Origin of the sequence: Canicola haemoglobinophilus (genome assembly GCF_002015075.1) — a bacterium.
In the GTDB taxonomy this organism is placed as follows: Bacteria; Pseudomonadota; Gammaproteobacteria; order Enterobacterales; family Pasteurellaceae; genus Canicola; species Canicola haemoglobinophilus.
The window spans coordinates 1-57,671 of sequence record NZ_MUXZ01000006.1 but is presented as its reverse complement, the minus strand read 5'-3'; the positions used below and the strand labels follow the sequence as shown (position 1 = coordinate 57,671).

Genomic DNA, 57,671 nt, shown 5'->3' with positions numbered 1-57,671 from the left:
TTAAGCCGTAGTTACACCTTTATCCGCCTGATCATGCCGCAAGTTTGGCGCCATGCTTTACCGGGCTTAAGTAATCAATGGTTAGTATTGCTAAAAGATACCGCACTTGTGTCATTAATTGGTGTTCATGATTTAATGCGACAAGCAGATTTAATTAATACCAACACTCATCAGCCTTTTACTTGGTATGGCTTTGCTGCATTGATTTACTTATTAATTACATTATTTAGCCAATTCATTATTCGTAAACTTGAACTACGAGTAACTCGCTTTGAACGTGCGACAAATTAAGGGATGAGAAATGATTAAAGATTATTTTTTAACAATTGCACAAGGAATTCCAACTAGTTTAATCCTTACTGTCGTTGCATTGATTGTGGCTTTTTTTCTTGCCCTAGCACTTACCTTTATTCTAGCTATGAATAATAAATGGCTGAGCATTCCAGTTAATCTTTTCCTCACAATTTTTACTGGTACACCATTGCTAGTACAGTTTTTCTTAATTTATGCAGGTCCGGGACAATTCCCTTGGATCGTGAATAGCTTTCTATGGCCTTTATTATCAAGTGCATGGTTCTGCGCAATGCTCACATTGGCTTTAAATAGTGCGGCCTATTCTACTCAACTCTTTCATGGAGCAGTAAAAGCGATTTCTAAAGGTCAATGGGAAAGTTGTGCAGCCTTGGGCTTAAGCCGTTGGCAAACGCTTAAAATCCTTATTCCTTATGCACTAAAAAGAGCCTTGCCTTCATATAGCAATGAAATAATCCTTGTCTTTAAAGGAACTTCACTTGCTTCAATTATCACTATTTTGGATATTATGGGATACGCAAGACAACTTTATGGTACAGAATATGATGCACTCACAATTTATGGTATCACAGGCGTCATCTATCTCATTATTACAGGTATCGCGACTTTATTGTTACGCAAGTTAGAAAGTAAAGTCCTTGTCTTTGAGCGTTTAGAAACGGAAAGAGCGTAAAACTTTACGCATTATTTTAGTTATAAAAAAGCCCTCAAAATTCATTTTTTTGAGGGCTTTTAACATGAGAAATATTAGATAAATTAGCGACGTAAACCTAAACGTGCAATTGTTTCTGAATATTTAGCAAGATCTGTACGTTTTAAGTAATCTAAAAGTTTACGACGACGAGAAACCATACGTAATAAACCACGACGACCATGGTGATCTTTTTTATGTGCAGCAAAGTGAGCTTGTAAGTGGTTGATTTGTGCAGTTAATAATGCAATTTGAACTTCTGATGAACCAGTATCTTTTGCATCACGACCAAATTCAGCCACGATAGCAGCTTTTTTTTCTGTACTTAGAGACATGATAAATTCCTTATAATAAAAGGGTTAATGATACATCATTCGCCGATCTCTAACTCAGCGATGACAAGGAGCCCGAATTTTATCTCTCGCTTATAAAAAAAGCAATAAAATAATTAGGGAATTCACTTATTTAAATACAAGCATACGAGATACTAAACCGAGCAAAACAGCTCGGTTTAGTCTTTGAATGTCTACATAAGTGAAATTTTAACTATTGCAACACCGAAATATCTGCTACTTGTAAGAACAGATTTTGTAGGGTGTTTAAAATCGCTAAACGGTTTTGGCGAAGAGCAGGATCTTCCGCATTAACCATTACGTTATCGAAGAAGCTATCCACAGGCTGACGTAAACTTGCGAGCTTATCCAATACCGCAGTGTAATCGCCTTGAGCAATTAACGGTTCCACTTCTGCTTTTAAGCTCAATACCTCTTCCGCTAAGGCTTTTTCTGCAGGTTCTACGCAAGCATTCACATTGACTTCGCCAATAGCGGTTTCTGCTTTCGCCAAAATGTTGCTCACACGTTTATTGGCTGCGGCTAATGCTGCGGCAGCTTCTAAACTACGGAAATGCGATACCGCACGCACACGCGCGTCAAAATCCGCAGGGCGAGTTGGGCGGCGATCAAGGACTGCTTGGATAACATCAACACTAAAGCCTTCGTCTTGATACCAAGCTCTGAAACGACCAAGCATAAAGTCCACCACTTCATCAACCACGTTAGCATTCGTCAGTTTATCGCCGAAAAGAGCGGTCGATTTTTTGACTAAATCTGCAAGATCGAGTGGTAAGTTTTTCTCAACGATGATGCGTAACGCCCCCAATGCTGTACGACGTAATGCGAATGGGTCGGCACTGCCTTTTGGTTGCTGACCGATGCCGAAAATTCCTGTAAGCGTGTCGAATTTGTCCGCTAAAGCTACCGCACTTGCTACTAATGATTTTGGCAATTCATCGCCCGCAAAACGTGGCATATATTGTTCGTTCAATGCCACCGCCACTTCTTCATCTTCGTCATCGTGACGAGCATAGTGCATCCCCATTACGCCTTGGGTATCGGTAAATTCAAACACCATATTGGTCATCAAGTCGCATTTAGAGAGCAAGCCAGCACGTTTCGCTTTGGCTTCGTCTGCACCGATTTGTTTCGCAATTTCCCCTGCAAGCTGTTCAATGCGAGCGGTTTTGTCACGCAATGTGCCAAGCTGTTGTTGGAATAAAACGGTTTCCAATCGTGGAAGTTGGTCTTCTAAACGCTGTTTTAAGTCAGTTTTGAAGAAGAACTCTGCATCGGTTAAACGTGGGCGAACCACTTTTTCGTTTCCTTCAATAATCTTGCTTGGATCTTCAGGATTGATATTCGATACAAAGATAAAGTGCGGTAATAATTTGCCCTCTTTGTCATAAATCGGGAAGTATTTTTGGTCACCTTTCATGGTGTAAACCAAGGCTTCCGCTGGCACAGCAAGGAAACGTTCTTCAAACTTCGCTGCCAATACATTTGGATATTCCACCAAGGAAGTCACTTCATCTAATAAGTCGTCTTCAATGTCCGCAACGCCGCCAAGAGCGGTCGCTTTTTGTTGAGATTTTGCAAAAATTTCCGCACGACGCTCGTTGAAATCAGCAATCACTGAGCCTTTTTCTTTGAGTAGCTGTGGATACTGATCGGCGTTGTCGATTTGAAATTCAGGCTCGCCAAGGAAGCGGTGACCACGAATAGTACGACCGCTTGCCACGCCTAAAATTTCGCCTTCAATTAACTCTGCCCCGAACAGTAAAGTCACCGTATGCACAGGGCGAACGAACTGTTCGGTTTTATCGCCCCAACGCATTGTTTTCGGGATAGGCAACTTCGCCAAAGCATTGCTGATAATGCCTGCCAGCAAGTTTTTGGTCGGCTGACCTTCAATCACCGCACGATGCACAAGCCATTCGCCTTTGTCGGTGGCGATACGCTCTGCCTGCTCAACGGCAATGCCACAGCCTTTCGCCCAGCCTTCTGCCGCTTTGGTTGGCTTGCCTTCTGCATCAAACGCCGCCGACACCGCCGGTCCACGCTTTTCAACTTCTTTGCTCGGCTGACTCTCCGCCAAACCTAACACTTTCACCGCCAAACGGCGAGGGGCTGCAAACCATTCTACTTTGTCAAAAGCCAACCCCGCTTGGTTTAACTCTTGCTCTACATTCTCCGCAAATGCGGTCGCTAATTTTTTGAGTGCCTTCGGTGGCAACTCTTCAGTGCCGATCTCGGCGAGGAAGTTTTGTGTTGTCATTTTTTTCTCGTTATATTTCAAAAGGTATATTAAATCATCGTTTAAACTATCTAATCCAGTTAGTATCATCCTTAATTTTTAGAATATCATCTTTTAAAGTTGGCTCTTCACTATAAGAGCCTCTTTTCTCTGATATTTGGTGTTTAATAAAAGCAAGATCTTCTTTTAGAGTTGTTTTTTTATCTTCTTTTTTATCTAAATAGCCATAATAACTCGAATTTTTATTCTCTATTGGTTTATTTAGCTGGAATTCATCATTAAAGACATCTCTAAATGAGATTAAATTCTGATTTATTTCTGATAAATTTCTCTCCAATCTTGATATTTCTCTTTCTATTTCTACAGCTTTATTTTGTAGTGACACTAAAGAAACGTCTTTATCATTTTCATTACTAGCTATTATTTGAGATATTTTATATTGAGTATTCCAAATACTATCTTTAATATAAGATAAATCATTAACTAAGGTAAAAACAACAACCCCTGTTAAAAGTAAAGTTGTACCAGATAGTCCTAATGATAATTTAGCTAGTTTTTCATTTCTTTCTATCTGTTTATTTAATAAAGTCTCTATAGTTTAGTTTCTTCAGCATTAATATTTTCTTTTTCCATAAAATCTCCTTAAGATAATGAACCTATGAAAAATAATGAATAGCCTCAATGCCACTCAATTGTTTAAGTAGTAGCTCTAAGATTGTTTTGCAAAATTCTCTAAATTTGTCTACTTATTTATTCTCTCACTTCGCAATCCTTGTCTGCCATCAAGCTCAATCACTAATTTCGCTTTCACACAATAAAAATCAACAATATAAGTTAAAAGCGATTTTTGGCGATTAAATCTGAAACCGAGTTGATCATTACTCAATCGTGCCCATAATTTCTTTTCTGCATCCGTTTGAGTTGAACGTGACTTTTTTGCATTTGGCTTTAATGATTTTGTATAAGGTTTCATTTGCAAAACTCCCACTAAATCTAACCGCTCGTATCATTCCACCAACGCCCTGGCTCGTTCAATCTGTTCCTTCAACTCCGACTCAGTCGGCAAATAAGGCAAATACTTGGCACTGAAAATCTGTTTTCTATCAGTAAGCACCGAGTATTTTGCCACAGCTTCGCTCTGTTCACTACAAAGGACTAGCCCGATGGTTGGGTTATCACTTTGATCTTTGATTTGCTCGTCAAACAGTCGGACGTAAGTATCCATTTGCCCAATATCTTGGTGTCTGAGTTTGCCTATTTTAAGATCAATCAACAAAAAGCATTTGAGCTTGAAGTTGTAAAACACTAAGTCGATGTAGAAATCTTCATCATCAAAGCGTATGCGTTTTTGGCGTTCTACAAAAGCGAAGCCCTTACCTAGCTCTAGTAAAAACTGCTGTAAATTGCTGATAATCGCTTGCTCAACATTGCTTTCTTGGTAACTTTTGTCTTGTAAATTGAGAAAATCCAAAATATAAGGATCTCGCAAATAATCTTGAATATTCTCTTTTAACGGCTCGATTTTTGTTTGAGCTTCGGCAACAACCGCACTATCATTTTGGCTTGCTAATAAGCGTTCGTAATAAAGGACGGAAATTTGGCGATCAAGAGCTTTTACTGACCAATTATTTTCAATCGTTTCATTAAGATACCATTGTCGTGCAATTGGATTTTCCACTCTAATTAAACGTCGATAATGGGTCCAACTTAATTCGGGTCTCACTGAGTCCCGAATTGGAAATGTGAGATAAAACTGCCGCATTTTGCGTAAATTACGCTCATCAAATCCTTTGCCAAACATTGTGGTTAGACGCTCAGAAACTGTTTTTAACACATATTTGCCATATTCAGCCCGCTCTTTGCCCTGTTGTTCATCTTCCACCAATAAACGACCGATTTCCCAATAGCTTTGCACCATCGCACTATTCACTGTCTGGCGAACTTGGCTACGGGCTTGTTGGATTATTTTGACAATATTGCCAATAAGCTGATTTTGCGTGGGCTGTAAGTCGTTCATTTGCAAAATTTCTCTAAAATTTAGCTGCTTGTTAAATTAACTTTTAAGGATAACTTACTTTATTATCCGTTATTTTTAATGCTTTTTCTTGCTGTAATTGATTAATGACTTTAAGCAAAATACTTTCAGCTTCAGTTTTACTCATAGGTCTAAGACAACTTTGATTATGAATACTATTTTTTAAACTGGCTAATTTAGCAGGTAAATGCTGTTTTTTCGTTTTTGTGATAAAGGCTTTATATTCACTAACCACCTGATTTATTTTCTCTTTTTCAGCATTATTTACAGATGGTATTTTAGGCAGTGTTTCTGAAGTAAGCGATTTACGAAAACAAATTCTAGGTTCTTTTTGATGTTGCATAAAATAACAAATTCCATCGTAACCTTTATCTTGCGATAAAATATGAAATTCAATATTTTTATCTGTGGTAACATCTAATTTTCCTAAATAATAAGTCAGATGGAAATCAACATTATTTTTAGCAATATCTTTAACGGTAATAAGAGTTAAATGAATTTCATCATTAAATTTCTCACTTAATCTGATATCCGTTTGATTTTGTGAGGCACCAATAAATAAAAATATACGATCATATTCTTGTAATGATAAACCATCTAAAGAATTGATATTTTCATAATCTATGAAAGCATATTTCATTGAAGCCTCCCCATTTATTATTTTTCCACCAAAAACCGCTGTTTAGCTCGCTCTACCGCTTGATGCAAACGTTGTTCCATTTCTTGTTTTGAAGGTAACACTGTTTGATATTCCGCAATATGGATATCGCTATTTTTTAAATCCAACAATTCAACCTGTTCCGCTTTTTTCGATGTGCAGAGAATAATGCCTAGCGGTGGATTTTCGTCTTCTTCTTGCTCATATTTTGCTAACCAAGCAAGATACAACTCCATTTGGCTTTTGTGCGAATGTTTAAAAGCTTCGGTTTTGAGCTCAATCGCTACCAGACGTTTTAATTTACGATTATAAAACAGCAAATCAATGTAAAAATCATCATTATCTATTTGAATACGTTTTTGGCGAGCAATAAATGTGAAACCTGCACCAAGTTCTAATAGAAATTGTTCTATTTCTCGCAAGATTGCATCTTCCAGATCCTTTTCCATATAGCGATCGTTAAGATTGAGAAAATCTAAAATATAAGGATCTTTTAATACCAACGATTGATTATATTCGCCTTTTTCACGAAGATCTGTTAGCTCTTGCACAATTACTTCATCGGGCTTTTTGGAAATAACAGTACGTTCAAAGAGTAAAGAACCGATGCGATCTTCCAACGTTCTTACAGACCAACGCTCTTGGGCAGCCATTGCCGAGTAAAAATCTCGCTTGATTGGCTCTTCAATATAGGATAGTTGAACAAAATGGCTCCAACTCAATTTTGCAGACAGTGTCTGCAAAATTTCAATATCTGCAAAAGCAGTTGCAAATTTTACCATTTGGGAAAGGTTTCTTTTACTCCAACCACGCCCAAACTGTTTGGTTAAACTTGTTGATAATTGGGCAATTATCTCTTGCCCATATTTCGCTCGTTCACCTTGCAAGACATATTGGTTAATTCGTTGTCCGATATGCCAATAAAGCAGCGTTAGTTCAGCATTCACCGCCGTTGCCATTCGTTGTTTGGACGATTGGATTAGTGTGGCAATTTCTTGGATAAATTCGCCAGATTGCTCTGTTAGCATTTTAGTCGCAGACATACGTATTCCCCAATAAGCTGAAAATTAATTCGGCTTTGTTTCTCCCAACGCCCGATATTTCTCATTCATCTTAACTGCCCATTCCACTAAGTGCGGTGTGATTTCGTTGAGATTTATACCTAATTTTTCGCTACGTAAGAGATACCAGTCAATCAAGCAAACGGCGGAAATGGAGCCAAGATTTAATTCATCGCCAAATTGAGTGAGATGCTTTTCTAACTCTTTGAAACTACGGACATTTCGTTCGGTAAGTTGTTGATGACGAGCTGTCCACCATTCATGTTCAGGGCGAAGTAGGCGTTCAGAAATAATCGGTAGCGTGTTCTCCATAATGCCGTCAGTCAGTGCGTGCAGTTGTAGCACTTTCCAACGATGGCTATTGCGTGGTAATAAAAGATGCTCTGGCTGACTGTTTGCCCCTAAGTGATCCAAATATTCACAAATCACATGGCTGTTATATAGCCATTCGCCGTTATCCATTTGTAACGCAGGCACTCGACCGAGCGGATTATCTTGATTGTGTGGCGAATTGGGATCAAAAGAAGATTGAATAGTCATCAATTCAATTTGATCCTCTAGCTTGTGATATTTAATCACCGCCATCACTTTACGAACATAAGGGCTTGTAGTTGAGTGCCAGAGTTTCATTTTATTTCCTTACTTAAATAACGGTTCAAGCTCGTTTAAATTTAGATAAACCTCATCGCCCAACACTAAAGCTGGAATACCGATATAACCATTTTGTTTAACTTTCTCAAAGGCTGGGTGATTATCTCGCAATTTTAAGAAACGTTTGAAATTTGCCATTGAAGACATAATTTCCACCGCTTCATAATCTACCTTTAAACATTCTAATTCTGCCACGAACGGTGGTGTGTCAGAGCAGAGATTGGCGAAAAAGAGAATTGGCTTTTCCATCTTATTTCTTACACCCTGGGAACCCTAAGGCTTCACGACTTGCATAATAGGCTTCAGCAACACCTTTAGTTAGGGCACGAATGCGTAAAATGTAGCGTTGGCGTTCTGTTACGGAAATGGCTTTGCGAGCGTCTAATAAGTTAAAGCTGTGTGCTGCTTTTAAGATGCGTTCGTAAGCCGGTAATGGTAATGGTTTTTCAAGGGCAAGTAGCTCTTGAGCTTCTTTTTCGTACTGTTCGAAGCAGTAGAATAAGAAATCAGTATTAGCATATTCAAAGTTGTAGGTGGATTGCTCTACTTCGTTTTGGTGGAATACGTCGCCATAGGTCGTTTTGCCGAGTGGACCATCAGACCAAACGAGATCGTAAACGCTGTCCACGCCTTGAATGTACATTGCTAAACGCTCTAAACCGTAAGTGATTTCGCCAGTTACGGGTTTACATTCTAAGCCGCCAACTTGTTGGAAGTAGGTGAATTGTGTCACTTCCATACCGTTTAGCCACACTTCCCAGCCTAAGCCCCAAGCACCTAAAGTTGGGTTTTCCCAGTTATCTTCCACAAAACGAATGTCATTTTGCGTTGGGTCGAAACCGAGCATTTTTAAGCTGTCTAAATAGAGTTCTTGAATATTGTCTGGCGAAGGTTTAATCACCACTTGGAATTGGTAGTAATGTTGTAGGCGGTTTGGGTTTTCACCGTAACGACCGTCTGTTGGGCGGCGTGAAGGCTGAACATAAGCAAATGCCATTGGCTCAGGGCCTAGGGCACGCAAACAGGTCATCGGGTGAGAGGTACCAGCACCGACTTCCATATCAAAAGGTTGAACAACAGTTGCCCCTTGGCTTGCCCAGTAATCTTGTAGGGCGAGAATCATACCTTGAAAGGTTTTTACGTTAAATTTTGTACTCATAATAACTCTTGAACTCATATTGTTATGCAAAAATGTACTCTATTATACTGAAAAAATCTGGATTTAGCATAAATCGGCTTAAAAAAGTGCGGTGTATTTTTTGCAAAATTATTCTAAAACACGCCTAAATTTTTCAATCCAGTCGTAATAATTTCAACACCTAAAGACATCAGTAATAACCCCATAATCCTTGTTATTACATTTGAACCAGTCTTGCCGAGTTTTTCGATAACGGGTTCTGAATAACGGAATAAGATGTAACAGGTTAAACCAAAAAGTGCGATGGTAATCGATGAATATAAATATTCGCTCCATGAATGTTGACCAGACCCAAATACGATTGTCGCACTAATAGATCCCGGGCCAGCTAAAATTGGCATGGCTAAGGGCACAACAGCAATATTGTCTTTTTCGCTGAAATCTTCTTTTTGTTCCTCTTTATTAATTTTATGATCACCAATTTTTCCGTTGATCATGGTTAAAGCGATCATCACAACAACAATACCGCCAGCAATTCGGAATGAATTAATGGAAATATTGAAGGAGCTTAAAATGAAATTACCAAAATAAAAGCTCACTAATAAAATCACCACAATAGAGAAACAAGTTATCATTGCGGTATGATTTTGTTGAGCACGATTTTGGCCTGCCGTCATAGTATAGAAGATTGGTACCACACCAATTGGGTTCACCAATGCAATTAGGCCAATAAAAAATTGTAGATAAATAGAAAAGTCCATAAGAAATTACATACATTATATGCCGATTAGCGATGAAATAAATGCGTATTTAACTTGCTTGTACCAACAAAAAAAGGAGCATATTTAATGCCCCTTTAACTCGACTTAATTTATTTTTTCAAAGCACCTAAAATACCACGCATAATTTGTTTAGTAACTTGATTTCGAATATTACGTCCAACAGATTTTGCGACACTACTTACAACTTGCTCTGTTATGGTAAGTTTCTCGCCACGCTTTTTAGTACCAAATAGCATTCGGCTTAAACTCCCCATCAGTCCACTTTCTTCTTGTTCTTGAGCTTGCTCCGCTTGCTTTTGCGCAACAGCGGCAAGATCCGCTTGTTCTTGCAACATTTCAAAGGCTGAAATATTGTCAACATAGTCATTATAATAAGGATAAAGATCATCATCTTTAACCCAAGCATGACGGTCCTCTTGCGCTAAAGGTTTTAATTGGCTTTTTGGTGGATAAATATAAGCTACTTCCACAGGACTTGGCATGCCTTTTTCATCAAGGAAAGAAACTAAGGCTTGCCCAACACCTAAAGTAGAAATAGTGTCAACGACATTGACATTCGGATTAGAGCGGAAAGTCTCTGCCGCGGCTTTAACTGCTTTTTGATCACGAGGTGTAAATGCTCGTAAAGCATGTTGAACTCTGTTACCCAATTGTCCTAATACAGTATCAGGTAAATCTAATGGATTTTGTGTCACAAAATAGATCCCAACGCCTTTAGAACGAATTAGGCGCACAACTTGCTCCACTTTTTCCACTAATACTGCTGGTGCTCCGTCAAATAACAAATGAGCTTCATCGAAAAACATCACAAATTTAGGCTTATCAGGATCGCCAACTTCTGGTAGGTTTTCAAATAACTCCGCCATTAACCAAAGTAAAAATGCACTATACATTTTTGGCGAATTAATTAGCTTTTCTGAATTTAAGACATTAATCACGCCACGTCCATCACGAGTTTGTAACCAATCTTCTAAATTAAGCGCAGGCTCACCAAATAATTTACTTGCACCTTCATTTTCTAAGGCTAATAAAGTACGCTGAATAGCGCCGACACTTGCCACAGAAATATTGCCATATTCTAATTGGAAAGTTTTCGCATTTTCACCCACAAATTTGAGCATGGCACGTAAATCCTTAAGGTCAATCAGCAATAATCCTTTATCATCAGCAACTCTGAAAACTAAATTTAGCAATCCTTCTTGTGTTGAATTTAAGTTTAATAAATGCGCAAGCAAGAGCGGTCCCATTTCAGAAATAGTTGTGCGTAACGGAATGCCAGTTTCACCAAATACATCCCAAAAGGAAACAGGATAGCCAGCTAAATAGCCTTCATTTCCTAATTGGAATTGTTCAATGCGTTCTGCGACTTTTCCTTGAAATTCACCAGCTTTCACTAATCCCGATAAATCCCCTTTTACATCAACTAAAAAAACTGGCACGCCATCATCACTAAATGCTTCAGCCATTTTTCTTAACGTCACTGTTTTTCCTGTTCCAGTTGCACCAGCAATCAAACCATGACGGTTTGCCATTTTGGCGGTTATGCCTAAAACTTGCCCTTGTTCATTTTGCGCTAAAGAATATTGCATCATTTGTCCTTTTGGTTGTCGGTATTCAAAACTCGGAAATGATAAGAAAAAAAATAAGTGCGGTCAAAAAATTTAGAATTTATAATGCACCGCTCTTAACTATGATTGAGATAAAGAAAATGCAACAAAATTCAACCGCACTTTCGGAACAAACTTGTCCTTGCCAATCGGGACAAACTTATGCTGAATGTTGCGAACCTTTACATAGACAATCTGCATTTGCACAAAATGCAGAACAATTGATGCGTTCCCGTTATAGTGCTTATGTATTGAAAAAAATCGACTATATTGTGCAAACCACTGTGCCAAGCCAACAGGCATTATTAGATAAAAATGCTTTACTACAATGGGCAGAATAAACCCAATGGTGTGGTTTGGAAATTATTGAACATCAAGCAAATTTAGATAAAACACATAGTGCGGTAGAATTTAAGGCATTTTTTAATAATGGAGAGCATCAAGTTCACCATGAAAAATCTTTATTTGTATTCATTGATCATCGTTGGTATTTTGCCGATCCAACGGTAAAGTTACCCACCATGAAACAAAGCTGTATTTGTGGTTCTGGCAAGAAATTTAAACATTGTTGTGGAGAAATGCTGTGTCAATTTTACTCAGAAATCTAGTTGCTTTTTTTAAGGTCTTTTTGTATCGCTTTAAACAAAATAAGCTAAACCAAGCCGCTGGCTATTTAACTTATAGCACCATGCTTGCCTTTGTCCCTTCAATCATGGTGTTCTTTTCTATTTTTGCTGCATTTCCTGTTTTTAATGAAGTTACTGGCGAGCTAAAACAATTTATTTTTACTAATTTTGCGCCCTCCGCTAGCGATGTTGTAGGGGAATATATCGATCAATTTGTGAATAACTCTAAACAAATGAGTGCGGTTGGTATTATTAGTTTAATTGTTGTCGCCTTAATGTTGATCAATTCTATCGATCGCACCTTAAACTCAATTTGGCATGATACAAGCGTACGACCAGCCGTATTTTCCTTTGCAATTTATTGGCTAATCTTAACCCTTGGTCCAATTATTATTGCCACAAGTATAGGGATTAGTACTTATGTCACGACATTTGCCACCCGCACTTTTGAACAAGATTTAGGCTTGCCTATTGGTATCAAGCTGTTGGGGTTACTGCCATTTTTCTTAACTTGGTTTATTTTCACTATTTTATATATGGTTGTACCAAACAAAAAAGTGAGTGTTGTACATTCTGCAGCTGGAGCATTAATTGCCGCGGTGTTTTTCACTTTAGGTAAGCAAGCTTTTACTTGGTACATCACCAATTTCCCTTCTTATCAGTTGATTTATGGTGCAATGGCGACCCTACCCATTATGTTGCTTTGGATCCAACTCAGTTGGACAGCTATTTTATTAGGCGCACAACTTTCTGCTGTGCTAGCAGATATGCGTTCACTTCATTGCGGAGATATTCAAATAGAACAAATTAAGGAGAAAAAATGATAGCTTTAATTCAACGTGTTAGCCAAGCCAAAGTAGAAGTTGAGCAACAAATCGTTGGGCAAATAGGGCAAGGATTGTTAGTTTTACTTGGTGTAGAAAAAGATGATGATGTAACTAAAGCCGATAAATTAGCAGAAAAAGTGTTGAATTATCGTATTTTCTCCGATGAAAATGACAAAATGAATTTGAACGTACAGCAAATTGGTGGGGAAGTGTTAGTTGTGTCGCAATTTACCCTTGCTGCAGATACACAAAAAGGATTAAGACCAAGTTTTTCAAAAGGTGCTAATCCTGAACTTGCAAATGAACTCTACCAATATTTTAGTCAGAAATGTGCAGAAAAAGTGCGGGTCGAAAATGGACAGTTTGCGGCAGATATGCAAGTGAGTTTGACGAATGATGGACCTGTGACTTTTTGGTTGAATGTGTAAAACTCATCTCTTTTAACATCTATGCCACTGATTTCAAGTGGCATTTTTTTACCTGAAATTAATTATTCAACCAACTCGCAACACCAATCACTAAGGAAAACACCAGCAACCAGAATAAGTGAACTTTATTACTTCTTCGATTAATTTCCTGATTATGCAAGCGTCGCTGTTCCAATTTTTCACGATATAACGCCAAATTTTCCTCATCAAAAGAAAAACCACAATGCGGACAAGCAACCGCACTTTCACTGATTTTACGCCGACATTCAGGGCAAGATGTTAATGCCATAATATTCCTTTATTTGTTTAAATGACGATAAGTCAGCAAATAATAGCAACTTACTGCCAATAGAGAACACACAGTCATGGTTAAAATCATAGGTGCTGCGGTTTTCATTTCAAATAATGCAACAATTGAGCCAACCACAGCCCCCATACAAAAACGTACACTTCCAACCATCGAATTTGATGTACCTGCCATTTTCGGAAATTTCTCTAAAATAGACGCCATCGCATTAGAACTGATGAGCGGATTTTGTCCCACAAAAAAAGCTATGCCAATTGCCATTGGCCAAAAACCTAAATCTAAAAAAGCCACTAATGCTAACCAAATCCCTGCAATAAATTGCACAATTAAGCCTAACTGTAACATGCGTTCAGCACCGACTTTTAGGACTAAGCGTCCATTGATAAAAGAGGTAATTATCATTATTCCTATGTTCAACATAAAGAAATAACCAAAATTCTCAACTGCAATACCATAAAGCCCAATATAAACAATGGAACCGGCCGTTACAAAAGCAAATAATCCACCAAACCCAAAAGCTGACATGAACATATAACCCAACACTTCTTTTTGTTTCCACAGCGTAAAAAAGTTACGAGCAATTACATTCAATCTAAGTGGAATACGGTTTTCTTTTTTATGGGTTTCTGGGATAACACATAAAACCAATACCGCACTTAAGAATCCCATGGCTGAGATGACATAAAAAATTGAATGCCAATGAAAGAAACGCATAAGGTTTCCACCAATAATTGGCGCTAATAGTGGTGCAACCATAAACACCAAGGTAATAGTGGACATCATGCGAGAGAGCTCATTTTTACTAAACAAATCTCTCAGCAAAGCGCCTGATAAAACCACAGGCGCTGCACCAAAAAAACCTTGAATAAAACGAAGTGCGGTGAAATTTTGAATATTATTAATGCCCGTTAAAATAAGTGCGGTAATAGAGGCAACAATTACACCTAATAAAATAACAGGCTTACGACCATAGCTATCGCCAACGGGCCCCCAAAATAATTGACCAGCAGCCATACCATAAGCAAAAAAAGTTAGAGTGTGCTGCACTTGCTCGGGACTTACTTTCATATCTTGAGCAATATTTAAGAACGCCGGCAAATACATATCCACCCCAAGCGGAGGAAGCATGGATAAAATGCCCAAGGTTAGAATAAAAATAAAACTCGCTTTGACTTGAGATTTTGTATTCAAAAAATATCCTTCTAAAAATAATTAATTTCGTCTTCTGTTAAGGAGCGAAATTCGCCTTCTTGCAATTGTTCATCTAATTCAATATGACCAATCTTCCAACGATGCAATCCCACAACTTTATTACCAAGTGCAGCAAACATACGTTTTACTTGATGATAACGCCCCTCGCTAATGGTTAAATTCACATTATAATCATCTAAAATTTCTAATTTTGCTGGCTTAGTTAGCATTTTTTCACCACGCAATAAAATTCCCTCTGCACAAGCTTGCTGATAATGATCTTCCACGGGATCCGCTAGAGTAACCAAATAAGTTTTCTCACACTGATGTTTTGGCGAGGTAATACGATGTGACCATTGCCCATCATCAGTCAATAAAACCAAGCCAGTAGTATCCACATCAAGACGACCTGCACTGTGTAACTTGTTATTTAGGGGATAATCAAAAAATTGATAAATGGTTGGATAATCGCCATCATCATTGGAGCAAACATAGCCTTGCGGTTTGTAAAACATAATATATTGACCAGCCTCAACCCATGGCAACACTTCGCCTTCAAAACAAATTTCATCTTGTGCAGTTACTTTAGTAGCACCACTTTTCTCAATTTTGCCGTTAATTGTTACCGCACTTTGTCTCAAGGCTTTGGTGGCTTGGGAACGGGTTAAGCCTGTATTTTCCGCTAAAAACTTATCTAATCTCATTCTAACTCCTTAATCGAGCTTGCTATTCTACCCTATCTTCAAATGAAGATCTAAAAGAGTACAAGATTAAATCCACGCCCACAAAAAAATAGGGGCAAATGCCCCTATAACTAACAAACCTTAATAAATATAAAACTTAGTATTTAGTTGGATCATAACCCTCATAAGCATTGGTTAAAATGACTTCCATATCAGATACTACTGGCAAACGAGGATTTGCTGGCGAGCATTGATCTTCAAAGGCAAGTAAAGCGATTTCACGACGAGCGTTCATCCATGTTTGTTCATCAATTCCTTGCTCTTTGAAAGACATTTTAATACCAACACGAGCCGCCAAATCATGACAAGCCTGTGCAAATGATTTCACTCCTTCTTCTGCTGTTGCACAAGGTAAACCAAGCATACGAGCAATTTCTTGGTATTTCACATCAGCTTTATAGTAATTATATTTTGGCCAAGTTGCTGTTTTTTGTGGACGAGTACCGTTATAACGAATAACGTGTGGCATCAAAATCGCATTAGTACGTCCGTGTGGCGTATGGAAACGACCACCAATTTTGTGTGCTAAAGAATGGTTCATGCCTAAGAACGCATTCGCAAATGCCATACCCGCCATGGTTGAGGCATTGTGCATTTTCTCACGAGCATACTCATCTTTTTCTTTCACTGATTTTTCTAAGTTTTCAAATACTAATTTAATTGCTTGTAACGCTAAACCATCAGTAAAGTCATTAGCTAAAACAGAAACATAAGCCTCTGTTGCATGGGTTAACACATCTAAACCCGTATCTGCTGCAACATGTGAAGGCACGGTCATAACTAAAGCTGGATCAACAATGGCAACTGTTGGAGTTAATGAATAATCTGCAATTGGATATTTTTTATCTCCCTCAGTAATTACTGCAAATGGCGTCACTTCCGAACCTGTACCTGATGTTGTCGGAATTCCTACAAAACGAGCTTTACGCCCTAATTGTGGGAATTTAAACGCACGTTTACGAATATCCATAAATTTTTGTACTAAATCACGGAAATCTACTTCAGGTTGCTCATAGAATAACCACATTACTTTAGCCGCATCCATTGATGAACCACCGCCTAACGCAATAATGGTATCGGGTTTATAACTACGAATAAGCTCAACACCACGGCGCACTGTTTCGATACTTGGATCTGGCTCGACATCAGCAAATAATTGATATGTCACATGATTGCCACGAGCAGTAATTTGATTTGCGATTTTTTCTACAAAGCCCAAATCAACCATAGTGCGATCCGTTACAATCACAACACGTTCCATACCCTTCATGGATTGTAAATATTGAATTGAATCACGTTCAAAGTAGATTTTTGAAGGCACTTTAAACCATTGCATATTATTTCTCCGTCTTCCTACTCGTTTAATATTTAATAAATTGACCGCACTTACGTTGTTACCCACAGAGTTCTTACCATAGGAACCACAACCTAAAGTCAATGAAGGAAGGAAAGAGTTATACACATCGCCAATACCACCAAAGGTTGAAGGTGAATTCCAAATAACACGAATTGCCTTCACTCTTTCGCCATATTGTTTTGCTAAATCAGCATCTTTTGTATGGATAGCAGCAGAATGACCTAAGCCATGAAAATTTACCATCGCTTCAGATAAAGCAAATCCTTGCTCCGTAGAGTTTGATTTTAAAATAGCTAATACAGGAGAAAGTTTTTCACGTGTCAAAGGCTCTTTTTCGCCAACTTCTTTACATTCTGCCGCCAAAATATTGGTTTTTTCCGGAACAGTAAATCCAGCTTGCTCCGCAATCCAAGTAGCAGGTTTACCCACAACATTAGCATTTAATTTTGCACCACCGCAATTTGCACTATTTGCTTTCACGCCAAAAATAAATTCTTCTAACATGGCTTTTTCTTTTTTATTCACGAAATACACGCCATAAGATTTCATTTCAGCAACAAATTCATCATAAACTTCAGCATCAACAATAGCAGCTTGCTCGGAAGCACAAATCATCCCGTTATCAAAGGATTTCGACATTACAATATCATGGGTCGCTTGTTTAATATCTGCGGTTTTTTCTACATAAGCAGGCACGTTTCCAGCTCCAACCCCAAGTGCGGGTTTACCACAAGAATAAGCAGCCTCAACCATCGCATTACCACCAGTCGCCAAAATAGTGGCAATTCCTGGGTGTTTCATCAATGCCGCAGTTCCTTCCATTGATGGCTTTTCAATCCATTGAATACAGTTTTTAGGTGCGCCAGCCGCAACCGCAGCTTCATAAACAACACGTGCTGCATGAGCAGAAGATTGTTGTGCTGAAGGGTGAAATGCGAAAACAATTGGATTACGTGTTTTCAATGCGATAAGGGATTTAAAAATCGCTGTCGATGTAGGGTTAGTCGTTGGCGTAATCCCACACACAACACCAACAGGATCCGCAATTTCTGTAATACCAGTAACGTCATCCTCACTGATAACGCCAACAGTTTTTAAATTGCGCATATTATTTACGACATACTCACAAGCGAAAAGATTTTTTGTCGCTTTATCTTCAAAAACTCCACGCCCAGTTTCTTCATAGGCGTGCATAGCTAACACACCATGTTTATCTAGCGCTGCTACAGATGCCTTAGCAACAATATAATCCACTTGTTGTTGGTTCAATTGGCGGAATTCTTCTAAAGCAATCAAGCCTTTTTCAACTAAGCTATTAACCTCGATTTGAGCTGGACTTAGCGTATTTTCAACCGCATTATTCATCATGTTTTCTCCTAAAAGTTTAAAAAAATTTAATAATTTAACTGGAGTAAATTATAATCACTTGGAGTTATGCAAGTTAAAAATTCAGTATAAGACATGATCTAGATCAAGCATAAAAATAGGATTAAAACGTTTATTTTACAAATACTTAAAAGGATTTTAACTTGATGTTTTTTAATGTAACAAGCCCTTTATTTATACAATAAAATCATAGATAATAGCGCCTTTTTTTTATTTACTCAATTAAAGGACAAACAATGTCAGCAACAAAAGACAATTTAGCTAATCCTGCGCCATTGGGCTTATGTGGATTTGCATTAACAACTTGGTTATTAAGCTTAATTAATAATGGTACATTCGGTGCAGAAAACTTAGGCTTAGTACTCGCAATGGGCTTTGCTTTCGGTGGAACAACTCAAATGATCGCAGGTATGTTTGAATACAAAAAAGGTAACACTTTTGGTTTCACTGCCTTCACTAGCTACGGTGCATTCTGGTGGACTTTTGCTTTATTTAAAGTGTTTTTCACACAAGGCGTAACTTTACCTTTCGTTGGTTGGTATTTAACTGCGTGGGGAACATTCACATTAATGATGTTTATCGGTACGTTAGCAAAAGCACGTGCATTACAAGCGATTTTCCTCGCATTAACAATCACATTCTATTTGCTTGCAGCTGGCGATTTCACAGGCAATCACAGCCTTAGCCAAATTGGTGGAAACTTTGGTTTATTGACCGCACTTTTAGCATTCTATTTAGCTGCTGCGGATATTATTAATGAAAGTTTTGGCAGAACTGTATTGCCTATTGGCGAACCTAAAAAATAATTCTGTATAGAAGATACCAAAAGGGCGAAATTTTTATTTCGCCCTACTTTTTCTCAGATTAAATATCCTGTCTTAGAGATACCATTAACTGATCAATCTTAAAGTTCTCAGTATCAATAATTTCAAATTTATATCTGTCATATAAAACAAAATCAGTCTTTTTCGGAATTTTACGCAACATATACATCATAAATCCGCCGATTGTTTCGTAATTTTCTTCCCTAGGGAATTCTGCAATTTCTAGCGCACGAGCTACATCCTCCAATGGGGTTGCCCCATCAATTAACCAAGAGGTCTCATCTCGGCGAATAATTTGCTCTTCTTCATTAGAAACAAGTTCCCCCATTACGATACTCATCACATCATTTAACGTAACAATACCCACTACAAGCGCATATTCATTGACGATTACTGCAAAATCCTCACCAGAAGATTTAAACAACTCCAATACTTCATATAGAGAAAGAGTATCAGGAATAAACAATGCCTTACGTAAAATTCTAGGTTCAGTTAAAGAAACTTGCTGTTCTTGCAAATACAAGGTCAATAAATTATGACTTTCCACGTAACCTAAGATTTTATCTAACCCATGATCACAAATAAGCAATTTGGAATGTGGCGTATTTTTAATGGTGGTAATCACTTGCTCACGATCAAAAGTGCGGTCTAAAAATACAATATTTTCACGAGTTGTCATGGTGGATGTCACTGTACGCTCTTGCATTTCAAAGATATTTTCAATCAAATAATGTTCCTGCGCTTTTAACACGCCAGCCTCAGCGCCCGCATCAACAATGGCGACAATATCCTCCGAAGTCATGCTGTCCTCTCGCACAGTAGAAATCCCCAATAAACGAAAAATACCATTCGCAATAGTGTCAAAGATCAAAACTAAAGGTTTAAAGATAAAAATACAAAAAGACATGATGCTGACTGTTGATAATGCCACTTTTTCTGGACTGATCATCGCTAAACGTTTTGGCATTAAATCAGCAAAAAGAACAAAAGAAATAGTTACTAAAATAAAAGCCAACCAAGATGCCGCACTTTCCAACCAAGTGGCTTGAGTATAATGGCTCAATATGTCTTGTAAGAATGGGCGAATAGCGCTTTCGCCCACAATACCGCCAAAAATTGCCACCATATTTAAACCGATTTGTACCACAGTAATAAAGCGCCCCGGATGTTCTTGCAATTTTAAAACTTGCATTGCTCGCTTATCACCTTCATTCGCCAAGGTTTGCAATTTTAATTTACGTGCGCCAGCTAAAGAAATTTCTGCCGCAGAAACCACCGCACTTATAATAATTAAACCAATAATAATCAATATTGCTTGTAATATACTCATAACCTTCAATGCCTAAAATCAAAATAGCCTCTAATTAACATAGAGGCTTATTGTCCAAATTGGGAATTATTTCTCACTATCAAACCAACCACGCACAAATTGCACAGAGAAAAATAAGCTAATCAATAAAAAGGCATACAAAATATAAGCCAAAATAGAATGTGAAACGCCTTCATCAGCCGTTACTTCTTTAACTGATACTGCGTTGCGAAATTCGTCAAACATCACTAAACGCCAGCCATAATATTTAACTTCGACTAACTTATGATCAACGGAAAAACTTTGCGCTTTTGCCTGTAAATCTGCAGAGCCAAATTTAAAATAAAATGGAAAACTCCAGCGTGTATCTTCATTACGATACACCATGACTTTTTCCTCATTCGGTTTTTGCGTGTAAATATAATACACATCACGAGTTGGACCATCTGCTGGGTTTGCTTTGGTAATAGGTCCATCTTTATCAACACGCTTAACCTCTACCCCCGTCACTCTCGTCACTTCATAATGAGGCGTAACATAATTCACCACAGCAAATAAAAAGCCGTGGAATAACAATAACAAAGTTAAAAATATTTTCTTAAACACTTTTCTCATCAGTAAATCCCTCAATAAATAGACGCTTTATTGTACATTAATCTTGAATAAACGCTCGAAGTTTTGTGTAGTAATTTGCGCAAAATCTTCAGCAGATAAACCTTTCAATGTTGCAACATATTCACAAACCTCACGAGTATAAGCTGGTTGATTTTGTTTACCACGATAAGGCACAGGTGCTAAGTAAGGGCTATCAGTTTCCACCAACAAACGATCTAATGGTACCTGACGTACCACATCACGCAATTCTTCCGCATTCTTAAAAGTAATAATGCCTGAAATGGAAATATAGAAACCTAAATCCAAGGCTTGCTTTGCCATATCCCAATTTTCTGTAAAACAATGCAAAACACCACCGCACTTTTGTGCATTATTTTCTCGCAAAATAGCAATAGTATCTTCCCGAGCTGAACGTGTATGCACAATTACAGGTTTCGCCAGTTGATTAGCAATTTCTATTTGCTGAGCGAAAACGGATTGTTGCAATGCCTTGTTTTCAAGGCTGTAATAATAATCCAATCCCATTTCACCTATGGCAATGACTTTTTCATCTTGCGCCAAACGCAATAAGCGTTGGTAATCAAAAGGCTCATCATCTAAATCTAAAGGATGCACACCACAAGCAAGGGAAACTTCTTGAAATGGCGCTAATTGCGCATAAGCCTGTTCAAAACGGCTCAATGTTACACCTATAGCCAATAGATGTTTAACATCTCGCTGTTTTGCCTTATTCACAACATCAGCAATATCTTTGTGTAAATTTTCATAATCTAAAGCGTCAAGATGACAATGGCTATCAACAATAAACATCTTTTTTCCTATTCTTTTCTTTCAAATACATCTGTGACTAAACGGGTTAGTCCATCTAATAAAATTAATTCCTGATTAACCCCATTTATTTGGGTTAAATCCAACCGCACTTTTTGCATAATTTGATTGGCTTTTAGTAAGCCTTCCACACTTTGCTGTTCATTAAATTGCAAAATGCCTCGAGCTAAATCTTGGCTTATCCAACCTTGTTGGATGCCTAACTTTTCTTTAAGCACATCATGTAAAAATGCACTAATCCAATCTAACTGTAAAAAGACGTCTTCTTTTGTAAAGTGCGGTAATAATTCCAAAGGAGAACGGCGAATATAAAACACCCAAAATTGACGTAAAAATGCTGTGCGTTTTTCTAATAAGCCTTGCTCTAAACAAGCTAAAGCGAGCAATGGACGATTATAATTAATACGAAGTGCGGTTTGTAAATCTGCTATATTTTCCTGCCGATACTGTTGCAACCAAGCAAGTCCTAGCTCCACTTTTGGAGTATTAATAATCCATGCCTGACAACGACTATAAATGGTCGCTAACAACCTTGCGGAAAAATCCACTTGTAATAAAAAATAAGTTTGTGCTCTTGGTTCTTCCAAGGTTTTGAGCAACGCATTGGCGGCACTTTCGGTTAAACGATCTGCTTGACGAATAAGCACCACTTTATTTCCGCCTTGTTGTGCAAATTGACTGACTTTTTCATTAATTTCTCGTACTTGCTCAACGCCAATATCCTTGTTTTCGATAGGTTCAAGACGATAAAAATCAGGATGATTGCCAGCTTGAAACAAAGCACAACTATGGCAATGCCCGCAAGGTTGAGAGTCCTCAGTTTGTTGGCACATTAACCAAGCAGCAATATTCTCAATTAATTGCTCTGCACCAATACCTTGCTCCGCTTTAAACAGCAACGCATGATGCCCTTTTCCTAGTAAAAAAGGTTGCAGAATTTGTTGATAATAAGGTTGTAACCAAGGATATAAATTATGCATTTTCTTCGATAAATTTTTGTACAGCTTGACGAATATCTTCGCTCACTAGCTCAATAGATTGCTCCGCATTAATTAAAACCGCTTGAGGATCTTGTTGCACTAATTGTAAATATCTTGCTCGGGTGCGGTGGAAAAAATCTAAATTTTGTTGCTCAATACGATCCAAAGCACCACGCCCTCTTGCTCTCGCTAAACCAATTTCAGCATCAACATCAAGATATAAGGTGAAATCAGGTTTAAACTCGCCTAGCACCGCACTTTTCAGTGTCGCCATTAAATTCTGATCTAATCCTCGACCACCACCTTGATAAGCCTGCGAAGATAAATCATGACGATCCCCCACGACCCACTTACCTTGTGCCAAGGCTGGCTTGATCACATTTTCCACCAACTGAATACGAGCCGCATATAACATCAACAATTCGGCTTTATCTGTTACAGGCTCCTCTACTTCATGTTTAATCAAATGACGCAATTTCTCCGCTAAAGGCGTACCGCCAGGCTCACGGGTAAAAACAACGTCCTTAATGCCAAATTGCTGCAACGTATCCACAACAACTTCAAGTGCGGTGCTTTTCCCCGCACCTTCTAAGCCTTCGATAACAATAAATTTTCCTGTTTTCATGCGATTTCACTATTTTGATTGAGAACGATACCAACGCAAATATTCTTGCACGGCACGATTATGTTCTGCCAAGGTTTTACTAAACTTATGCCCACCATTTCCATCAGCGACAAAATATAAATAGTCATGCTGTTCTGGCTTAGCCACTGCCAACAAACTTTCTTCACTTACCATAGCAATCGGTGTTGGCGGTAAGCCGTCAATAACATAAGTATTATAAGGTGTTGGCGTTGATAAATCTTTTTTGCGGATATTACCTTTGTACTCCTCACCCATACCGTAAATTACCGTGGGATCCGTTTGCAATTTCATTTGTTTATTTAAGCGATTAACAAAAACACCAGCGACTTTCGCTCGTTCCGAACTGAGTGCGGTTTCTTTTTCCACAATAGAAGCTAGAATTAACATTTCGTAAGGATCTTTCAGTGGTAAATTAGCCTCTCTTTGCTGCCAAGCCTGATCTAATGCTTTTATAGTACGATCTGCCGCACGTTTTAATAAGGCTAAATCCGTGGAGTTTGGGGTATAACTATAAGTATCTGGATATAACCAGCCATCAAGATTTTTCCATTCATGAATAGCTTTTGAATAATCAGGCAAATCTAACAAAGCAAAAATCTCTTGCTCAGATTTTCCTTGTAACGTTTGCTGTAAATGCGGTGCTTTTTCTAAACTTTTACGCCAGTTTTGAAAACGTTGTCCTTCAATAAACTGAACGTTAAATTGTGCCTCTTTACCTTGATTAAGCACATCAAGTAAATCTTGAATATTTTTTACATTCGCTAAGGAATAAGTGCCAGCTTTAATTTTATTTAATTCAGGTTTTAATTTAAGTAACCAAGGTAGCCATTTACCATTTTCAAGTAAACCTTCATTTTCTAATAATGTAGCGAGTTTATTACCAGTCGTTCCTCGAGAAACAGTTAAAAGTTGTTCTTCTTTAACATTAACAGGTTGCTTTACAAATTCATTGATTTGCCAATATGCCCAAAACATACCGCCAGAAACACAACAAGCAAGCAACAATAAAATAAATAAAAATTTTTTCATAACAAATAACGGGCTTAAAAGAAGAGAAATAAGTTTATCATAGCTAAGGGAAAAGTGCGGTGAATTCTTATTGATAATTATCAACTCAAAAAATAGAAAAAAAGACCCGCACTTTTGTACGGGTCAATTGTTAAAGACATTAGTTTCTGACTATTAGAAGTGAACACGTGCACCTAAGTATAATGCATTGTCACGTTTTGCTTTTACGTTTGACACTTTGAAAGTATTGTACTCTACGAAAGTTTCAACCAATTTATGTGGTTTGTATCCCACACCGAATGCAAAGCCTTTTTCTTTAATCTCATCAAATTTTGTATAGCGATATGCTGAATATACTTTCGCCATTTCTGTAAATTGATAATTTGCGCCCACTTGGAATGCATGAACTGCTTTCACATCTGTAATTTTTGTTCTTGCGTAGTCAACACCAACGAATAAACCGTTAGCACCCACACCCAAACCTGTTTTGAAAGATTTCGCTTTCACATCTTCAGCAAGTTTTCTGTATGTATAACCTACTTCCGCTTTCACATTTACGCCATCGAAAGTATTGTCGTAGAATAAGCCAAGGATGTAAGCATTGTTGTTTACTTTAGTTTTATCTGAGTCACCAAATACATAGTCAGCACCTACAGAGAAACCGTTAAAGCTCTTAGATTGGAATTTGATAACTTTGTTGCTCTCAGTAACAAAATGGTTACTAGTTAATGCGTTGACAAGCTCTAAGCCATGTTTTGCTTCTGCATAATTATCCTTTTTGGTTTTATTATCTTGAGCTTTATTAGCTTCCATAACTTTTGTAAATTCTGCTACAAGTGCATTATATGCACTACCTTTCTGGAAGCTCGCCCAAACACCACCAAATGGATATGTTGGATCTGCAACACCGAAGTTATCTGCAGTGGTTAATTGTTTACCAAAAGTTAAAGTACCAATATCTTTATGCGCTACACCTGCATATAAACGACGAGTTGTTACGCCACCGCTACCTAATTCGCCCGCAAAACCTAATTCAGTGTAACCTAATACAGAAAGGCCTTCACCTAAATCATGAGAACCTTTAACAATGATACGAGAACCATTGTCTGATAGGTCTGCACGTTTGTCAGTTTTTTTGTTTAAATGTAAACGAATAGAGCCGCCCACTTCTACTTTAGTGCCATCTTGTTGATAAACTACAGCTGCGTTTGCTGAAGTTGCTGCTACTGCCGCTACTGCCAATGCGATAAGTGTCTTTTTCATAATGTACTTCCTTTGTTGGAGTTTTTATTTGAAAGAATAAAGATTTATTCATTTCGACCTATAAAAAATATTATAAGAAGTTTTGATACAACTCTATAACTTCTTTTCGGAGCCAATGATAATCAAGCAAAAATTTTTTGTCAAAAACAGGGAACTTTTTGAAAATACACCAATATCCTTATATAACAATAACTTAAGGTTATTATCAAGCAACATAAAAATGTTACATAGATCACATATTTGTACTTTTATTTAAACCAAATAAAATTTTAACTAATTGATTTAAAAGATATTTATTCGTCTTCATTTGGAGTTTTTAAACTTTACTTCATTATTTATTTAATATTGCCATTTTTTACTTAATTTTGTGAGATTGATCACATTTATAATTAATTTTTACAAAAAAGATGTATGTAATTTAGATCTATTTTTTGTAAAGAAATCAAATAAATACTTTCCTTAAAAATAAAAGAATATTTCTCATAATATTTTTTATAGGTCGAAATGAATAAATCTTTATTCTTTCAAATAAAAACTCCAACAAAGGAAGTACATTATGAAAAAGACACTTATCGCATTGGCAGTAGCGGCAGTAGCAGCCACTTCAGCAAACGCAGCTGTAGTTTACCAAAAAGATGGCGCTAAAATTGACATCGATGGTCGTTTACACTTTGAGTTAAGAAATGACAAGGATAACCGTACGGATTTACGTGATGTAGGTTCTCGTTTACGTGTACGCGCATATCAAGAAATTGGTGCTGGCTTTAGTGCATACGGTGGTGTTGAACTACGTTTCTCTAAAGATAATGGAAATGCAAACTCTATTGGCTCAGATTTCCGTACTCATCGTTTATATGCAGGTTTAATTCATAAAGATATTGGTACTTTAACTTTTGGTAGCCAATTACATTTAGGTGACCACATTCCTAAAGCTAACTACACTTACGATTGGGGTGGTAACGTATTCTTTGATAGTCACAAAAAAGCAGCGCACTTTATGTCAGCTAAATTCGCTGGTGTACGTTTTGCAGCAGACTACTACTTTGGTAATTCAGACAAAAACAAATCATCAAGTGCAGGCTCAGTAACTAATGCTACTGGAAATCCAACTAATGGTACTGCATGGAATGAAGGTCAAGGTTATGGCTTAGGTTTATTCTATGACGGTCAATTTGGTGATGTAGCAGTTCGCTTTGGTTCAGGTTATACAGAAGTTACTCAGTCAAATGACGGAACTAAAGCAAATGAATTTAAATTAAAACGTGCTGGTGTGGGTTTCGATGTGAAATATAACATTGTAACCCTTGGTTTAGACTGGGCTTATGGTAAAGCAAGCAAAGATCAAGAAACTGATCATATTGGATTCCAAAAAATTGCGAATGCAGGCGGTCCATTTAACCAAAACAACCGTTTCTTAGTTGGTTTGAAAGTGAATGTAACGCCACAAAACGCACTTTACTCACAATACTACTTCGGTACAGCGAAAAAAGCTAACCCAGATGCTGATAAGGTTAAAATGCGTGGTTGGATGATTGGTGCTGACCATAAATTTAACAAGTATGTTTCTGTTTACTTAGAAGGTGGTACAGGTAAAGTGAAACAAGGTGGAACAGAGTTGAAGAAAAATCACCGTGTGTTAGTTGGTGCACGTGTAATGTTCTAATCGCTTGAAACTAATGTCTTCTCTGACCCGTACAAAAGTGCGGGTCTTTTTTATCATAAATATCTCCAACAAACAGAGGAAATTTTATGATAAACACTTTTCAAAACTATCTAACTGAACGCAATTTTGCGCCCAATACGATTAAAGCCTATGTTTTTGCTATACAGCAATTTCATCAGCATTATTCAACGATTTCCCCCAAAACCCTTAGTCAATATAAGTGCTTTATGTTAGATCGTTATAAACCTCAAACCATTAATTTGAGATTAAGAGCGGTCAATTTTTATTTAGAATTTATTGGTAAGGCAAAATGGCAATTAAGTTTACTCAAAGTACAACAAAGTTATTTTCTAGACAATGTCATTAGTGAAGAAAACTATACTTACTTCAAACAAAAACTTAAAAAGGATGGCAAACAACGAGATTATTTTGTTATTCATTTCCTTGCATCAACAGGGATGCGAATAAGTGAGTTAATCCAAATTCGCCATCAACATATTGAGCAAGGTTATGCGGATCTTTGTAGTAAACGAAATAAAATTCGGCGTATTTATATCCCAACCTCGCTACAACAAGAATGTTTAAACTGGCTCAACACACGCCAAGAAAAACATGATTTTTTATTTTTAAATCGTTTTGGCAAGCCCATTAGTACGAGAGGCATTTCAGCTCAATTAAAAGCTCAGGCTAAACGCTACAAAATTCCTTCTACTTCAGTTTATCCACATTCTTTTCGCCATCGTTTTGCAAAAAGTTTTTTGACTCGTCTAAATGACATTAGTTTACTCGCAGACTTGTTGGGGCATGAAAATATCCAAACTACTCGAATTTATTTGCGAAGAACAAATGAGGAACAAAAAGCGCTTATTAATAAGATTGTGGATTGGTAAATTCAAAGCAAGATTTCGGGCAAAGCAAGTTGCTCTGCCCGAGATGAAAACTAAACTAAACCAGCTTTATGCAAGAAATTGTAGATACCGTTTTCTTCGATATGATCAGTAATGTAATCTGCTTGTTGTTTCAATAATTCATGGCCATTGCCCATAGCAACGCCAATTCCAACCGCACTTAGCATTTCTATATCATTCAATCCATCACCAAATGCCATCACATTTCCCATATCCAATCCTAAATGCTCCGCAATAATTTGAATTCCACGTGCTTTTGAGCCTTCTTTATCAAAAATATCCACTGAATTTGGATGCCAGCGTACTGCTTTGAGTCCATCTAAAATATTCGCTTGAGCAATTAATTCATCTCGACTTTCATCATAGAAGGGCAAAATTTGTAATACATCATTTTGTTCAAAATAACGAGGATCAATTTGGTAGTTCTTACTAATCGGGTTAAAGGATTCTGTAAGGATTTTGCTTGGGTTAGAAATTTTTATTTCAGTATTAGCAACTTGTGCATAATCAATGCCATGTAGGTCAAAAAACTCAACAAGTTTGTAAAGTTTATCTTTGGCGATAGCATAGCGTGCTAATGTCTGACCTTGAAACTCCACATTTTGTCCATTCGCCGTCACAAAAACATCAACCCCTAATTCATCAATCATTTGATTAACCTTTGCAGGAAAAGTACAACGTGCACGGCCAGTTGCAATACCAACTAACACACCTTTTTCACGCAAAGTTTTTAATGCCAAGTAAGTGCTTTCTGGCAAATAATCTTTTTCTTTGACAAAAAGCGTTTCGTCAATATCAAAAAATACAATTTTAATTTTCTCAAGAGAATGGTTTATCGACATAAATCTTCCTTCACAAAATAGTTTATTTAATGCTGGGAATTTTAGCATTTTTGCGATCAAGATCGATAAATTATCTCTTGTTCTTTGCGCTTTATTTTTCTAGGTAGAATATTTCTGCTTTATTTTTTATTCGAGAAACGCAAATGAATTGGTTTAATTTTAGCTGTTCTCATTGTCAAAAACCGTTAAAAATTGCACAACGTCATTTATGTCAGCAATGTGATAAGCAAATTGTACGTACTAATTATTGTGGGCGTTGTGGCACAGTTTTATCAAACAATCGGATTTTTCGGGGACAGATGTTTTGTGGTAATTGTGCTAAAAGTCCTCCAAGTTGGCAGCAAATGGTGATTATCGGGCGCTATCTTCCACCATTATCGACACTTATTCATCAATTCAAATTTCAAAATAGCTATTATTTGGACCGCACTTTAGCGCAATTAATGTTGCTGGCGATTTATGAAGCAAGGCGAGAGTTTTTATTTAGCCTGCCTGAAGTCATTATTCCCGTACCACTACATCATTTTCGCCAATGGCATAGGGGCTATAATCAAGCCCAGTTAATCGCTAAACAACTTTCACGCCAGCTTTCTATTCCTGTAGATAATAAACTTGTGATCCGCCACAAATATACGCAAACACAACGCGGATTAACGGAAAAAGCTCGGCGCGTAAATTTACGTAATGCCTTTAATATTGATATTAAACGAGCCAAACAATATGGTTCTGTTGCCTTAATTGATGATGTCATTACGACAGGATCAACCTTAAATGAAATTGCTAAGTTATTAAAACAAGCAGGCATAGAGAATATTCATGTTTGGGGACTAGCAAAAACCTAAATGAAAAACTTAGCGATATTACTGGAAAAAACGCGGTTCTAGGAGTATCATTCTTGATTATTTTACTCAAGTATTATCAGGAATATTGATTTATGCAAATTACCATTTCAGATGCTGCGCAAGCACATTTTCGCCGCCTTTTAGATCAACAAGAAGAAGGCACAAATATCCGAATTTTTGTGGTTAACCCCGGAACCCCGAATGCAGAATGTGGCGTATCTTATTGCCCTAAAAATGCAGTTGAAGCTACCGATACAGAAATCAAATACAACGAATTTTCTGCTTTTGTTGATGAGATCAGTTTACCTTTTTTAGAAGATGCAGAAATTGATTATGTTACGGAAGAACTTGGCTCTCAGTTAACTTTAAAAGCACCTAATGCAAAAATGCGTAAAGTAGCAGATGATGCACCATTAATTGAGCGTGTAGAATATGTTATCCAAACCCAAATTAACCCTCAATTAGCAGGACATGGTGGTCATATTACTTTGATTGAAATTACCCAAGATGGCAATGCGATTTTACAATTTGGCGGTGGTTGCAACGGCTGCTCAATGGTAGATGTCACGCTAAAAGACGGCATTGAAAAGCAACTCCTTGCGATGTTTGCGGATGAATTAAAAGGTGTGAAAGATGTTACTGAGCACCAACGTGGCGAACACTCTTACTACTAAAAAATTCGGGGCTTTAAATGCCCCGATTTTTTCTACTTCATCTTTTCAATACTATTTTTCTTTACTAGAAAACATTTGTAAAACATAGCCTAAAACAAATCCAGCTAAAGCAAATGGCAACCATTCCATTGAGTAGGCTTTTAGCGGTAATTGGTTAATTAATTCAACACCAGCCACAGAAGCAATTGATACTACTGTTACCAAAATAATTGGTAAGCCTTGAGCTAGGCGTGGAATTGGGAAGAAACAATTTACTAAAAGCACTGATAAAGCGGTCATTGAAATTGGGTATAAAACTAGTAATACAGGTACAGATTTACTAATTACCGCATTTAATCCCTGATTTGCTAAACCAAAGCCAATTAAAGTGAAAAGCACTGCATAAGCTTTATACGGAATACGTGGGAAAACGCTGTTAAAGTATGATGATGTTGCCACAACTAAGCCGATAGCAGTAGTCAAACAAGCTAGAGTAACAATTAATCCTAATAAACTACGCCCTAATTCTCCAAAAGATTGTAACGCCGCATTATTTAAAATAAATGTACCTAAGTTTTGACCTTTCGCCGCAACATCAGCAACAGTTTCTGCTGAAAGTGGCATTTTATAGCCAATCCAACCAATCGCAATATAGATAATTGCTAATGAAAGCGCCGCAATAAATGCTGCTGCTGTAGTTTGTTTAACAATAGAAATCTCGCCTTTTGATTTAGCTCGAATACCATTAATCACTAACACAGAGAAAGCAAACGCAGCAAGAGCATCCATTGTTTGATAGCCTTCAATAAAACCACTAAAGAATGGCGTTTCCATGGTTTTACTTTCAATGCTTTCTACACCAGCAAAGAGAGTTACTGAACGAATGACTAAAGCAATAATTGAAATCAATAATACAGGGGTTAATATTGAGCCAATACGATCCACCATTTTGGTCGGGTTTAAACTCACCCATAAAGTAATAGCGAAATAGATCATTGTAAAAATAAAGAGAGATAACGAGCTCGCCTCACCAATAAATGGAATTACTGCCATATCATAAGCAGTGGCTCCTGTACGAGGAATCGCAAAGAATGGCCCAATCGTTAAGTAAATTGCACTTAACAATAATAAGGAAATGAGTGGGTGAATATTTTCTAAGGCTTTTTTATATCCACCTTCATAGCGAGCAGCCACTATCGTTGCAATAAGTGGTAAACCAACACCAGTCAGAACGAAACCGCTAATGGATGTCCAAAAATCAATTCCGCTATCAAAGCCTAGTTTTGGTGGGAAAATCAGGTTTCCTGCGCCAAAAAAAACAGCGAACAGCATAAAACCAACAATAAGTGTGTTTTTATTCATATAGAAAATTTCCTTTGTTATAAAAAATAAATTAAATAAAACTTTTATGACACAAGGCGGAAGAACCTCATATCAACCTTATTTCTTCCAATTTTTTAACGCATCGGCAAAAGCATTGCCCATTACATTATTACCAGCAGCACGAGAATTTTTCTGTTCTCTATTCATTCCTTTTGAATTTGCTGGGCTTGTTTTGCCTGAAGTGCGGTCATTTTTAAGCGGATTTTCATCTAAACGCATGGTTAACCCAATACGTTTACGAGCCACATCCACTTCTAGCACTTTGACTTTCACAATATCACCAGTTTTCACTACATCATGAGGGTTTTCCACAAATTTGTCAGAAAGTGATGAAATATGAACTAAACCATCTTGATGTACACCAATATCAACAAATGCACCAAAATTAGTTACATTTGTAACTGTTCCCTCTAAAATCATACCTGCTTTTAAGTCGGTAATTTCTTCAACACCGTCCATAAAGACTGCAGTTTTAAATTCTCCACGAGGATCTCGTCCCGGTTTTTCTAATTCTTTGAAAATATCCAAAACCGTTGGTAAACCAAATTGCTCATCGGTAAATTGTTTTGCATCTAACTGCCGCACCGCACTTGCATTCCCCATTAAATCGTGAATGGACTGTTCTGTTGCTTGTAATATTTTTTCAACTACAGGATAAGCCTCAGGGTGAACACCTGACGCATCAAGGGGATTTTTGCCCTGTGCAATACGCATAAAACCAGCACATTGCTCGAAAGCTTTAGGTCCCAAACGAGCCACCTTTTTCAATTGGTTACGGTTTTCAAATCGCCCATTTTCATCACGATATGCCACAATATTTTGCGCTAGCGTTTTTGTCATACCAGCCACTCGAGCCAATAAAGGCGCAGAAGCAGTATTCAAATCAACCCCTACCGCATTTACACAATCTTCCACCACAGCATCTAATTTACGGGCAAGTTGGCTTTGGTTTACATCATGCTGATATTGCCCTACGCCAATTGCTTTTGGTTCAATTTTAACTAATTCTGCCAATGGATCTTGCAAACGGCGAGCAATAGAAACTGCACCACGCAAAGAAACATCTAATGCTGGAAATTCTTGTGCCGCAAGCTCTGAAGCAGAATATACCGATGCCCCTGCCTCACTTACGACTACAGTTTGTGGTTTATTGTTCTCAATTTGCTTAATGACTTCTTTTGCAAATCTTTCTGTTTCTCTTGATGCTGTTCCATTACCAATAGCAATTAATTCCACATTATGTTGCTTAATTAATTGATAAATAGCAGTCATAGCTGAAGTCATTTGTCCCGTGTGTGGATAAACTGTATCAGTTGCCAATAATTTACCTGTATTATCCACCACCGCAACTTTAACACCCGTTCTTAATCCCGGATCCAGCCCCATGGTATTTTTCGCCCCAGCTGGCGCAGCCATTAACAGTGAAGTTAAATTTTGCGCAAAAACATCTATAGCTTCATCTTCTGCTTTCTCACGCAAAGCGCTCATCAGTTCCGTTTCCAGATGCAAAGAGACTTTAATGCGCCAAGTCCAAGAAATCACTTGTTCACGCCATTTATCTGCAGGCTGTTGAGCCAAATGAACACCTAAATGTTCACGAATAATCTCTTCACAATAACTGTGGCGAACCCCTTCTTCTTGTTCAGGATCAGCATTCAAGCTTAATTGCAAGAAACCTTCATTACGCCCACGGAACATAGCTAAGGCACGATGAGAAGGCACATTGCGCAATAATTCCTGATGATCAAAATAATCTCTGAATTTTTCGCCTTCTTCCTCTTTACCTTCTAAAACTTTGGAAATTAACACCGCACTTTGCTGTAAATATTGGCGTACTTTTGCCAACAATTGTGCATCTTCGGCAAAACGTTCCATTAAAATATAACGAGCACCATCAAGCACTGATTTTGTGTCGGCAAACCCTTGTTCGTTATTAATATAATTTGCAGCCGCCTGTTCTGGTTCTTGGCTAGGATCATTCCAAAGTAAATCAGCTAAAGGCTCAATTCCAGCCTCAATGGCAATCTGTCCTTTGGTACGGCGTTTTGGCTTATAAGGTAAATAGAGATCTTCTAATTCCGTTTTACTTTGCGTTTGTTCAATTTGATTGCGTAATTCATCGGTCAATTTACCTTGCTCTTCAATAGATTTGAGAATGGTTTGGCGGCGATCTTCTAACTCACGCAAATAAATTAAACGGGTTTCAAAATGACGTAATTGGGTATCATCTAATCCACCAGTTACTTCTTTACGATAACGAGCAATAAAAGGAATAGTATTGCCATCATCTAATAATTGAATAGCTGACAAAATTTGATGTGGAAGAACGGTTAATTCTTGCGCAATAATACTTGCAATTCGCTGGTTTAACATCTTGTTTCTATTTCTATGTTCTGTTGAAAGAAAAAAATTCGCCGTAGAATACTGGGTTTAAAGCAATAGTTCAAACAATTATTGGAGAAATTGCTAAATTAACTGTAATTTTAGCCATTCTTCACATATTTATGATTGATCTTATGCTACAATTTCGCCCTCTTTTGAAGGAAGTCAATATAATGTCCAAATCTAATTACATCACTCGTTACGGCTGGAATGCTCTAGATCAAGAACTAAAGTATTTATGGAAAGACGAGCGCCCTAAAGTCACTCAAGCTGTATCTGATGCCGCTGCTTTAGGTGATCGTAGCGAAAATGCAGAATATATTTATGGCAAACGCCGTTTAAGAGAAATTGATCGTCGAGTCCGTTTTCTAATGAAACGTTTAGAAGTTTTACAAATTGTGGACTATAACCCAAAACAAGAAGGCAAAGTCTTTTTTGGCGCATGGGTTGCATTAGAAGATGAACAAGGTGAGGAAAAGCAATATCGAATTGTCGGTTGTGATGAATTTGATCCTGCTAAAAATTGGATCTCTATTGATAGTCCCGTTGCCAGAGCTTTAATTGGTAAAGAAGTCGATGAAGAGGTTAAAGTTTCAACACCTTCTGGGATACAATCCCTATACATCAATAACATTTGGTATGAAAAATAAGAGATAAAAAATGCGTTTATTTATTTTAATTCTGTTAACTTTACTGGTCACTTTTCAATATGATCTTTGGTTTGGCAAAAATGGGTATTTTGATTACCAAAATGTCAAAGCAGAAATCGCTCAACGTAAACAAGAAAATGAGAAATTATCGCAACGCAATCAAATCATTTTTTCAGAAATTAAAGATCTAAAAAATGGACTTGAAGCAATTGAAGAAAGAGCAAGAATGGAATATGAAATGATTAAGCAAAACGAAGTGTTTTATCGTATTGTTAAAGATAAGAATAGATAAATGAATAGAGAAATTATTGCCATTATACCTGCAGCGGGCATTGGTAGTCGTATGCAAGCGGATCGCCCCAAGCAATATTTAAAAATCTTGGGTAAAACTATTTTAGAACATACATTAAATATTTTTTTGAGCTACGAAAAAATTAATCAAATTATTTTGCCTGTAGCTGAAAATGATCCTTATTTATCGAGCATTGATTTACTACAAGATCCACGGATAAAAATAGTCACTGGTGGAGCAAATCGTGCAGACTCTGTATTAAATGGTTTACGTTCTATTGAAAATAAAACATCTTGGGTGTTGGTACATGATGCTGCTCGCCCTTGTTTGCGCCACGAGGATTTGGATAAATTAGTGCAAATTCAAGATGAAAATGGCGCTATTCTAGCAATTCCAGCAGTAGATACCATTAAACGTTCAAATGCAGATTTACAAATTCAACATACGGAAGATCGTAGCCAATTATGGTTGGCGCAAACACCACAATTTTTTCCTGTTGAACGCTTACAAAATGCCTTAGAGCAAGCTGAAAAACAGGGCTTTATCGTAACAGATGAGGCCTCAGCAATGGAACTCGCAGGATTTCGACCGCACTTAGTGTCAGGGCGTAGCGATAATATTAAAGTCACTCACCCAGAAGACTTAGCATTAGCGGAATTTTATTTAACCAGAAAATAAAGGTACTTATTATGGCAGCTGAAGGTGCAAACCAACTTGTTAGCGTTGTTACGCTTCTTGCCGCTGCAGTGGTTGCGGTTCCGCTATTCAAACGCTTAGGACTTGGCTCAGTATTGGGTTATTTAGCCGCAGGTTTAGTTATTGGGCCATTTGGCTTAGGGCTTTTTACCGATCCAGAAGGAATAATCCATATTGCTGAATTAGGCGTGGTCATGTTCTTGTTCATCATTGGGTTGGAGATGAAACCTTCACATATTTGGGGATTGCGTAACCATATATTTTGCTTAGGTGCATTCCAAATTACCCTTTGTACAGGAGCATTAACCTACATTGCAATTTTATATGGTTTTGATTGGAAAGTTGCTTTTGTTGCCGCCTCTGGTTTCGTTTTAACCTCAACAGCAATCGTGATGCAAGAACTCAGTGATCGTAATGATATGACCTCACCAAGAGGACAACGTATTGTTTCCATTTTGCTCTTTGAAGATTTACTCATCGTTCCATTACTTGCTTTTGTAACCTTCTTATCGCCGGATAAAGTCGCTTCAACCGAACCACTTTGGCAAAAAATCGCTATTTCTGGTGGTGCCGTTGCCGTTTTAGTGGCAGCTGGACTTTGGTTATTAAATCCATTATTTAAAATTTTAGCCAAAACGAAAATTCGTGAAGTAATGACAGCAGCCGCACTTTTAGTTGTGCTAGGTTCTGCACTACTTATGGAAGAAGGTGGATTATCTATGGCAATGGGCGCTTTTGTTGCTGGGGTGCTACTTTCTGAATCCAGTTTCCGCCACCAACTTGAAGCGGATATTGAGCCATTTAGAGGTTTGTTATTAGGCTTATTCTTCCTTGGCGTAGGTATGTCACTAAACCTTTCTGTTGTAGCTGAAAATTTATTCTTAATTATTTTTGGCGTACTGATTTTTATGTTGGTCAAAGGCTTAGCAATTTACTTAGTGGCTTTAGTGACCAAAACAGGCAATGCCAATTCTATCGACCGCGCAATTATCATGGCGCAAGGTGGCGAATTTGCCTTTGTATTATTCTCTGCTGCAGCGAGCCAAAATGTCATTTCAGAAGAAGTGCAAGCTAACATGACCGCCATTGTTGTACTTTCTATGGTTTTAACACCGCTCTTTATCATTGCACAGAAGAAATACATTATCCCTCGTTTAAAACCAACTCAACCAGAAAGAAGTGCGGATCATATTGATGAGCAACATCCGATTGTATTGATTGGTCTAGGGCGCTTTGGTCAGATTGTCCATCGCATGTTAGTCATGACAGGACATCATCCAACGATTATTGACAAAGATGCTGGCTTAATCGCAGGAATGAAAAAGCTTGGTATTAAATGTTATTACGGTGATGCAACTCGTCCTGAACTCTTACATGCTGCTGGTGTCGAAAATGCCGAATTATTGATTGTAGCCATCGATAATCGAGAACAAGCGCTACATGTGGTTGAATTGGCTCGTAAAATGAACCCTCAAGCAAAAATTATCGCCCGTGCCTACGATCGTATTCATGTTTACGATCTGTATGATGCAGGTGCCAATATCCAAATTCGTGAAACCTTTGATTCAGCCTTAAGAACGGGTAAAAAAGCCTTGTTATCCTTGGGCATGGATGAAGATATAGTGACAGAAATTGGCGAGGCATATTTTAGAAAAGATCGTCACAGTGTGAAATTGATGGCTGAGGTTTATGATCCAAAAATTTCTCGCTTTGAAAATAAAGAATTAATTCAAATCGCTTTAGATGTCGACCAAGAAATGATGGCTGAAGTGCAACAAATTATGAGTAAAGAACGTTAATTAGGAAAAAATATGATAAGAATTGGTCACGGCTTTGATGTGCACGCCTTTGGTGGTGAAGGTCCCATTATTATTGGTGGGGTGGCAATCCCTTATGAAAAAGGTTTAGTTGCACATAGTGACGGCGATGTAGCATTGCACGCATTAACCGATGCCTTGCTTGGTGCTATGGCGTTAGGCGATATAGGCAAATTATTTCCAGATACGGATATGCAATACAAAGGTGCAGATAGTCGTGGCTTGTTAAGAACAGCTTACCAAGCAGTTTTAGCTAAAGGTTATCAAGTAGGCAATGTGGATGTCACTATCATTGCCCAAGCACCTAAAATGCGTCCACATATTGACGCAATGCGTGCGGCAATTGCTGAAGATCTCAATTGCGATATGGAACAAGTGAATGTGAAAGCAACAACCACAGAAAAATTAGGTTTTACAGGGCGTGGCGAAGGGATTGCTTGCGAAGCTGTTGCATTATTAGTGAAAAAAGCATAGCCATGAATGAATTAGCTTACTTACAAACAGTGCCAAAACAGACCGCACTTTTAAAGGCACAATGGGCCGATTTTATCGTTAAAGAACATCTTGGCTATGACATGTCGGGCGATGGCGAATTCGTTGCAGTAAAAGTGCGCAAAACAGACTGCAATACCTTATTTGTTGGTGAAAAACTGGCTCAATTTGCTGGAATTTCTGCGAAGAATATGGGGTATGCAGGACTGAAAGATCGTAAAGCGATCACTGAACAGTGGTTTTGTTTACAAATGCCGGGAAAAGCAACACCTGATTTCAGCCAATTTCAACTTGATGGCGTAGAGATTCTTGAAGTGACACGCCACAATCGGAAAATTCGTACCGGCAGTTTAGAGGGAAATTATTTCGAGATTTTACTGCGTGGTGCACAAGAAGACGATGATCTCAAAGTGCGGTTAGAAAATATAAAAAAACATGGTTTTCCTAATTATTTTACAGAGCAACGCTTTGGTCGAGATGGACATAATTTAACCCAAGCGCTACGCTGGGCAAAAGGCGAAATTAACGTCAAAGATCGCAAAAAACGTAGTTTTTATCTCTCCGCTGCTCGTAGCGAAGTATTTAACTTGATTGTGTCTGCTCGTATTCAGCAAGGCTTGCATAATCAGATCTTAGCAAATGATATTTTGCAGCTAGCTGGCTCACATAGTTGGTTCAGCGCAGATCAAAATGAAGACTTAGCGCTATTGCAACAACGTTTAGCACAACAAGATCTCCAAATTACCGCCGCACTTATTGGCGAACATATGCAATTAGCTTGTGATTTAGAAAATGCAATTGTGGTAGAACATCAAGATTTATTGCATTTAATGAAACAGGAACGAATGAAACCAGCTCGCCGCCCAATATTGATACAAGCGCAGGAGTTAACTTGGTCATTTGAACCTGAAGGATTAAAACTGAAGTTTTATTTGCCAGCAGGAAGCTATGCGACCGCGCTAGTCAGAGAACTCGTCAAGATCAATGAAGAATTTTAAATATAGGAAATAATATGCATATTCTGCTTTCTAATGATGATGGCATACAAGCAGAAGGGATCAAAACCCTTGCCAAAGAATTACGCAAGTTTGCACAGGTAACTGTTGTTGCTCCAGATCGCAATCGCAGTGCTGCCTCAAGTTCATTAACTCTCATTGAGCCTTTGCGCCCAATGAAATTAGATAATGGCGATTACAGTATTAATGGAACGCCAGCAGATTGTGTACATTTAGCCTTGAATGGATTTTTATCTGGTCAAATTGATCTGGTGGTTTCAGGGATCAATGCGGGGGTCAATTTAGGCGATGATGTGATTTATTCTGGCACGGTTGCTGCGGCCTTAGAAGGTCGTCATTTAGGCTTGCCTGCTATTGCAGTTTCCTTAGATGGCAGACAACATTATGAAAGTGCGGCAAGAATTGTGGGAGAACTTATTCCTAAATTACATGGACAATTATTAAAAAGCCGTGAAATTATTAATATTAATGTGCCAGATCTTCCCTATGATCAAATAAAAGGAATTAAAGTTTGCCATCTTGGTTATCGTTCTGCTGCTGCAGATATTATTAAGCAGCAAGACCCTAGAGGCGAAGATATTTATTGGATTGGACCAATAGGGTTAGCCGAAAATGAGGCTGAAGGGACTGATTTCCATGCAGTTAAAAATGGTTATGTTTCCATTACACCAATTCAAACGGATATGACCGCTTATCATTCTATGGCAGCTTTACAACAATGGCTGAACAAGGAATAGTGAATATTTTTTAATCAAAGGAATCAGGTATGAAAATTTTCGGTGCCTTATATGATAAAACTATGCAATGGTCAAACCATCGTTTTGCTACATTTTGGCTAGCCTTTGTTAGTTTTATTGAAGCAATTTTCTTCCCGATACCACCTGACGTCATGCTTATTCCAATGTCAATGAATAAGCCAAAATATGCCATTAGATTTGCATTTTATACTGCACTTGCCTCCGTAGTTGGTGGTGCAATTGGTTATGGACTAGGCTACTATGCCTTTGATTTTGTAGAAGGATATATTCAACAATGGGGTTATCAACAACATTGGGATACCGCACTTTCTTGGTTCAAGGAATGGGGCATTTTAGTCGTTTTTGTGGCAGGTTTTTCGCCTATCCCTTATAAAATTTTTACAATTTGCGCAGGTGTTATGCAAATGGCATTTTTGCCTTTCCTACTGACTGCGTTTGTTTCTCGTGCTGCGAGATTTTTACTTGTTGCAAAACTAGCTGCTTGGGGCGGTGAGAAATTTGCTACTAAATTACGTCAATCCATTGAAATTATAGGATGGTCTGTTGTTATTCTTGCCATAATTTCATATCTCATTATTGAAATAATCTAGGATTAAAAATGAATAAATTTGTTCTAATATTATCAAGCCTTTTTATCATCAGCGCTTGTAGTACAACAAAAGTGGTTGATGAAAATGAATTACCACTGGGAATAATGGAGCCTGCTAATAATGCAGCTAAAGATGCAGTTCTATTCCCTCAAATCCAACAACAAACTATGCCGACAAATATGAAGTAACGGAGTATTTACATGAAAAAATTTTTACTTTTACCTATTAGTATGGCTGTACTAGCAGCTTGTAGCTCAAATAATCCTGCACCTGTAGAAAATGCTGGAGAACTTGCACCAAGTGTCATGCAGCCCGTTAATGGCGCTGGTTCAATGGCTTGGGAACCTCAAGTCATTCAACAGAATATGCCTGATAGTATGAGCATGCCACAGGTAACAATGCCAGCTTATCAACCTGAAAAAATCCAACAAAATACTCAGCAAGTAATTTCAACAGCTAAAAAACAGGTTTCACAAAATTTTGAAATCCCAAGAGATCCAAAAACCAATGCGCCTATTTATAGCAAAATCGACAAGGGTTTCTACAAAGGCAATACCTATAAAGTACGCAAAGGCGATACCATGTTCCTGATTGCCTATATTTCAGGTATGGATGTCAAAGAATTAGCCGCACTAAATAACATGTCTGAGCCTTATAGCCTTAGTGTTGGACAAACCCTTAAAATTGCCAATAACATGCCAGATAACAACATCGCATCAACCATGCCAACTCAGCCAATGAGCCAACAACCCATTGTTACTCAAAATCCAGTAAATGAAGCATGGAATACAAATAAACCCACTGTTGAGCCAGTGAAAACTGTTGTTACACCAACACCACCAATGCCAACTGTTAATAAGACAAATCCAGTTGCGCCAGCCTCCAATATTGCTTGGATTTGGCCAACAAACGGCAAAGTAATCCAAGGTTTTTCAAGTTCCGATGGCGGAAACAAAGGTATTGATATTAGCGGTTCTCGTGGACAAGCCGTTAATGCGGCAGCTGCTGGGCGAGTTGTTTATGCGGGAGATGCGCTGCGTGGATATGGCAACTTAATTATTATTAAGCATAATGACAACTATTTAAGTGCCTATGCACATAATGAAAGTATTTTAGTCAAAGATCAGCAAGAAGTTAAAGCTGGACAACAAATTGCTAAAATGGGTAGTTCAGGCACTAATGGGGTCAAACTTCATTTTGAAATCCGCTATAAAGGTCAATCAGTGGATCCAATGGGCTATTTACCAAAACGTTAACCATGAAGAAAGCGAGAGAAAATACTCTCGCTTTTTTATCCATTAAATAGTCCCCAACTAACGCCTAGCAAAAGAACATAACGCAAGAATTTACCGATACAGATCAAAATCGCAGAATAAAGCCAGTTGAGCCTTAACCAACCAGCCAATGCACAAAACATATCGCCCACAATAGGTAACCAACTTAGCAGTAAAACCCATATTCCATAGCGTTTTATTTTATCTAATGCCCAAAAGTGCGGTCGATTTTGCGAAAATTTCGGAAACCAACAACCAATCCAGTAAGTCGTCATGCTGCCTAAGCTATTTCCTAAAGTAGCAATAAAGATAATGCTCCAAAGCTCTGTGGAAAAAAAGCCATGTGCGAATAATAAAGACTTACTTAATGCCACAAAAATCACTTCCGAATTTCCCGGTAAAACCGTTGCGCTCAGAAAAGCACTTGCAAACATTAATAATTTTGGATGAGCTAGAAAGAGTGACCAGCTAAATATTTCCATTTTGAAGATGATGTAAAGCTAGCATATTAATCACTTATTTTGTGATTAATTGATTAATCCGCACATCAAAAACATCCATGCCAGCCGCTAATCCAGCTTGTACACCAAGATCGGCATCTTCAAAAACAAGGCATTTCAACGGGTTTACATTTAATAATTCTGCGCAGCGTAAAAAAGTGTCTGGTTCAGGTTTATGATTAACAACATCCTCCGCAGTGACAACAGCACCAAAATGAGATTGCAATTGAAATTTCTCTAACAACATTTCTGTTATTCGGCGATGAGAGCCAGTACCAAGGGCTAAAGGCTTTTGTCCGACATATTGTTTCACAATATCCGCAGCTGGCAATAAAGTCGCATTTTGCATAATTAGTTCTATGCCATATTTACGTTTTAAGCTAATCACGTCTTCAATTAAAGATAATGGCATTTGTGCTTTTTCCATCATTGCTTTCGCAATAGTGCGCACGGGAGCGCCGCCTAACTCATACATCACATTGCCGTCTAAAGAATAGCCCATTTCAATACCAACCCGATCCCAAGCTTGTTTATGGCAAGGCATAGTATCAATTACTGTACCGTCCATATCAAAAATTAAGCCTTCATATTGCGCAATAATATTTTTGTCTAACATCTTCATTCCTAACTTATAAAAATTTCGCTTATTGTCCTACAAATTTGTGATCTCTGCACTGTTTAATTAGTTTTAATTCGGGTAAAGTAAATTGCCTTTCTAGAACGGATATAGTGGAATTGCGGAGTGAAATTAGTGTCAGTACAACAACGACTTATGTTTTTAGTTCAACGTCATTTAATTGATGAAGATATTATGACAATCACTCTTAATATCCGAAACCAGCTTGGGAAAAAATGGCAAGTTAATTTAGAAACAAAACAAGTGGAAATGTTGCTTATTCATTTAGCCATGGCGCTAGGTAGAATTAAGAGAGGCTATGTAGCACAAGCATTGAATGCAGATTTTTTTGCAGAAATAGAAAGAGCGGTCTGTTTTACAAAAGTTTTAGCGCTACATCAGGAACTACTGGATTTTATCCCTTTCCCCATTCCCGAAGCAGAACAATCTCATTTTATTGCAAATATTTATTCTCTTTCCTTAGCTCAACCTTGGATTTTAACCAATAAATAAGGACGCATAAGCGCCCTTATTTTCTTAATGTAATCCGTGATTATTTTACAAACCCACTAAAAGTTAATTCATAATGATCGCCATCTTTATCATAAGAAATATAACGAGGGAATTTTTCGCCTTGATATTTTTTTACCACAAAAGATTTTTCGCCTGTTTTAAATTGGTAAGTAATTTCCACAACCGCTTCTTTACCCACTTTTATTTTTCGCTCACTAGAACGCACAAAGACGTTTTCCATTGGGTAAAGTTTCTTACCATTGGTAATCTGGAAATTTATCGGCAACTTCTCGTAATAACTCAATTGCAATGCGACAGTAAATAAATCAAAGGTTGGTAAAGCTAAAGTTTCTGTTTTTAGACCGCTCTTTACTTTGCCATACTCGATATTCCCCGCCTGAATATTGGCTTTGGCATAGACTTTGTCATTGCGCACATCTTGATAAGACTGCATTTCAAATTGTTTTATGCCTTGTTTGCCACTCGCTTGAAATTTAATGTTGTACAAAGGCACGTTAATCTGCGCCTTCACTGAATAGAGAGAACCATCAGCCTTAAAATGCACATAGGCTGGCATTAAATAATTTGAACTATATTTAATATTCGCATCTACATTTGCCCAAGCTGTTGGCAGAGCAAATAAGCTAATTAAAAGTGCTTTAAGAAATTTCATGTTGTGTCCTGTAAAGAATGAAAGGAAAGGCGTTCGCTTAGATCTCATGTTAAAAAAGAAGTTCCCCTAAAATTTAGGGGAACAAAATAGTGATTATGGCGTCACAAAACCCACTGCTCGATAAACTTTATCTAAAGTTTCTTTTGCACGCTTGCGTGCTTTTTCAGCGCCTTCTGCAGCAATTTTGTTTAACAGCTCTTCATTGTTACGGAAATGATAGAAGCGTTCTTGTAATGTAGTGAGCATCGCAGAGACTTCATCTGCCACCGCACTTTTCAAGTGTCCATACATTTTCCCTTCAAATTCAGTTTCTAATTCCGCAATAGATTTGCCTGTCACCCCAGATAAAATATCCAATAAATTAGACACACCAGCTTTATTTTGTACATCATAACGCACTACTGGCGGCTCATCTGAATCTGTTACTGCACGCTTAATTTTTTTCGCTACCGCTTTTGGATCTTCTAACAAGCCAATCACATTGTTGCGGTTTTCATCAGATTTAGACATTTTTTTCTCAGGTTCTAACAAAGACATAACTCGAGCGCCTGCTTTTGGAATAAATGCCTCTGGAACAATAAAATGATCGCCATAAATAGCATTAAAACGCTGTGCAATATCTCTGGTAATCTCTAAATGCTGACGTTGATCTTCGCCAACAGGCACTTGATTTGCTTGATAAAGCAAAATATCCGCCGCCATTAGCACTGGATAAGTAAATAATCCCACATTGATATTTTCGGCATGACGAGCTGACTTATCTTTGAATTGTGTCATACGGCTCATTTCGCCAAAATAAGTATAGCAATTTAGCACCCAAGCTAATTGCGTATGCTCTGGCACATGAGATTGAATAAAAATCGTGCTTTTTTCTGGATCAATACCACAAGCCAAATAGAGCGCTAACACATCTAAAGTCGCTTTGCGCAAGGCTTCTGGATCTTGGCGAACGGTAATCGCATGTAAATCCACGATACAATACAAGCACTCATAATCGTCTTGCATTTTTACCCATTGGCGCAGCGCACCTAAATAGTTCCCAATAGTTAATTCACCTGAGGGCTGAACACCACTTAATACAACTGGTTTTGTCATTTTTTATCCTTATTGTGTAATTTTTAAAATATCCGCAAAATCATCAAAGACCCAATCAGGTTTGGATTGTGCAATTGGAATATTGTAGTTATAGCCATAAGTTAATCCAACTACGGCACAACCAGCAGAATGAGCCGCTAAAATATCATTTTGTGAATCCCCAACAAAAAGAATTTGTTTTGGATATAAACCGAACTTACCACATAAATAATAGAAAGGTGCAGGGTGCGGTTTAATTTCTGGTAAAGATTGTCCACCTAACATTTCGCTAAACAAATGATCAATACCAAAAGCATTCAACACAGGTTGTACATGCTTAGTGGGTTTATTAGTGACTACCGCCAAAATGTAACCTTGCGCTTTTAATGCCTCTAAGGTTTCTTTTACATTTGGATATAAACGGCTGATATTACACAGATTTTCACCATAATAAAAACCGAATTGGCGTTTAAAATATTTAAATTCATCTTCCGTTAATGTTTTGCCACTTTGTTGACAAGCCCAATCCACCGCTCTTTGACTTAAAATATCAGCACCATTACCAATCCAAGTCAGCACTAATTCTTCTGGTGCTTGTGGCAAATTTACATCTTTTAATGCTGAATTCACTGACAACGCCAAATCAGGCAAGCTGTTAACTAAAGTTCCGTCTAAATCAAAGCCGATTAATTTAAATTGTGTCATTTTTATTTCCTTCTATCTTGTTACCGTAGCAAGCTGTTGGCGCATTTCATCAATCACTTTTTTATAATCTGGTTGATCAAAAATAGCCGAGCCAGCCACAAACATATCTGCACCAGCTTGAGCAATTTCAGCGATATTATTGACTTTTACACCACCGTCCACTTCTAAGCGAATATCCAAACCACTTTCATCAATAATTTTGCGTGCTTGTTTTAATTTTTCCAATGTACTTGGAATAAAGGATTGTCCGCCAAAACCGGGATTAACCGACATGAGTAAAATCACATCAACTTTATCCAATACATAATCTAAATAACTCAATGGCGTTGCTGGATTAAAAACAAGACCAGATTTACAGCCACAATCACGAATAAGTTGCAAAGAACGATCTATATGCTCGCTCGCTTCTGGATGAAAAGTAATATAGTCGGCACCAGCTTTAGCAAAATCAGGAATAATGCGATCCACTGGTTTTACCATTAAATGCACATCAATCGGTGCTTTAATACCATAATCACGCAACGCCTTACAAATCGCAGGCCCAAAAGTTAAATTTGGTACATAATGATTATCCATTACATCAAAATGAATAATATCAGCACCGCTCTTTAGCACATTTTCCACATCTTCACCAAGACGAGCCAAATCAGCAGAAAGTATAGATGGAGCAATTAAATAAGGTTTCATGTTTATTCCTCTTTTCTCAGTCGAAAAATCCGCATTAGTGTACTACTTTATCCTTCAATAATTAAGGGGATATTTGCTCATGTTAACAAATATCCCCTCAAAGTGCGGTCAAAATTAATAGCGTTTTTTCATTCCTTTTACAGTACGCTGCAAATTAGGACGAGTATGAGATATGCCTTTCTTTATACGATGAGGTTTGGGTAAATCCTCAATCAAAGATTGTGGATCATATTGGCTAACGGGAATACTGTGTCCAATATACTCCTCAATCGCTGGTAAATTCATCGCATATTCTTCGCAAGCAAAACTAATAGAAACACCACTTTCGCCCGCTCGCCCTGTGCGCCCAATGCGATGCACATAGTCCTCACGATCATCTGGCAAATCGTAGTTAAACACATGAGTCACATCTGGAATATGCAACCCTCGAGCAGCAACATCTGTTGCTACTAAAATATCTAATGCGCCTTCGGTAAATTGTTTAAGCAAAGATAAACGTTTTTTCTGCGCTACATCGCCTGTCAATAATCCGACTCGATGACCGTCCGCACTTAAATAACCCCAAATTTCTTCACAACGATGTTTGGTATTGGAAAAAATAATACAACGCTCTGGCCATTCTTCCTCTAACAAGGTCATCAACAATGCCATTTTGTCCTGATTGGAAGGATAAAAAAGCTCTTCTTTAATTCTATGCCCCGTTTTCTGCAAAGGCTCAATTTCTACATATTGCGGATCGTTCATATCTTCAAAAGCCAATTCACGCACTTTGTAGGAAAGTGTTGCTGAAAAAAGCATGGTCAAACGCTGTTGTGGCACAGGGCATTTACGCAATAAATAACGAATATCTCGAATGAAACCTAAATCAAACATACGATCCGCTTCATCTAACACCACAACTTGAATATGATCCAAGCGAATAATTCCTTGCTTCACATAATCAATCACGCGCCCTGTGGTTCCAATTAAAATATCCACGCCTTGCTCAATCGCTTTTAGCTGCTTCTCATAACCATCGCCACCATAAGCTAATCCTGTTTTTAAACCAGTTGCTTGTTCCAGAAAATGTGCATCATTGGCAATTTGTACTACTAATTCTCTGGTTGGCGCTAAAATCAAAGCACGAGGTTGCCCAGAAAAGTGCGGTCTATTTTGCTGTAACAAATGATGAAATGTAGCCGTTAAAAAAGCCATGGTTTTCCCTGTACCAGTTTGCGCTTGCCCAGCAATATCTTGACCATTTAGGGTAATAGGTAAGGATAATGCCTGAATCGGCGTACAAAACTCAAAGCCTTTTTCTTGTAATGCTTGTTGCACTTGATAGTGTAAAGGAAAGTCAGAAAAACGTTGTTGTGAAGATGATTATTTTGCATAAAAAGATGCCTGTAAAAAAATTTGAGCAAGAATAACATGAACAGCAAAAATCCCCAAAAAATGACCGCACTTTTATTGATTTTTTTCGGCTGATAACTAGACAGCATAAGGATTTAATGATAAATTCTCGCCCATTCTCATGTTTATACTCAATTCAATTATCAATTCAACTTATAACATTCTCAAATATTTATTATGCATTTAACAGAACTTAAAAATAAACCTGTTTCTGAGCTTGTGGAACTAGGTGAGAAGCAAATGGGCTTAGAAATTCTAGCTCGTTTACGTAAACAAGACATTATTTTTGCAATCTTAAAACAACATGCTAAAGGCGGAGAAGATATTTTCGGTGGTGGCGTACTAGAAATTTTACCTGATGGTTTTGGTTTCTTACGTTCTGCCGATAGCTCCTACCTTGCTGGTCCTGATGACATCTATGTTTCCCCAAGTCAAATTCGTCGTTTCAACTTACAAACTGGTGACAAAATCGAAGGAAAAATTCGTCCGCCAAAAGAAGGCGAGCGTTATTTTGCTTTGTTAAAAGTGGACCAAGTCAATGACGATAGACCAGAAGTTTCTCGTAGTAAAATCCTCTTTGAAAACTTAACCCCATTACACGCCAATTCACGTTTAAGAATGGAGAGGGGTAATGGCTCAACAGAAGATTTAACCGCACGTATTTTGGATTTAGCATCACCAATCGGAAAAGGGCAACGTGGTCTGATTGTAGCACCTCCAAAAGCGGGTAAAACCATGTTGCTACAAAACATCGCACAAAGTATTACTCACAACTATCCTGAATGTGAGCTTATCGTGTTACTCATAGATGAGCGCCCTGAAGAAGTCACAGAAATGCAACGCTCAGTAAAAGGCGAAGTGATTGCTTCAACCTTTGATGAACCAGCAGCTCGCCATGTTCAAGTCGCTGAGATGGTTATTGAAAAAGCCAAGCGTTCAGTGGAACACAAAAAAGACGTAGTGATTTTATTAGATAGTATTACTCGTTTAGCTCGAGCTTATAATACGGTAACCCCAGCCTCAGGAAAAATCTTGTCTGGTGGTGTGGATGCTAACGCCTTGCATCGTCCAAAACGTTTCTTTGGTGCTGCTCGTAATGTGGAAGAAGGTGGAAGTTTAACCATTATTGCCACCGCACTTGTGGATACGGGGTCAAAAATGGACGAAGTGATTTTTGAAGAGTTCAAAGGTACAGGTAATATGGAATTACATCTTTCTCGCAAAATTGCAGAAAAACGTGTATTCCCAGCGATTGACTTCAATCGTTCTGGTACTCGTAAAGAAGATCTATTAACGACACCAGATGAATTACAGAAAATGTGGATTTTACGTAAAATTCTTAATCCAATGGGTGAAGTTGAAGCCATGGAATTCTTAATTGATAAGCTAATGATGGCAAAAACGAATGAAGAATTCTTTGAAGTAATGAAACGTCCTTAAAACTAAAATCCTCTGATGGCGCTCGTATCCATACTTTAAGTGTTCGATAAGTTCTGCTTTCGTGGATTTTTCAAGATTGATAAATGGATAGCTCATAAGATTTCCTTTTTAGTAGGATGCGCTTCAGCGCACCGATTAAATTAATGTGTTTGATAATGGTGCGCTAAAGCGCACCCTACGGGTTAAAGTGCGCTAGCTGCACATCCTGATAACGCCAGTGTCCTCACTGGTGCTTTTTTTGCCTAAAGTGCGGTGGTAATTTGGAAAGTTTTGGACACTTGTGAGACACGAGCGCCAGCATTTTTGATCTTGGTCACCCGTGAGGACACGGGCGACAGCGAAGAGAGAACAGGGGCGACAGCGATGAAAGTTATAAAAAAACCAGTGAGGACACTGGCGCTATCATGGTGTATCGGTCAACTCGACCGCACTTTTAGGGCAATAAGAGACGCCACATTCAGCATGGGGCGTTCCCGGCTTGACTACGAAAATTCGGATATTTGTACCCTCTTCTTGCTGGGCTAAAAGACGGCGAAAATGGGCTTGTGCAACGTCTGAGATAGTAATCTGCATAAATCAATATTCCTGATAATACTTGAGTAAAATTATCAGAAATGATACCCCTTGCTCGCATTTTTTTCTAGTCATATTATTAAATTAGCAATTTATACCAGTACAGAATTTTTCAAAAAAATCACCGCTCTTTAATATTATTCATACGTGAATTTTATTGTTGCTCGTGCTTCTACATTTCCGGGTTTTATATCGCCCAAACGTTTATAGTAAGCCTCTAGATTTAAAGATGGTGCGGTCTGTTTCTGAGCAACCAGCAATTTATTTTTGATATCCTTTACATGTCTAGGGTTGAGATCCGTTGGGTGTTTTCCATAAGTTACAGTGGTTTTCCCTGAAGGCCCCGTACGTTTTAACACAATCCCAACTTTTTGAGCACCACCTTTTGTTGTTAATACATTTGTCGTATTATTTGGATTATTGGCGTCTTCAAAGGTAACATAAAGTTTCTCCACCACATTTGAACATTTTAAACCTATCTTTGTTGCTCCGCCTAAAATTTCATCACCGTTATTTTTAAACTCACGTTTAAAAACAGGTTTTAAATTAACGGTAATATCTTTATTGCCTGTAATTGAACAGGTTTTCGGTATGTGTTTTAGCTTAAAGCCACTGATAGAAACATATCCTACTGGTGTTGTTCCTTCATATTCATAGTTGTAATAACATAAACTAGAATTATTAGGATCACTACTATAATCACAAAATGAAACATTCACGGTTCCAATAAACATTTGAGGAATAGTAATATCTTGTGTTAATTCCTTCAACAAAACAATTTTAGCAGATATACCTAAATCGTATATTCTTTGGTTTGCTCCTGCACCTCCAGCCTGTGATTCATGTGTTGGATAAAGTGCAATACCGCCTAAATAGTTTTCTGCGTACATACGAAATCTATTATTCCCCGCATTTTCATTGACTTTATTGTCATATTCACCATCGGAGCCACCCTCTAATACTATTCCGACATTTGGATAGTTCTTAAAACAAAAAAGAGTGTAGTCATCATAAGTTCCACACTTTTTGATAACTCCCGTATGTTTATAATCAATGGCATATCTAAATTCTGTATCAGCATCAAGTTCTACAGCTCTATTGTTTATTACTGTGAAACCGTTACTAACTATATTTCCTCTCTCTTGAATTTGCCGTCCCGTATAACTCACATCTACGTTCTTAATAGGAATTGTCATATTCTGAGGAAATGCTCTATTAGCCCACACCTCCCGCTGAAACAGGGCGAAAAATAAACAACCCAACACAAAAAAATATTTTTTCACTTTGAAATCTCCGTTGTTCATCAATAACGCCTGCCTATTGACACTGAACCTGTTTGCTTTGAACGTTATTGTTGTTTAAATCCGTTGAGTTATCTAATTTATAATCAAATGTACAAGATTGTTTCTCTTCTCCCCACGCTAAGGTTATTTTGCCTGTGGTTTGTTTGAGATAGGAAGCGAAAAGTTGTCCCCCTTGTACAATATAACCCACTAAATTTCCATTTTGATCAAAAGCTTCTGTGCCTAGCGGTATAGGCTGACCGCTCTTTGTTTTTATATCAAATAACACCAGCGAATTTAGTTGTGTATCAAAATTAACGAACATCACACCATAAGCCTTAGGAATAACCTCTTTTGCCGTAGATTTAAATTCTACGTTTAGTGGCAATTTCTCTGGGTCAAGGGAAATATAATTACGAGTGTAAGGGGATAAATAAGGCATGACACCATTACCAAAAATATCAATTTGTTGATTTGTCAACCCATTGATTGTAGCCCCTGTCGCCCCTTTAGCTCGAACGATTGCAAACGTATCGCCTAGTGTTTGACTTAAGGTTAGTCCATATGGGTGTAAAATAGCTGCCCCGATAAATTAGTTGAAAACTGACGATTTCTTTGATTATCCGCACTTGCATTAATATTGATGTCTGCATAGCGTGCACCATATCCCACATTGAAGTTAATATTGCGATATTTATCTTGGTTGCTTGATACACCAAGGCTATAACTCGTATCTTGTCCCAATCTACCTGAAATATCAGCCTGCAATGATCGATTATTTTGTGCGGAATAATAACTTGCACTTAAGTCGTGATTGGTTGCAAATGGAACTGAGATGTTCAAATAAAATTCTGCATATTTCCTACCAAAAAGCTCTTTGCTATAACTTGTGCCTAGATGATAGTTAAAGTTACCTATGTTATTAGAATAAGACAAACTGAGCTGGCGTTGTTTGTTTTTTGAACGCCAAAAGGTCTTGGTTGACGTCTGAAAATAGAGCCTACCCAATTTATCGCCAAATCCTTGACTAAGGGTAATTTGAAATTGGTTTTTTGGGCGATAGGTTATTTGATTATATAAACTAATGCTTCCCGTATTATTGACCGTTCTATTATTAGTTACTACAGTTTCAGTCAGTGTATAAAAGTTACGGGAAGAATAACGATAAGTCGCCAGCGTTACAAAAGTATCTGTCGGTGCGACTTTAACACTATAGCTTGCACGCACACTATAACCTTTAAAACGATCTTGATTTAGCTTTGCATCGGAATAAGTTCCATCAAGGACAAAAGCACCGAGCTTGGTATTCAAACCAAATCCCAACAAATAGGCTTTATAGTTTTTGTTTAAACTTAGACCGCTGTTTAGCGTAAGATTGTTCATCAAGCCGTATTGCAACTGCCCTTGGAAAACTCTGTCGTGATACACTTTTGAGCCGTAACGAAAATCGCCATAAGCCAATTGATATTTGAATTGATTTGGACGAACGAGCTGTACAAGGCTAGCAAAAGGCACGACAAACTGGCGTTTTTCGCCGTTACTTTCCGTGATTTCTACTTCTAAATCCCCCTCGCTCGCACTAGGATATAAATCATCAATTAAAAACGGTCCTGCTGGTACGTTGACTTGGGAAATAACATATCCCCCTTGTTTTATGGTTACCAGTGCATTACTTTTCGCAATGCCTTGTACTACGGGTGCATAGCCTTGTTGGCTGGTCGGTAGAACTCGATCATCAGAGCCTAAACGAATACCTCTCAAGCTAAAACCGTCTAATAAATGACCAGACGTTCCAATATCGCCAATCAATATTTCTGATTTCAAGGTTGGAACAGCTTTGCGTAAATAGGTCTCAACGCTTTGATATTTTTTATCCACATCTGTGAAACTTTTTGTTCTTTGCCAAGCTTTCGATCCTGTATGTACTAAAGAAAAGCCTGCATAATTCAGCCCTCCTCGCACACCTAAATAAAGGCTTGAGATAGGCGAAGCATTTGACAAAAAAGAGCGGTAGTAATTTAGATTATAATTTACAAATAATGCTGGAATACCGTTTTGCCATAATTTAGGCGAGGTATAACCAACTGGACGGCGATTCGTTAATGCTTGTGGCAAAGTCAAATCAAGACGAAATTTTGCTAAATCAAAATGGACATGACTATCTTTAATTGCTTTCTCTGTATTAATACATTGAGCAACATCTGCGAGCTTGGCATGATCAAATTGATAACTGCTATTTTTTAAATCAAAAATATCCATCAGTTGCTCGGTTAAACAAAGATGTACTTCATCATTTTCATCTTGTCTAAAAATCAGATCTGATGTGCCTTTTTTCTCATTATTTACATAGACATCAATTTCGAGATAACTCCCTGGGGCAATTGAGTTTTTGCCTTGAAAGCGTGTAATATCAATCGTATTATTTTCATTACCACGCAAAAAAGCAGGATCAAACTCAACATTATCATTTGCCACATCATTACTTGCGAACAAATTGTTCACTAAGCAACAAGGCAATAAAAGTGCGAGGGGAGTTAGTCTTAATTTCTTCATATTAGTTTATTATTGTGTCTTGTTGATAATCGCCACCGTAATCGTTAATAATGCTATAGGTAAGTTTCTGACCTTTATGCAGTTTTGCTTTTGTTTTCACTTCAAGATTAGCAAAAGGTGCCACCATACCTATGTAGCCAATCGGTTTATTATTAACCAATGCTCCCGTAAACGTAATGTAATAAGGGGTTGGATTTTCAATAAGCAAACCATTTTTCTGCAAAGACCATTGCACTTTACCGTAAGCCTCATCAATTGGCATTGCAAGTTTCGGACGATAAAACAATTTAATGCGAGAACGTAATGAAATTTGCAAATAATTATTACTTCCCTGTTCATTTTGTTTTGGCTTAGGCGGAATGTCTAACACATTCAAATAAAACAAACTTTCTCTATCGACAGGAAGAGATTTCGCACCTGTATAAGCAATTCGCAAAGCTTGCCCCTCATTCGCTTCCATTCTTGCCACTGGAGGAACAATAATAAAAGGCACTCGCTCGCCTGAAAGAGTAGACGGAGAGCTAAACTCATCACCATCATCAATCCAAGCTTGCATCAAGGCAGGGCGGTCGGTTTCATTACTAAGTTGAACATTGACTAATTTTTGTTCTGCGGGATAAACCACTCGAGTTCCTGTAATAATAATATTTGCCGAGGTACTTGATGCTAAAAAAAGGATAAACCATAACCAATTTTTCATATAAACCTCAAAATAAACGAGAGTTAAACTCTCATTTATCTTGTTTAAGAAATGAATTAATCGTAAACGATATTGTATTGAACGCTAGCCTGAACAGGACCAGCTCCTGCTACCCCTGTTGCGTAATATCTTGCTTTGTAATTCAGGGCAACATTTGCAGATAATGCGACTTTATCTGTACTTTGAATATATTTATTAATAGCTTCTCCTAACGGAATGTCATCTAAAGTAGAAGTAGTAAGTTGAATACCGACATTCTGTGCAGGGTTTCTAGCAGTATTTTTTAAGACTTTGTTGGCTAAATCCATTTTTGCACTATCAGGTAGGAAATATAAACGAACAGTATTACCTTGTTTTTCATTGACTCCTTTGCATTTTTCTAAATGGATAGTAAAAGGGGTCTCACCTGCGGTATTTCCTTTATTCTTTAAATTAGTTTTACTAACGGTTGGTAAGGTTACAGTTAAATTTTTATCTCCACTTTGAACTTCACAAGTCTGGTCAACAATTTTGCCATTGAAATTAATCGTCCCATCATGAGGCGTTGCCGTAGCTGCAAAAGAGTAGTGAGTCAAAGATGATAATGCCCCCATTAGAGCAAGTGCGGTAAGTTTTTTCATTGATTTCTCCTATAATATTTATACGTAAAAAAAAGCATAAAGATTAGGCATTATAAAAAAAAAAAAAAAAATCAAGAGGCTTTAACTTCATTTTCCATTAATTTACACTTTCTTGACAAATAGCATTTATTTTCCTGATTTTTTTCGACAAAAAACCGCCTATTTAATATTTTATTTACCATTTTCTATGGTTGCATAGACAAATAAAATAGTTCACAAAATTAAAGTTTTGGGTTGTAGATCAGAATCAGCTACTTTAATTAGGAAGATTTGGGGAGAAATTTGAAAGCGGTATTCAATATCAAATACCGCTCTTAATAGACCGCACTTTTGTCCGATTAACGAATAACAACTTGTGCAACAAGATAACCAACGATACAAGCGGTTACAACACCGATAAGACCTGGCGCCATAAAGCTATGGTTGAAATAATATTTACCGATTTTTGTCGTGCCTGTGACATCAAAGTTTACTGTGGCAATATCAGACGGATAGTTAGGAATAAAGAAATAAGCATAAGTGGCCGCCATTAGTCCAACCAATAATGCTGGCGATAAACCTAACTCAATTCCCACTGGCAACATCATTACTGCAGTTGCGGCTTGGCTATTAATTACCACTGAAACAGCAAATAATGCTAAAGCAAAGGTCCAAGGATAAGCTTTTACCATATCAATAATACCAGCCTTAAATTGTGGCATTGCATATTGGAAATAAGTATCACTCATCCAAGCAATTCCAAAAATAGCAATAGCAGCGACCATGCCTGATTTAAAAACAACACCATTAGGTACAATTTGTGGATTTGTTTTTGTCACTAATAGAGTAATACCGCCAAAACATAACATCATCATTTGAATGATCAATGACATTGAGATTGGTTTAGGTGCATTTCCAATAGTACGAATTTCTGGGAACATTGCGATAATTACAATAGTTACCAAAGATAGTAAGAATAAATATACTGACTGCTTAGAGGCTGGAGGCAATTCTTCATTTAATGTTGTACTAGTGGTATTCAAAATACGCTCACGCCAAATAGGATCTTGTAAACGACGTTGATATTCTTTGTCATCCTCAAGCTCTTTACCACGACGTAAACTATAAAGGGACATGGCAATAGTTCCTGCTAATGTTGCAGGCACTGTCACGCAAATAATATCCAGTAAAGTAATATGTTCAAAACCAGGAAGTGCGGTAATTTTTCCTAAATAAAATACCACCGCAGCTGATAATGGGCTAGAGGTAATTGCAAGCTGAGAAGCAACAGATGCTGCTGCCATAGGACGCTCTGGGCGTATTTTATTTTTCAACGCTACATCGCCAATAATTGGCATGATAGAGTAAACAGAATGCCCTGTACCCAACATAAATGTCATAAAATAGGTAACTAAAGGTCCAAGAATAGTGACACGCTTAGGATTACTACGTAATACACGCTCAGCAATCTGCAACATAAATTTCAGACCTCCTGCAGCTTCAAGCACCGATGCACAAGTAACGACAGCAAGAATGATTAACATAACGTCAATTGGAGCTTTACCTACAGGCATGCGGAAGATAAAGACCTCAATCGCCAAGCCAATACCAGATACCACACCTAATCCAATACCGCCATAGCGACTCCCAATATAAAGCATTAAAAGTAAAAATAAAAATTCTAAATAAAGCATAATACATCCCTAAAAAGAGTTAGTTAAAAACAGTCGCTATCATACTTATTTTTAGGATTTGTGCAATTAATTTATATAGAAAATTTAAAATGAAATGAAGTAAATTAGACGCTTATAAAATGTAAATAATGAAGTAAAAATCTAGAAAAAAGATACTAATAAATATAGTGATGATGAATTTATGGCAGGGGCGGAGAGGCTCGAACTCCCAACACCCGGTTTTGGAGACCGGTGCTCTACCAATTGAACTACGCCCCTAGATAGATAGGAATTGGCGGAATGGACGGGACTCGAACCCGCGACCCCCTGCGTGACAGGCAGGTATTCTAACCAGCTGAACTACCACTCCGCTAAATTTGATATTTGGCAGTGGCCTACTCTCACATGGGGAAACCCCACACTACCATCGGCGTCACAGCGTTTCACTTCTAAGTTCGGCAAGGGATTAGGTGGTTCCACTGCACTATTGCTGCCAAAAAATTTATTTTGTTAATTCACTCATTTGAATAAACTAACAAAATAATTAAAACCTGGCGGTGACCTACT

General features: G+C 37.8%; 58 protein-coding genes, 2 tRNA genes, 1 rRNA gene and 4 pseudogenes (1 of these 65 running past the window's edge). 22 read left to right on the top strand and 43 right to left on the bottom strand.

Features of this window, described 5'->3' with window-relative positions:
- Window positions 1-291: the 3' end of an arginine ABC transporter permease ArtQ gene (artQ, locus tag B0186_RS02350; RefSeq protein WP_078217796.1), read on the top strand. The gene continues 381 nt to the left of window position 1, outside the view; 291 of the gene's 672 nt are visible here — the last part of the coding sequence; its start codon lies off the left edge, out of view; the stop codon is at window positions 289-291.
- A 10-nt stretch (window positions 292-301) separates the two neighbouring features.
- Window positions 302-985 (top strand): arginine ABC transporter permease ArtM, encoded by a 684-nt coding sequence (artM, locus tag B0186_RS02345; RefSeq protein ID WP_078217795.1) that lies wholly within the window; start codon window positions 302-304, stop codon window positions 983-985.
- 83 nt (window positions 986-1,068) lie between these two features.
- Here artM and rpsO read toward each other — a convergent pair whose 3' ends face one another.
- From rpsO to B0186_RS02285, 12 genes and pseudogenes are all read right to left on the bottom strand, one after another.
- Window positions 1,069-1,338 (bottom strand): 30S ribosomal protein S15, encoded by a 270-nt coding sequence (gene rpsO, locus B0186_RS02340; protein ID WP_078217794.1) that lies wholly within the window; start codon window positions 1,336-1,338, stop codon window positions 1,069-1,071.
- 211 nt (window positions 1,339-1,549) lie between these two features.
- On the bottom strand, window positions 1,550-3,616 hold the full coding sequence (gene glyS / locus B0186_RS02335) for a glycine--tRNA ligase subunit beta (RefSeq protein WP_078217793.1): 2,067 nt from the start codon (window positions 3,614-3,616) through the stop codon (window positions 1,550-1,552).
- 46 nt (window positions 3,617-3,662) lie between these two features.
- Window positions 3,663-3,980, bottom strand: coding sequence for a hypothetical protein (locus tag B0186_RS02330; RefSeq protein ID WP_078217792.1), 318 nt, complete (start codon window positions 3,978-3,980; stop codon window positions 3,663-3,665).
- A 387-nt stretch (window positions 3,981-4,367) separates the two neighbouring features.
- Window positions 4,368-4,568: pseudogene (locus tag B0186_RS02325) on the bottom strand (endonuclease domain-containing protein); the annotation flags it as partial.
- A 33-nt stretch (window positions 4,569-4,601) separates the two neighbouring features.
- A complete protein-coding gene (locus B0186_RS02320) occupies window positions 4,602-5,612 on the bottom strand; it encodes a PDDEXK nuclease domain-containing protein (protein WP_078217790.1) in 1,011 nt (336 codons plus the stop codon).
- 43 nt (window positions 5,613-5,655) lie between these two features.
- Entirely contained in the window at window positions 5,656-6,270 is a 615-nt protein-coding gene (locus B0186_RS02315; RefSeq protein WP_078217789.1) for a PIN domain-containing protein, read from the bottom strand.
- A gap of 17 nt (window positions 6,271-6,287) precedes the next feature.
- The gene (locus B0186_RS02310; protein WP_078217788.1) at window positions 6,288-7,331 is read right to left on the bottom strand and encodes a PDDEXK nuclease domain-containing protein; all 1,044 of its coding nucleotides are present in this window, start codon (window positions 7,329-7,331) and stop codon (window positions 6,288-6,290) included.
- Between the two features lie 24 nt (window positions 7,332-7,355).
- On the bottom strand, window positions 7,356-7,979 hold the full coding sequence (locus B0186_RS02305; RefSeq protein WP_078217787.1) for a glutathione S-transferase N-terminal domain-containing protein: 624 nt from the start codon (window positions 7,977-7,979) through the stop codon (window positions 7,356-7,358).
- Between the two features lie 9 nt (window positions 7,980-7,988).
- On the bottom strand, window positions 7,989-8,249 hold the full coding sequence (locus B0186_RS02300; RefSeq protein ID WP_078217786.1) for a hypothetical protein: 261 nt from the start codon (window positions 8,247-8,249) through the stop codon (window positions 7,989-7,991).
- A gap of 1 nt (window position 8,250) precedes the next feature.
- A complete protein-coding gene (glyQ, locus tag B0186_RS02295; protein ID WP_078217785.1) occupies window positions 8,251-9,159 on the bottom strand; it encodes a glycine--tRNA ligase subunit alpha in 909 nt (302 codons plus the stop codon).
- 113 nt (window positions 9,160-9,272) lie between these two features.
- Window positions 9,273-9,899 carry a YchE family NAAT transporter gene (locus B0186_RS02290; protein ID WP_078217784.1) on the bottom strand — a complete coding sequence of 209 codons (627 nt, stop codon included), beginning with the start codon at window positions 9,897-9,899 and terminating at the stop codon, window positions 9,273-9,275.
- Window positions 9,900-10,009: 110 nt separating this feature from the next.
- Window positions 10,010-11,509, bottom strand: coding sequence for a helicase HerA-like C-terminal domain-containing protein (locus tag B0186_RS02285; RefSeq protein WP_078217783.1), 1,500 nt, complete (start codon window positions 11,507-11,509; stop codon window positions 10,010-10,012).
- 119 nt (window positions 11,510-11,628) lie between these two features.
- Here B0186_RS02285 and B0186_RS02280 point away from each other — a divergent pair.
- The 3 genes and pseudogenes from B0186_RS02280 to dtd all read left to right on the top strand — a co-directional run bounded on the left by B0186_RS02280 (window position 11,629) and on the right by dtd (window position 13,408).
- Window positions 11,629-12,135: pseudogene (locus B0186_RS02280) on the top strand (YchJ family protein).
- Window positions 12,111-12,977: a virulence factor BrkB family protein gene (locus B0186_RS02275; protein ID WP_078217782.1), complete on the top strand. Its 867-nt coding sequence runs from the start codon at window positions 12,111-12,113 to the stop codon at window positions 12,975-12,977. The pseudogene B0186_RS02280 and the gene B0186_RS02275 overlap by 25 nt, the downstream one beginning before the upstream one ends.
- On the top strand, window positions 12,974-13,408 hold the full coding sequence (gene dtd, locus B0186_RS02270) for a D-aminoacyl-tRNA deacylase (protein ID WP_078217781.1): 435 nt from the start codon (window positions 12,974-12,976) through the stop codon (window positions 13,406-13,408). The genes B0186_RS02275 and dtd overlap by 4 nt, the downstream gene beginning before the upstream one ends.
- Window positions 13,409-13,466: 58 nt before the next feature.
- On the opposite strand, the gene B0186_RS02265 is transcribed toward dtd, so the two are convergent.
- The 4 genes from B0186_RS02265 to adhE form a co-directional block, all read right to left on the bottom strand.
- Window positions 13,467-13,697, bottom strand: a complete 231-nt coding sequence (locus B0186_RS02265) for a zinc ribbon domain-containing protein (protein ID WP_078217780.1) — start codon at window positions 13,695-13,697, stop codon at window positions 13,467-13,469.
- Between the two features lie 9 nt (window positions 13,698-13,706).
- Entirely contained in the window at window positions 13,707-14,906 is a 1,200-nt protein-coding gene (locus B0186_RS02260) for a Bcr/CflA family multidrug efflux MFS transporter (protein WP_078217779.1), read from the bottom strand.
- An 11-nt stretch (window positions 14,907-14,917) separates the two neighbouring features.
- Window positions 14,918-15,610: a 16S rRNA pseudouridine(516) synthase RsuA gene (gene rsuA / locus B0186_RS02255; RefSeq protein WP_078217778.1), complete on the bottom strand. Its 693-nt coding sequence runs from the start codon at window positions 15,608-15,610 to the stop codon at window positions 14,918-14,920.
- A 136-nt stretch (window positions 15,611-15,746) separates the two neighbouring features.
- Complete coding sequence (gene adhE, locus B0186_RS02250) at window positions 15,747-18,371, bottom strand: bifunctional acetaldehyde-CoA/alcohol dehydrogenase (RefSeq protein ID WP_078217821.1); 2,625 nt, start codon at window positions 18,369-18,371, stop codon at window positions 15,747-15,749.
- Window positions 18,372-18,628: 257 nt separating this feature from the next.
- Between adhE and B0186_RS02245 the strand changes: the two genes are divergently transcribed.
- Complete coding sequence (locus B0186_RS02245; protein ID WP_078217777.1) at window positions 18,629-19,198, top strand: acetate uptake transporter; 570 nt, start codon at window positions 18,629-18,631, stop codon at window positions 19,196-19,198.
- A 58-nt stretch (window positions 19,199-19,256) separates the two neighbouring features.
- Here the strand turns inward: B0186_RS02245 and paeA are convergent, their stop codons facing one another.
- From paeA to B0186_RS02210, 7 genes are all read right to left on the bottom strand, one after another.
- A complete protein-coding gene (gene paeA, locus B0186_RS02240; RefSeq protein WP_078217776.1) occupies window positions 19,257-20,546 on the bottom strand; it encodes a polyamine export protein PaeA in 1,290 nt (429 codons plus the stop codon).
- Between the two features lie 66 nt (window positions 20,547-20,612).
- Window positions 20,613-21,140 carry a DUF1523 family protein gene (locus tag B0186_RS02235; protein WP_078217775.1) on the bottom strand — a complete coding sequence of 176 codons (528 nt, stop codon included), beginning with the start codon at window positions 21,138-21,140 and terminating at the stop codon, window positions 20,613-20,615.
- A 27-nt stretch (window positions 21,141-21,167) separates the two neighbouring features.
- On the bottom strand, window positions 21,168-21,950 hold the full coding sequence (locus tag B0186_RS02230) for a YchF/TatD family DNA exonuclease (RefSeq protein ID WP_078217774.1): 783 nt from the start codon (window positions 21,948-21,950) through the stop codon (window positions 21,168-21,170).
- 8 nt (window positions 21,951-21,958) lie between these two features.
- Window positions 21,959-22,948, bottom strand: a complete 990-nt coding sequence (locus B0186_RS02225; protein ID WP_078217773.1) for a DNA polymerase III subunit delta' — start codon at window positions 22,946-22,948, stop codon at window positions 21,959-21,961.
- Window positions 22,941-23,573: a dTMP kinase gene (tmk, locus tag B0186_RS02220; RefSeq protein ID WP_078217772.1), complete on the bottom strand. Its 633-nt coding sequence runs from the start codon at window positions 23,571-23,573 to the stop codon at window positions 22,941-22,943. Before tmk ends, B0186_RS02225 begins: the two co-directional genes overlap by 8 nt.
- A gap of 9 nt (window positions 23,574-23,582) precedes the next feature.
- Window positions 23,583-24,623 (bottom strand): endolytic transglycosylase MltG, encoded by a 1,041-nt coding sequence (mltG, locus tag B0186_RS02215; protein WP_078217771.1) that lies wholly within the window; start codon window positions 24,621-24,623, stop codon window positions 23,583-23,585.
- 153 nt (window positions 24,624-24,776) lie between these two features.
- Window positions 24,777-25,865 (bottom strand): porin, encoded by a 1,089-nt coding sequence (locus B0186_RS02210; RefSeq protein ID WP_078217770.1) that lies wholly within the window; start codon window positions 25,863-25,865, stop codon window positions 24,777-24,779.
- A 556-nt stretch (window positions 25,866-26,421) separates the two neighbouring features.
- Between B0186_RS02210 and B0186_RS02205 the strand changes: the two genes are divergently transcribed.
- Both B0186_RS02205 and B0186_RS02200 read left to right on the top strand, forming a co-directional pair.
- Window positions 26,422-27,528: a porin gene (locus B0186_RS02205; RefSeq protein ID WP_078217769.1), complete on the top strand. Its 1,107-nt coding sequence runs from the start codon at window positions 26,422-26,424 to the stop codon at window positions 27,526-27,528.
- Window positions 27,529-27,614: 86 nt separating this feature from the next.
- Window positions 27,615-28,418 (top strand): tyrosine-type recombinase/integrase, encoded by an 804-nt coding sequence (locus tag B0186_RS02200; RefSeq protein WP_078217768.1) that lies wholly within the window; start codon window positions 27,615-27,617, stop codon window positions 28,416-28,418.
- 50 nt (window positions 28,419-28,468) lie between these two features.
- On the opposite strand, the gene B0186_RS02195 is transcribed toward B0186_RS02200, so the two are convergent.
- Entirely contained in the window at window positions 28,469-29,278 is an 810-nt protein-coding gene (locus B0186_RS02195; RefSeq protein WP_078217767.1) for a Cof-type HAD-IIB family hydrolase, read from the bottom strand.
- Window positions 29,279-29,421: 143 nt separating this feature from the next.
- Here B0186_RS02195 and B0186_RS02190 point away from each other — a divergent pair, with 143 nt between their 5' ends.
- The gene (locus tag B0186_RS02190; RefSeq protein ID WP_078217766.1) at window positions 29,422-30,120 is read left to right on the top strand and encodes a ComF family protein; all 699 of its coding nucleotides are present in this window, start codon (window positions 29,422-29,424) and stop codon (window positions 30,118-30,120) included.
- A gap of 92 nt (window positions 30,121-30,212) precedes the next feature.
- Window positions 30,213-30,794 (top strand): Fe-S biogenesis protein NfuA, encoded by a 582-nt coding sequence (nfuA, locus tag B0186_RS02185; RefSeq protein ID WP_078217765.1) that lies wholly within the window; start codon window positions 30,213-30,215, stop codon window positions 30,792-30,794.
- A 51-nt stretch (window positions 30,795-30,845) separates the two neighbouring features.
- On the opposite strand, the gene brnQ is transcribed toward nfuA, so the two are convergent.
- Window positions 30,846-32,135: a branched-chain amino acid transport system II carrier protein gene (brnQ, locus tag B0186_RS02180; protein ID WP_078217764.1), complete on the bottom strand. Its 1,290-nt coding sequence runs from the start codon at window positions 32,133-32,135 to the stop codon at window positions 30,846-30,848.
- A 78-nt stretch (window positions 32,136-32,213) separates the two neighbouring features.
- Window positions 32,214-34,529: a Tex family protein gene (locus B0186_RS02175; RefSeq protein WP_078217763.1), complete on the bottom strand. Its 2,316-nt coding sequence runs from the start codon at window positions 34,527-34,529 to the stop codon at window positions 32,214-32,216.
- Window positions 34,530-34,711: 182 nt separating this feature from the next.
- On the opposite strand from B0186_RS02175, the gene greB reads away from it, so the two are divergent.
- Genes greB through B0186_RS02125 form a run of 10 tightly spaced genes read left to right on the top strand, consistent with a single transcriptional unit; the run spans window position 34,712 to window position 42,105 of the window.
- Window positions 34,712-35,188 carry a transcription elongation factor GreB gene (gene greB / locus B0186_RS02170; protein ID WP_078217762.1) on the top strand — a complete coding sequence of 159 codons (477 nt, stop codon included), beginning with the start codon at window positions 34,712-34,714 and terminating at the stop codon, window positions 35,186-35,188.
- Between the two features lie 10 nt (window positions 35,189-35,198).
- Window positions 35,199-35,480: a cell division protein FtsB gene (ftsB, locus tag B0186_RS02165; protein WP_078217761.1), complete on the top strand. Its 282-nt coding sequence runs from the start codon at window positions 35,199-35,201 to the stop codon at window positions 35,478-35,480.
- Entirely contained in the window at window positions 35,481-36,158 is a 678-nt protein-coding gene (ispD, locus tag B0186_RS02160) for a 2-C-methyl-D-erythritol 4-phosphate cytidylyltransferase (RefSeq protein WP_078217760.1), read from the top strand.
- A gap of 11 nt (window positions 36,159-36,169) precedes the next feature.
- The gene (locus B0186_RS02155) at window positions 36,170-37,975 is read left to right on the top strand and encodes a monovalent cation:proton antiporter-2 (CPA2) family protein (protein WP_078217759.1); all 1,806 of its coding nucleotides are present in this window, start codon (window positions 36,170-36,172) and stop codon (window positions 37,973-37,975) included.
- Between the two features lie 12 nt (window positions 37,976-37,987).
- Complete coding sequence (ispF, locus tag B0186_RS02150; RefSeq protein ID WP_078217758.1) at window positions 37,988-38,467, top strand: 2-C-methyl-D-erythritol 2,4-cyclodiphosphate synthase; 480 nt, start codon at window positions 37,988-37,990, stop codon at window positions 38,465-38,467.
- 2 nt (window positions 38,468-38,469) lie between these two features.
- The gene (truD, locus tag B0186_RS02145) at window positions 38,470-39,483 is read left to right on the top strand and encodes a tRNA pseudouridine(13) synthase TruD (RefSeq protein ID WP_078217757.1); all 1,014 of its coding nucleotides are present in this window, start codon (window positions 38,470-38,472) and stop codon (window positions 39,481-39,483) included.
- Between the two features lie 14 nt (window positions 39,484-39,497).
- Window positions 39,498-40,238: a 5'/3'-nucleotidase SurE gene (surE, locus tag B0186_RS02140; RefSeq protein WP_078217756.1), complete on the top strand. Its 741-nt coding sequence runs from the start codon at window positions 39,498-39,500 to the stop codon at window positions 40,236-40,238.
- 29 nt (window positions 40,239-40,267) lie between these two features.
- Window positions 40,268-40,849 (top strand): YqaA family protein, encoded by a 582-nt coding sequence (locus B0186_RS02135; protein WP_078217755.1) that lies wholly within the window; start codon window positions 40,268-40,270, stop codon window positions 40,847-40,849.
- Window positions 40,850-40,857: 8 nt separating this feature from the next.
- Complete coding sequence (locus B0186_RS02130) at window positions 40,858-41,037, top strand: hypothetical protein (protein ID WP_078217754.1); 180 nt, start codon at window positions 40,858-40,860, stop codon at window positions 41,035-41,037.
- Window positions 41,038-41,049: 12 nt separating this feature from the next.
- Window positions 41,050-42,105, top strand: a complete 1,056-nt coding sequence (locus tag B0186_RS02125; protein ID WP_078217753.1) for a peptidoglycan DD-metalloendopeptidase family protein — start codon at window positions 41,050-41,052, stop codon at window positions 42,103-42,105.
- A 35-nt stretch (window positions 42,106-42,140) separates the two neighbouring features.
- On the opposite strand, the gene B0186_RS02120 is transcribed toward B0186_RS02125, so the two are convergent.
- Both B0186_RS02120 and B0186_RS02115 read right to left on the bottom strand, forming a co-directional pair.
- Window positions 42,141-42,605 carry a YqaA family protein gene (locus B0186_RS02120; protein ID WP_078217752.1) on the bottom strand — a complete coding sequence of 155 codons (465 nt, stop codon included), beginning with the start codon at window positions 42,603-42,605 and terminating at the stop codon, window positions 42,141-42,143.
- A 34-nt stretch (window positions 42,606-42,639) separates the two neighbouring features.
- Window positions 42,640-43,239: a beta-phosphoglucomutase family hydrolase gene (locus tag B0186_RS02115; RefSeq protein ID WP_078217751.1), complete on the bottom strand. Its 600-nt coding sequence runs from the start codon at window positions 43,237-43,239 to the stop codon at window positions 42,640-42,642.
- Between the two features lie 135 nt (window positions 43,240-43,374).
- On the opposite strand from B0186_RS02115, the gene B0186_RS02110 reads away from it, so the two are divergent.
- Window positions 43,375-43,752 carry a PRD domain-containing protein gene (locus B0186_RS02110; protein WP_078217820.1) on the top strand — a complete coding sequence of 126 codons (378 nt, stop codon included), beginning with the start codon at window positions 43,375-43,377 and terminating at the stop codon, window positions 43,750-43,752.
- A gap of 40 nt (window positions 43,753-43,792) precedes the next feature.
- Here the strand turns inward: B0186_RS02110 and B0186_RS02105 are convergent, their stop codons facing one another.
- From B0186_RS02105 to rhlB, 5 genes are all read right to left on the bottom strand, one after another.
- Window positions 43,793-44,425, bottom strand: coding sequence for a hypothetical protein (locus B0186_RS02105; RefSeq protein WP_078217750.1), 633 nt, complete (start codon window positions 44,423-44,425; stop codon window positions 43,793-43,795).
- A 93-nt stretch (window positions 44,426-44,518) separates the two neighbouring features.
- Window positions 44,519-45,520 carry a tryptophan--tRNA ligase gene (trpS, locus tag B0186_RS02100; protein ID WP_078217749.1) on the bottom strand — a complete coding sequence of 334 codons (1,002 nt, stop codon included), beginning with the start codon at window positions 45,518-45,520 and terminating at the stop codon, window positions 44,519-44,521.
- Window positions 45,521-45,529: 9 nt separating this feature from the next.
- Window positions 45,530-46,204: a phosphoglycolate phosphatase gene (locus B0186_RS02095; RefSeq protein WP_078217748.1), complete on the bottom strand. Its 675-nt coding sequence runs from the start codon at window positions 46,202-46,204 to the stop codon at window positions 45,530-45,532.
- Between the two features lie 12 nt (window positions 46,205-46,216).
- Window positions 46,217-46,891: a ribulose-phosphate 3-epimerase gene (gene rpe / locus B0186_RS02090; RefSeq protein WP_078217747.1), complete on the bottom strand. Its 675-nt coding sequence runs from the start codon at window positions 46,889-46,891 to the stop codon at window positions 46,217-46,219.
- A gap of 114 nt (window positions 46,892-47,005) precedes the next feature.
- Window positions 47,006-48,208 carry an ATP-dependent RNA helicase RhlB gene (rhlB, locus tag B0186_RS02085; protein ID WP_115252371.1) on the bottom strand — a complete coding sequence of 401 codons (1,203 nt, stop codon included), beginning with the start codon at window positions 48,206-48,208 and terminating at the stop codon, window positions 47,006-47,008.
- Window positions 48,209-48,460: 252 nt separating this feature from the next.
- On the opposite strand from rhlB, the gene rho reads away from it, so the two are divergent.
- On the top strand, window positions 48,461-49,723 hold the full coding sequence (gene rho / locus B0186_RS02080) for a transcription termination factor Rho (protein WP_078217746.1): 1,263 nt from the start codon (window positions 48,461-48,463) through the stop codon (window positions 49,721-49,723).
- A 411-nt stretch (window positions 49,724-50,134) separates the two neighbouring features.
- Here rho and B0186_RS02075 read toward each other — a convergent pair.
- The 10 genes and pseudogenes from B0186_RS02075 to rrf form a co-directional block, all read right to left on the bottom strand.
- Window positions 50,135-50,296 (bottom strand): annotated as a pseudogene (locus tag B0186_RS02075) (Fe-S biogenesis protein NfuA); the annotation flags it as partial.
- 137 nt (window positions 50,297-50,433) lie between these two features.
- Window positions 50,434-51,600 (bottom strand): fimbrial protein, encoded by a 1,167-nt coding sequence (locus tag B0186_RS02070; RefSeq protein WP_078217745.1) that lies wholly within the window; start codon window positions 51,598-51,600, stop codon window positions 50,434-50,436.
- A 13-nt stretch (window positions 51,601-51,613) separates the two neighbouring features.
- On the bottom strand, window positions 51,614-51,904 hold the full coding sequence (locus B0186_RS02065; protein ID WP_235817160.1) for a FimD/PapC C-terminal domain-containing protein: 291 nt from the start codon (window positions 51,902-51,904) through the stop codon (window positions 51,614-51,616).
- Window positions 51,905-51,952: 48 nt separating this feature from the next.
- Window positions 51,953-54,132, bottom strand: a pseudogene (locus B0186_RS02060) (fimbria/pilus outer membrane usher protein); the annotation flags it as partial.
- Between the two features lies 1 nt (window position 54,133).
- Window positions 54,134-54,832, bottom strand: coding sequence for a fimbrial biogenesis chaperone (locus B0186_RS02055; protein ID WP_078217742.1), 699 nt, complete (start codon window positions 54,830-54,832; stop codon window positions 54,134-54,136).
- 56 nt (window positions 54,833-54,888) lie between these two features.
- A complete protein-coding gene (locus B0186_RS02050; RefSeq protein WP_078217741.1) occupies window positions 54,889-55,452 on the bottom strand; it encodes a fimbrial protein in 564 nt (187 codons plus the stop codon).
- A 338-nt stretch (window positions 55,453-55,790) separates the two neighbouring features.
- Window positions 55,791-57,125 (bottom strand): anaerobic C4-dicarboxylate transporter, encoded by a 1,335-nt coding sequence (locus B0186_RS02045; RefSeq protein WP_078217740.1) that lies wholly within the window; start codon window positions 57,123-57,125, stop codon window positions 55,791-55,793.
- Between the two features lie 182 nt (window positions 57,126-57,307).
- Window positions 57,308-57,383: transfer RNA gene (locus B0186_RS02040), tRNA-Trp, on the bottom strand.
- A gap of 14 nt (window positions 57,384-57,397) precedes the next feature.
- A tRNA-Asp gene (locus B0186_RS02035) sits at window positions 57,398-57,474 on the bottom strand.
- A 12-nt stretch (window positions 57,475-57,486) separates the two neighbouring features.
- A 5S ribosomal RNA gene (gene rrf / locus B0186_RS02030) occupies window positions 57,487-57,602 on the bottom strand.
- Window positions 57,603-57,671 lie beyond the last annotated feature (69 nt).

What these genes read in the sequence shown, in the direction of transcription:
- B0186_RS02300 (WP_078217786.1), bottom strand. Translation starts at nt 8,249, where the DNA reads ATGGAAAAGCCAATTCTCTTTTTCGCCAATCTCTGCTCTGACACACCA.
- B0186_RS02125 (WP_078217753.1), top strand. Translation starts at nt 41,050, where the DNA reads ATGAAAAAATTTTTACTTTTACCTATTAGTATGGCTGTACTAGCAGCT.
- B0186_RS02225 (WP_078217773.1), bottom strand. Translation starts at nt 22,948, where the DNA reads ATGCATAATTTATATCCTTGGTTACAACCTTATTATCAACAAATTCTG.
- rpe (WP_078217747.1), bottom strand. Translation starts at nt 46,891, where the DNA reads ATGAAACCTTATTTAATTGCTCCATCTATACTTTCTGCTGATTTGGCT.
- B0186_RS02200 (WP_078217768.1), top strand. Translation starts at nt 27,615, where the DNA reads ATGATAAACACTTTTCAAAACTATCTAACTGAACGCAATTTTGCGCCC.
- brnQ (WP_078217764.1), bottom strand. Translation starts at nt 32,135, where the DNA reads ATGAATAAAAACACACTTATTGTTGGTTTTATGCTGTTCGCTGTTTTT.
- rpsO (WP_078217794.1), bottom strand. Translation starts at nt 1,338, where the DNA reads ATGTCTCTAAGTACAGAAAAAAAAGCTGCTATCGTGGCTGAATTTGGT.
- B0186_RS02045 (WP_078217740.1), bottom strand. Translation starts at nt 57,125, where the DNA reads ATGCTTTATTTAGAATTTTTATTTTTACTTTTAATGCTTTATATTGGG.
- B0186_RS02135 (WP_078217755.1), top strand. Translation starts at nt 40,268, where the DNA reads ATGAAAATTTTCGGTGCCTTATATGATAAAACTATGCAATGGTCAAAC.
- B0186_RS02115 (WP_078217751.1), bottom strand. Translation starts at nt 43,239, where the DNA reads ATGTTAGACAAAAATATTATTGCGCAATATGAAGGCTTAATTTTTGAT.
- surE (WP_078217756.1), top strand. Translation starts at nt 39,498, where the DNA reads ATGCATATTCTGCTTTCTAATGATGATGGCATACAAGCAGAAGGGATC.
- B0186_RS02070 (WP_078217745.1), bottom strand. Translation starts at nt 51,600, where the DNA reads ATGAACAACGGAGATTTCAAAGTGAAAAAATATTTTTTTGTGTTGGGT.
- B0186_RS02130 (WP_078217754.1), top strand. Translation starts at nt 40,858, where the DNA reads ATGAATAAATTTGTTCTAATATTATCAAGCCTTTTTATCATCAGCGCT.
- tmk (WP_078217772.1), bottom strand. Translation starts at nt 23,573, where the DNA reads ATGAAAACAGGAAAATTTATTGTTATCGAAGGCTTAGAAGGTGCGGGG.
- B0186_RS02290 (WP_078217784.1), bottom strand. Translation starts at nt 9,899, where the DNA reads ATGGACTTTTCTATTTATCTACAATTTTTTATTGGCCTAATTGCATTG.
- adhE (WP_078217821.1), bottom strand. Translation starts at nt 18,371, where the DNA reads ATGAATAATGCGGTTGAAAATACGCTAAGTCCAGCTCAAATCGAGGTT.
- B0186_RS02305 (WP_078217787.1), bottom strand. Translation starts at nt 7,979, where the DNA reads ATGAAACTCTGGCACTCAACTACAAGCCCTTATGTTCGTAAAGTGATG.
- B0186_RS02210 (WP_078217770.1), bottom strand. Translation starts at nt 25,865, where the DNA reads ATGAAAAAGACACTTATCGCATTGGCAGTAGCGGCAGTAGCAGCAACT.
- nfuA (WP_078217765.1), top strand. Translation starts at nt 30,213, where the DNA reads ATGCAAATTACCATTTCAGATGCTGCGCAAGCACATTTTCGCCGCCTT.
- rsuA (WP_078217778.1), bottom strand. Translation starts at nt 15,610, where the DNA reads ATGAGATTAGATAAGTTTTTAGCGGAAAATACAGGCTTAACCCGTTCC.
- B0186_RS02175 (WP_078217763.1), bottom strand. Translation starts at nt 34,529, where the DNA reads ATGTTAAACCAGCGAATTGCAAGTATTATTGCGCAAGAATTAACCGTT.
- ispD (WP_078217760.1), top strand. Translation starts at nt 35,481, where the DNA reads ATGAATAGAGAAATTATTGCCATTATACCTGCAGCGGGCATTGGTAGT.
- truD (WP_078217757.1), top strand. Translation starts at nt 38,470, where the DNA reads ATGAATGAATTAGCTTACTTACAAACAGTGCCAAAACAGACCGCACTT.
- B0186_RS02285 (WP_078217783.1), bottom strand. Translation starts at nt 11,509, where the DNA reads ATGCAATATTCTTTAGCGCAAAATGAACAAGGGCAAGTTTTAGGCATA.
- B0186_RS02120 (WP_078217752.1), bottom strand. Translation starts at nt 42,605, where the DNA reads ATGGAAATATTTAGCTGGTCACTCTTTCTAGCTCATCCAAAATTATTA.
- B0186_RS02320 (WP_078217790.1), bottom strand. Translation starts at nt 5,612, where the DNA reads ATGAACGACTTACAGCCCACGCAAAATCAGCTTATTGGCAATATTGTC.
- mltG (WP_078217771.1), bottom strand. Translation starts at nt 24,623, where the DNA reads ATGAAAAAATTTTTATTTATTTTATTGTTGCTTGCTTGTTGTGTTTCT.
- B0186_RS02050 (WP_078217741.1), bottom strand. Translation starts at nt 55,452, where the DNA reads ATGAAAAAACTTACCGCACTTGCTCTAATGGGGGCATTATCATCTTTG.
- dtd (WP_078217781.1), top strand. Translation starts at nt 12,974, where the DNA reads ATGATAGCTTTAATTCAACGTGTTAGCCAAGCCAAAGTAGAAGTTGAG.
- B0186_RS02245 (WP_078217777.1), top strand. Translation starts at nt 18,629, where the DNA reads ATGTCAGCAACAAAAGACAATTTAGCTAATCCTGCGCCATTGGGCTTA.
- greB (WP_078217762.1), top strand. Translation starts at nt 34,712, where the DNA reads ATGTCCAAATCTAATTACATCACTCGTTACGGCTGGAATGCTCTAGAT.
- trpS (WP_078217749.1), bottom strand. Translation starts at nt 45,520, where the DNA reads ATGACAAAACCAGTTGTATTAAGTGGTGTTCAGCCCTCAGGTGAATTA.
- ispF (WP_078217758.1), top strand. Translation starts at nt 37,988, where the DNA reads ATGATAAGAATTGGTCACGGCTTTGATGTGCACGCCTTTGGTGGTGAA.
- glyS (WP_078217793.1), bottom strand. Translation starts at nt 3,616, where the DNA reads ATGACAACACAAAACTTCCTCGCCGAGATCGGCACTGAAGAGTTGCCA.
- B0186_RS02065 (WP_235817160.1), bottom strand. Translation starts at nt 51,904, where the DNA reads ATGTTCGTTAATTTTGATACACAACTAAATTCGCTGGTGTTATTTGAT.
- B0186_RS02230 (WP_078217774.1), bottom strand. Translation starts at nt 21,950, where the DNA reads ATGTTTATTGTTGATAGCCATTGTCATCTTGACGCTTTAGATTATGAA.
- B0186_RS02195 (WP_078217767.1), bottom strand. Translation starts at nt 29,278, where the DNA reads ATGTCGATAAACCATTCTCTTGAGAAAATTAAAATTGTATTTTTTGAT.
- artM (WP_078217795.1), top strand. Translation starts at nt 302, where the DNA reads ATGATTAAAGATTATTTTTTAACAATTGCACAAGGAATTCCAACTAGT.
- B0186_RS02105 (WP_078217750.1), bottom strand. Translation starts at nt 44,425, where the DNA reads ATGAAATTTCTTAAAGCACTTTTAATTAGCTTATTTGCTCTGCCAACA.
- B0186_RS02190 (WP_078217766.1), top strand. Translation starts at nt 29,422, where the DNA reads ATGAATTGGTTTAATTTTAGCTGTTCTCATTGTCAAAAACCGTTAAAA.
- B0186_RS02055 (WP_078217742.1), bottom strand. Translation starts at nt 54,832, where the DNA reads ATGAAAAATTGGTTATGGTTTATCCTTTTTTTAGCATCAAGTACCTCG.
- B0186_RS02315 (WP_078217789.1), bottom strand. Translation starts at nt 6,270, where the DNA reads ATGAAATATGCTTTCATAGATTATGAAAATATCAATTCTTTAGATGGT.
- B0186_RS02265 (WP_078217780.1), bottom strand. Translation starts at nt 13,697, where the DNA reads ATGGCATTAACATCTTGCCCTGAATGTCGGCGTAAAATCAGTGAAAGT.
- paeA (WP_078217776.1), bottom strand. Translation starts at nt 20,546, where the DNA reads ATGAGTATATTACAAGCAATATTGATTATTATTGGTTTAATTATTATA.
- ftsB (WP_078217761.1), top strand. Translation starts at nt 35,199, where the DNA reads ATGCGTTTATTTATTTTAATTCTGTTAACTTTACTGGTCACTTTTCAA.
- glyQ (WP_078217785.1), bottom strand. Translation starts at nt 9,159, where the DNA reads ATGAGTACAAAATTTAACGTAAAAACCTTTCAAGGTATGATTCTCGCC.
- B0186_RS02205 (WP_078217769.1), top strand. Translation starts at nt 26,422, where the DNA reads ATGAAAAAGACACTTATCGCATTGGCAGTAGCGGCAGTAGCAGCCACT.
- B0186_RS02310 (WP_078217788.1), bottom strand. Translation starts at nt 7,331, where the DNA reads ATGTCTGCGACTAAAATGCTAACAGAGCAATCTGGCGAATTTATCCAA.
- B0186_RS02095 (WP_078217748.1), bottom strand. Translation starts at nt 46,204, where the DNA reads ATGACACAATTTAAATTAATCGGCTTTGATTTAGACGGAACTTTAGTT.
- B0186_RS02155 (WP_078217759.1), top strand. Translation starts at nt 36,170, where the DNA reads ATGGCAGCTGAAGGTGCAAACCAACTTGTTAGCGTTGTTACGCTTCTT.
- rho (WP_078217746.1), top strand. Translation starts at nt 48,461, where the DNA reads ATGCATTTAACAGAACTTAAAAATAAACCTGTTTCTGAGCTTGTGGAA.
- B0186_RS02235 (WP_078217775.1), bottom strand. Translation starts at nt 21,140, where the DNA reads ATGAGAAAAGTGTTTAAGAAAATATTTTTAACTTTGTTATTGTTATTC.